This window comes from Pseudomonas sp. NY15437 (assembly GCF_048068435.1).
Lineage (GTDB): Bacteria > Pseudomonadota > Gammaproteobacteria > Pseudomonadales > Pseudomonadaceae > Pseudomonas > Pseudomonas nitroreducens_B.
The window spans coordinates 55435-110090 of sequence record NZ_JBLUQC010000011.1 but is presented as its reverse complement, the minus strand read 5'-3'; the positions used below and the strand labels follow the sequence as shown (position 1 = coordinate 110090).

At 66.8% G+C, this 54656-nt stretch carries 56 protein-coding genes (2 of these 56 only partly in view); 31 read left to right on the top strand and 25 right to left on the bottom strand.

What is annotated here, in order from left to right; genetic code table 11:
- Both ACNFIA_RS22825 and ACNFIA_RS22820 read left to right on the top strand, forming a co-directional pair.
- Nucleotides 1–525, top strand: the 3' end of a protein-coding gene (locus ACNFIA_RS22825) for a glutathionylspermidine synthase family protein (RefSeq protein ID WP_416788923.1). Its footprint begins 591 nt before the window's first position; only the last 525 of its 1116 coding nucleotides appear in the window; the start codon falls outside the window, past its left edge; the stop codon is at nt 523–525.
- Between the two features lie 9 nt (nt 526–534).
- Nucleotides 535–933, top strand: a complete 399-nt coding sequence (locus tag ACNFIA_RS22820; protein WP_259756820.1) for a DUF350 domain-containing protein — start codon at nt 535–537, stop codon at nt 931–933.
- Here ACNFIA_RS22820 and ACNFIA_RS22815 read toward each other — a convergent pair.
- The gene (locus ACNFIA_RS22815; RefSeq protein WP_416788920.1) at nt 927–1457 is read right to left on the bottom strand and encodes a hypothetical protein; all 531 of its coding nucleotides are present in this window, start codon (nt 1455–1457) and stop codon (nt 927–929) included. The genes ACNFIA_RS22820 and ACNFIA_RS22815 overlap by 7 nt on opposite strands.
- 147 nt (nt 1458–1604) lie before the next feature.
- Here ACNFIA_RS22815 and ACNFIA_RS22810 point away from each other — a divergent pair, with 147 nt between their 5' ends.
- The 10 genes from ACNFIA_RS22810 to ACNFIA_RS22765 all read left to right on the top strand — a co-directional run bounded on the left by ACNFIA_RS22810 (nt 1605) and on the right by ACNFIA_RS22765 (nt 8952).
- Nucleotides 1605–1850: a type II toxin-antitoxin system CcdA family antitoxin gene (locus tag ACNFIA_RS22810; RefSeq protein ID WP_259756823.1), complete on the top strand. Its 246-nt coding sequence runs from the start codon at nt 1605–1607 to the stop codon at nt 1848–1850.
- Complete coding sequence (locus ACNFIA_RS22805) at nt 1850–2161, top strand: CcdB family protein (protein ID WP_416788917.1); 312 nt, start codon at nt 1850–1852, stop codon at nt 2159–2161. Before ACNFIA_RS22810 ends, ACNFIA_RS22805 begins: the two co-directional genes overlap by 1 nt.
- A 43-nt stretch (nt 2162–2204) precedes the next feature.
- The gene (gene rsxA, locus ACNFIA_RS22800; protein WP_416788915.1) at nt 2205–2789 is read left to right on the top strand and encodes an electron transport complex subunit RsxA; all 585 of its coding nucleotides are present in this window, start codon (nt 2205–2207) and stop codon (nt 2787–2789) included.
- Nucleotides 2786–3340, top strand: coding sequence for an electron transport complex subunit RsxB (gene rsxB / locus ACNFIA_RS22795; protein WP_416788912.1), 555 nt, complete (start codon nt 2786–2788; stop codon nt 3338–3340). Before rsxA ends, rsxB begins: the two co-directional genes overlap by 4 nt.
- A complete protein-coding gene (rsxC, locus tag ACNFIA_RS22790; protein WP_416788909.1) occupies nt 3337–5661 on the top strand; it encodes an electron transport complex subunit RsxC in 2325 nt (774 codons plus the stop codon). Before rsxB ends, rsxC begins: the two co-directional genes overlap by 4 nt.
- Nucleotides 5658–6698 (top strand): RnfABCDGE type electron transport complex subunit D, encoded by a 1041-nt coding sequence (locus tag ACNFIA_RS22785; protein ID WP_416788906.1) that lies wholly within the window; start codon nt 5658–5660, stop codon nt 6696–6698. The genes rsxC and ACNFIA_RS22785 overlap by 4 nt, the downstream gene beginning before the upstream one ends.
- Nucleotides 6695–7321, top strand: coding sequence for an electron transport complex subunit RsxG (gene rsxG / locus ACNFIA_RS22780; RefSeq protein ID WP_416788904.1), 627 nt, complete (start codon nt 6695–6697; stop codon nt 7319–7321). The genes ACNFIA_RS22785 and rsxG overlap by 4 nt, the downstream gene beginning before the upstream one ends.
- Nucleotides 7314–8027, top strand: a complete 714-nt coding sequence (locus ACNFIA_RS22775; RefSeq protein ID WP_416788901.1) for an electron transport complex subunit E — start codon at nt 7314–7316, stop codon at nt 8025–8027. Before rsxG ends, ACNFIA_RS22775 begins: the two co-directional genes overlap by 8 nt.
- A complete protein-coding gene (gene nth / locus ACNFIA_RS22770) occupies nt 8024–8662 on the top strand; it encodes an endonuclease III (RefSeq protein WP_259756832.1) in 639 nt (212 codons plus the stop codon). The genes ACNFIA_RS22775 and nth overlap by 4 nt, the downstream gene beginning before the upstream one ends.
- 107 nt (nt 8663–8769) lie before the next feature.
- A complete protein-coding gene (locus tag ACNFIA_RS22765; protein WP_259756833.1) occupies nt 8770–8952 on the top strand; it encodes a PA3496 family putative envelope integrity protein in 183 nt (60 codons plus the stop codon).
- A gap of 305 nt (nt 8953–9257) precedes the next feature.
- Here the strand turns inward: ACNFIA_RS22765 and ppnN are convergent, their stop codons facing one another.
- The 4 genes from ppnN to ACNFIA_RS22745 form a co-directional block, all read right to left on the bottom strand.
- A complete protein-coding gene (gene ppnN, locus ACNFIA_RS22760; RefSeq protein WP_259756834.1) occupies nt 9258–10649 on the bottom strand; it encodes a nucleotide 5'-monophosphate nucleosidase PpnN in 1392 nt (463 codons plus the stop codon).
- Between the two features lie 297 nt (nt 10650–10946).
- Nucleotides 10947–11339, bottom strand: a complete 393-nt coding sequence (gloA, locus tag ACNFIA_RS22755) for a lactoylglutathione lyase (protein WP_416788898.1) — start codon at nt 11337–11339, stop codon at nt 10947–10949.
- Nucleotides 11340–11493: 154 nt separating this feature from the next.
- The gene (locus tag ACNFIA_RS22750) at nt 11494–12711 is read right to left on the bottom strand and encodes an argininosuccinate synthase (protein WP_416788896.1); all 1218 of its coding nucleotides are present in this window, start codon (nt 12709–12711) and stop codon (nt 11494–11496) included.
- 132 nt (nt 12712–12843) lie between these two features.
- Nucleotides 12844–13830 (bottom strand): flagellar protein MotY, encoded by a 987-nt coding sequence (locus tag ACNFIA_RS22745; protein WP_416788893.1) that lies wholly within the window; start codon nt 13828–13830, stop codon nt 12844–12846.
- Nucleotides 13831–13968: 138 nt separating this feature from the next.
- On the opposite strand from ACNFIA_RS22745, the gene pyrC reads away from it, so the two are divergent.
- Both pyrC and rnt read left to right on the top strand, forming a co-directional pair.
- On the top strand, nt 13969–15015 hold the full coding sequence (gene pyrC, locus ACNFIA_RS22740) for a dihydroorotase (protein WP_416788890.1): 1047 nt from the start codon (nt 13969–13971) through the stop codon (nt 15013–15015).
- Nucleotides 15012–15692, top strand: coding sequence for a ribonuclease T (gene rnt / locus ACNFIA_RS22735; protein WP_015476175.1), 681 nt, complete (start codon nt 15012–15014; stop codon nt 15690–15692). Before pyrC ends, rnt begins: the two co-directional genes overlap by 4 nt.
- A 212-nt stretch (nt 15693–15904) precedes the next feature.
- On the opposite strand, the gene ACNFIA_RS22730 is transcribed toward rnt, so the two are convergent.
- A complete protein-coding gene (locus tag ACNFIA_RS22730) occupies nt 15905–16507 on the bottom strand; it encodes a peroxiredoxin (protein WP_259756841.1) in 603 nt (200 codons plus the stop codon).
- 266 nt (nt 16508–16773) lie between these two features.
- Between ACNFIA_RS22730 and ACNFIA_RS22725 the strand changes: the two genes are divergently transcribed.
- Both ACNFIA_RS22725 and bfrB read left to right on the top strand, forming a co-directional pair.
- Nucleotides 16774–16989, top strand: coding sequence for a bacterioferritin-associated ferredoxin (locus tag ACNFIA_RS22725; protein ID WP_416788886.1), 216 nt, complete (start codon nt 16774–16776; stop codon nt 16987–16989).
- A gap of 220 nt (nt 16990–17209) precedes the next feature.
- Complete coding sequence (bfrB, locus tag ACNFIA_RS22720) at nt 17210–17686, top strand: bacterioferritin BfrB (RefSeq protein WP_259756845.1); 477 nt, start codon at nt 17210–17212, stop codon at nt 17684–17686.
- A 48-nt stretch (nt 17687–17734) separates the two neighbouring features.
- Here bfrB and ACNFIA_RS22715 read toward each other — a convergent pair whose 3' ends face one another.
- The 3 genes from ACNFIA_RS22715 to ACNFIA_RS22705 all read right to left on the bottom strand — a co-directional run bounded on the left by ACNFIA_RS22715 (nt 17735) and on the right by ACNFIA_RS22705 (nt 21513).
- Complete coding sequence (locus ACNFIA_RS22715; protein ID WP_259756847.1) at nt 17735–18898, bottom strand: MFS transporter; 1164 nt, start codon at nt 18896–18898, stop codon at nt 17735–17737.
- A gap of 63 nt (nt 18899–18961) precedes the next feature.
- Entirely contained in the window at nt 18962–19288 is a 327-nt protein-coding gene (grxD, locus tag ACNFIA_RS22710) for a Grx4 family monothiol glutaredoxin (protein ID WP_259756848.1), read from the bottom strand.
- Nucleotides 19289–19419: 131 nt separating this feature from the next.
- Nucleotides 19420–21513: a molybdopterin oxidoreductase family protein gene (locus ACNFIA_RS22705; RefSeq protein ID WP_416788882.1), complete on the bottom strand. Its 2094-nt coding sequence runs from the start codon at nt 21511–21513 to the stop codon at nt 19420–19422.
- A 315-nt stretch (nt 21514–21828) separates the two neighbouring features.
- Between ACNFIA_RS22705 and argF the strand changes: the two genes are divergently transcribed.
- Together argF and ACNFIA_RS22695 are read left to right on the top strand one after the other, a co-directional pair.
- Nucleotides 21829–22746, top strand: a complete 918-nt coding sequence (gene argF, locus ACNFIA_RS22700; RefSeq protein ID WP_416788879.1) for an ornithine carbamoyltransferase — start codon at nt 21829–21831, stop codon at nt 22744–22746.
- Between the two features lie 150 nt (nt 22747–22896).
- Nucleotides 22897–23958 carry an ABC transporter ATP-binding protein gene (locus ACNFIA_RS22695; protein ID WP_416788875.1) on the top strand — a complete coding sequence of 354 codons (1062 nt, stop codon included), beginning with the start codon at nt 22897–22899 and terminating at the stop codon, nt 23956–23958.
- Here the strand turns inward: ACNFIA_RS22695 and ACNFIA_RS22690 are convergent.
- The 3 genes from ACNFIA_RS22690 to ybaK all read right to left on the bottom strand — a co-directional run bounded on the left by ACNFIA_RS22690 (nt 23955) and on the right by ybaK (nt 26562).
- The gene (locus ACNFIA_RS22690) at nt 23955–24911 is read right to left on the bottom strand and encodes an electron transfer flavoprotein subunit alpha/FixB family protein (RefSeq protein ID WP_416788872.1); all 957 of its coding nucleotides are present in this window, start codon (nt 24909–24911) and stop codon (nt 23955–23957) included. The two genes, ACNFIA_RS22695 and ACNFIA_RS22690, sit on opposite strands and share 4 nt — an antisense overlap.
- Before the next feature lie 95 nt (nt 24912–25006).
- Nucleotides 25007–25792, bottom strand: coding sequence for a PhzF family phenazine biosynthesis protein (locus tag ACNFIA_RS22685; protein WP_416788869.1), 786 nt, complete (start codon nt 25790–25792; stop codon nt 25007–25009).
- Between the two features lie 299 nt (nt 25793–26091).
- The gene (ybaK, locus tag ACNFIA_RS22680) at nt 26092–26562 is read right to left on the bottom strand and encodes a Cys-tRNA(Pro) deacylase (RefSeq protein WP_259756857.1); all 471 of its coding nucleotides are present in this window, start codon (nt 26560–26562) and stop codon (nt 26092–26094) included.
- 170 nt (nt 26563–26732) lie between these two features.
- On the opposite strand from ybaK, the gene glpK reads away from it, so the two are divergent.
- The 3 genes from glpK (at nt 26733) to glpD (ending at nt 30840) form a co-directional block, all read left to right on the top strand.
- A complete protein-coding gene (gene glpK, locus ACNFIA_RS22675; protein ID WP_416788866.1) occupies nt 26733–28247 on the top strand; it encodes a glycerol kinase GlpK in 1515 nt (504 codons plus the stop codon).
- A 152-nt stretch (nt 28248–28399) separates the two neighbouring features.
- Complete coding sequence (locus tag ACNFIA_RS22670) at nt 28400–29155, top strand: DeoR/GlpR family transcriptional regulator (protein ID WP_416788863.1); 756 nt, start codon at nt 28400–28402, stop codon at nt 29153–29155.
- A gap of 143 nt (nt 29156–29298) precedes the next feature.
- A complete protein-coding gene (gene glpD / locus ACNFIA_RS22665; RefSeq protein WP_416788861.1) occupies nt 29299–30840 on the top strand; it encodes a glycerol-3-phosphate dehydrogenase in 1542 nt (513 codons plus the stop codon).
- 9 nt (nt 30841–30849) lie between these two features.
- Here the strand turns inward: glpD and ACNFIA_RS22660 are convergent, their stop codons facing one another.
- Genes ACNFIA_RS22660 through glnH form a run of 5 tightly spaced genes read right to left on the bottom strand, consistent with a single transcriptional unit; the run spans nt 30850 to nt 34953 of the window.
- Complete coding sequence (locus ACNFIA_RS22660) at nt 30850–31752, bottom strand: MurR/RpiR family transcriptional regulator (protein ID WP_259756862.1); 903 nt, start codon at nt 31750–31752, stop codon at nt 30850–30852.
- Entirely contained in the window at nt 31749–32807 is a 1059-nt protein-coding gene (locus ACNFIA_RS22655) for a C45 family autoproteolytic acyltransferase/hydolase (RefSeq protein ID WP_416788856.1), read from the bottom strand. The genes ACNFIA_RS22660 and ACNFIA_RS22655 overlap by 4 nt, the downstream gene beginning before the upstream one ends.
- A 9-nt stretch (nt 32808–32816) precedes the next feature.
- On the bottom strand, nt 32817–33539 hold the full coding sequence (glnQ, locus tag ACNFIA_RS22650; protein WP_416788853.1) for a glutamine ABC transporter ATP-binding protein GlnQ: 723 nt from the start codon (nt 33537–33539) through the stop codon (nt 32817–32819).
- Nucleotides 33536–34192: a glutamine ABC transporter permease GlnP gene (gene glnP, locus ACNFIA_RS22645; RefSeq protein WP_259756866.1), complete on the bottom strand. Its 657-nt coding sequence runs from the start codon at nt 34190–34192 to the stop codon at nt 33536–33538. Before glnP ends, glnQ begins: the two co-directional genes overlap by 4 nt.
- Nucleotides 34193–34209: 17 nt before the next feature.
- Nucleotides 34210–34953 carry a glutamine ABC transporter substrate-binding protein GlnH gene (glnH, locus tag ACNFIA_RS22640; protein WP_416788850.1) on the bottom strand — a complete coding sequence of 248 codons (744 nt, stop codon included), beginning with the start codon at nt 34951–34953 and terminating at the stop codon, nt 34210–34212.
- Nucleotides 34954–35308: 355 nt separating this feature from the next.
- On the opposite strand from glnH, the gene ACNFIA_RS22635 reads away from it, so the two are divergent.
- Both ACNFIA_RS22635 and ACNFIA_RS22630 read left to right on the top strand, forming a co-directional pair.
- A complete protein-coding gene (locus ACNFIA_RS22635; protein WP_416788847.1) occupies nt 35309–36637 on the top strand; it encodes an aspartate aminotransferase family protein in 1329 nt (442 codons plus the stop codon).
- Between the two features lie 10 nt (nt 36638–36647).
- Nucleotides 36648–37211 carry a carboxymuconolactone decarboxylase family protein gene (locus tag ACNFIA_RS22630; protein ID WP_416788844.1) on the top strand — a complete coding sequence of 188 codons (564 nt, stop codon included), beginning with the start codon at nt 36648–36650 and terminating at the stop codon, nt 37209–37211.
- Here ACNFIA_RS22630 and ACNFIA_RS22625 read toward each other — a convergent pair.
- The 5 genes from ACNFIA_RS22625 to ACNFIA_RS22605 are packed head-to-tail and all read right to left on the bottom strand — an operon-like array spanning nt 37198 to nt 40543.
- Nucleotides 37198–37959, bottom strand: a complete 762-nt coding sequence (locus tag ACNFIA_RS22625; protein ID WP_416788841.1) for an SGNH/GDSL hydrolase family protein — start codon at nt 37957–37959, stop codon at nt 37198–37200. The genes ACNFIA_RS22630 and ACNFIA_RS22625 overlap by 14 nt on opposite strands.
- Nucleotides 37956–39137 (bottom strand): formate-dependent phosphoribosylglycinamide formyltransferase, encoded by a 1182-nt coding sequence (gene purT / locus ACNFIA_RS22620; RefSeq protein ID WP_416788838.1) that lies wholly within the window; start codon nt 39135–39137, stop codon nt 37956–37958. Before purT ends, ACNFIA_RS22625 begins: the two co-directional genes overlap by 4 nt.
- Before the next feature lie 58 nt (nt 39138–39195).
- A complete protein-coding gene (locus tag ACNFIA_RS22615; RefSeq protein ID WP_259756874.1) occupies nt 39196–39384 on the bottom strand; it encodes a DUF1289 domain-containing protein in 189 nt (62 codons plus the stop codon).
- On the bottom strand, nt 39381–39905 hold the full coding sequence (locus ACNFIA_RS22610) for a gamma carbonic anhydrase family protein (RefSeq protein WP_205337077.1): 525 nt from the start codon (nt 39903–39905) through the stop codon (nt 39381–39383). Before ACNFIA_RS22610 ends, ACNFIA_RS22615 begins: the two co-directional genes overlap by 4 nt.
- A gap of 41 nt (nt 39906–39946) precedes the next feature.
- Nucleotides 39947–40543 (bottom strand): NUDIX hydrolase, encoded by a 597-nt coding sequence (locus tag ACNFIA_RS22605; protein WP_416788835.1) that lies wholly within the window; start codon nt 40541–40543, stop codon nt 39947–39949.
- A 135-nt stretch (nt 40544–40678) separates the two neighbouring features.
- On the opposite strand from ACNFIA_RS22605, the gene ACNFIA_RS22600 reads away from it, so the two are divergent.
- From ACNFIA_RS22600 to nagE, 7 genes are all read left to right on the top strand, one after another.
- Nucleotides 40679–41233, top strand: a complete 555-nt coding sequence (locus tag ACNFIA_RS22600) for an NUDIX hydrolase (RefSeq protein ID WP_416788832.1) — start codon at nt 40679–40681, stop codon at nt 41231–41233.
- Between the two features lie 51 nt (nt 41234–41284).
- A complete protein-coding gene (locus ACNFIA_RS22595; protein ID WP_259756879.1) occupies nt 41285–41785 on the top strand; it encodes a L,D-transpeptidase family protein in 501 nt (166 codons plus the stop codon).
- 250 nt (nt 41786–42035) lie between these two features.
- Nucleotides 42036–42797 (top strand): GntR family transcriptional regulator, encoded by a 762-nt coding sequence (locus ACNFIA_RS22590; RefSeq protein WP_259756881.1) that lies wholly within the window; start codon nt 42036–42038, stop codon nt 42795–42797.
- 15 nt (nt 42798–42812) lie between these two features.
- Complete coding sequence (gene nagA, locus ACNFIA_RS22585) at nt 42813–43919, top strand: N-acetylglucosamine-6-phosphate deacetylase (protein ID WP_416788828.1); 1107 nt, start codon at nt 42813–42815, stop codon at nt 43917–43919.
- The gene (locus ACNFIA_RS22580) at nt 43900–44922 is read left to right on the top strand and encodes an SIS domain-containing protein (RefSeq protein ID WP_416788825.1); all 1023 of its coding nucleotides are present in this window, start codon (nt 43900–43902) and stop codon (nt 44920–44922) included. Before nagA ends, ACNFIA_RS22580 begins: the two co-directional genes overlap by 20 nt.
- A gap of 11 nt (nt 44923–44933) precedes the next feature.
- Nucleotides 44934–47447 (top strand): phosphoenolpyruvate--protein phosphotransferase, encoded by a 2514-nt coding sequence (gene ptsP / locus ACNFIA_RS22575; RefSeq protein ID WP_416788822.1) that lies wholly within the window; start codon nt 44934–44936, stop codon nt 47445–47447.
- Between the two features lie 131 nt (nt 47448–47578).
- Nucleotides 47579–49237: an N-acetylglucosamine-specific PTS transporter subunit IIBC gene (gene nagE, locus ACNFIA_RS22570; protein ID WP_416789078.1), complete on the top strand. Its 1659-nt coding sequence runs from the start codon at nt 47579–47581 to the stop codon at nt 49235–49237.
- Nucleotides 49238–49285: 48 nt separating this feature from the next.
- Here nagE and ACNFIA_RS22565 read toward each other — a convergent pair whose 3' ends face one another.
- The 3 genes from ACNFIA_RS22565 to purL all read right to left on the bottom strand — a co-directional run bounded on the left by ACNFIA_RS22565 (nt 49286) and on the right by purL (nt 54025).
- Nucleotides 49286–49603, bottom strand: coding sequence for a YqfO family protein (locus ACNFIA_RS22565; protein WP_017522254.1), 318 nt, complete (start codon nt 49601–49603; stop codon nt 49286–49288).
- A 183-nt stretch (nt 49604–49786) separates the two neighbouring features.
- Entirely contained in the window at nt 49787–49996 is a 210-nt protein-coding gene (locus ACNFIA_RS22560) for a CDGSH iron-sulfur domain-containing protein (RefSeq protein WP_416789076.1), read from the bottom strand.
- Between the two features lie 132 nt (nt 49997–50128).
- Nucleotides 50129–54025 (bottom strand): phosphoribosylformylglycinamidine synthase, encoded by a 3897-nt coding sequence (purL, locus tag ACNFIA_RS22555; protein WP_416788819.1) that lies wholly within the window; start codon nt 54023–54025, stop codon nt 50129–50131.
- Nucleotides 54026–54315: 290 nt separating this feature from the next.
- Here purL and mltF point away from each other — a divergent pair, with 290 nt between their 5' ends.
- A protein-coding gene (gene mltF / locus ACNFIA_RS22550; protein WP_416788817.1) for a membrane-bound lytic murein transglycosylase MltF crosses the window boundary here: on the top strand, nt 54316–54656 show its beginning. 1135 nt of this gene lie beyond the right edge of the window; only the first 341 of its 1476 coding nucleotides appear in the window; its start codon is at nt 54316–54318; its stop codon lies beyond the right edge, outside the window.

Below are 54656 nucleotides of genomic sequence, written 5' to 3'. Positions count from 1 at the left end.
GAGTTCATCGGTCACCACGCCGGGCGCGGGACCTTCATCGACCAGTACGAACAGGACATCCACCACTGCTTCAAGCTCTACCCCTGGGAATGGCTGCTGCAGGACAGCTTCGCCGAGCACCTGGAGCGCAGTGACATCCGTTTTGTCGAGCCGGCGTGGAAGCTGCTGATGTCCAGCAAGGCCATGCTGCCGATCCTCTGGAAGCTCAACCCGACGCATCCCAACCTGCTGCCGGCCAGCTACCGCCAGGACATTCCCGGCCACTACGTGCGCAAGCCGCTGTATTCCCGCGAGGGCGAGAACATCCGCATCGTCGCCGGCGACCTGCAACTGGAAAGCGACGGCCCCCATGCCGACGCGCCCTGCATCTACCAGGGCTATGCGCCGCTGGCCAACCACGGCGACAACTACGCCGTGCTCGGCTGCTGGGTGATCGACGGCCAGGCCGCCGGCCTGGGCATCCGCGAGGACGCCAGCGCCATCACCCGCGACAGCAGCCGCTTCGTTCCCCACTATTTCGTCTGAAGGACCGCCATGAACCTGCTGCAGACCCTGCCCAACTTCCTCGCCTATTTCGCCTCGGCCCTCGGCCTGTTCGGGCTGTTCACCAGCCTCTACATCCGCCTGACGCCCTATGCGGAAATCCAGCTGATCCGCCAGGGCAACCTCAGCGCCGCCGTGGCGCTGGTCGGCACCCTGCTGGGTTTCGCCCTGCCGCTGGCCAGCACCATCGCCCACAGCGTCAGCCTGGTGGACATGCTGATCTGGGGCGCGATCGCCATGCTGGTGCAGGTGCTGGTGTTTCTCGGCCTGTCGCGCCTGGTGCCGGAGCTCAAGGGCGGCATTCAGAACGACACCCTGGCCCACGGCGTCTTCCTCGGCGGCGCCTCGCTGTGCGTGGGCCTGCTCAACGCCGCCTGCATGACCTACTGAGCGTCGTCACACTCCACATCCGCCGCGCCCAGGTGCTCGAAGCCCTCCAGGTAGAGGCAGGAGGCATCCGCCGCGCAGTCCTGCAGCGACGCATTGCTCAGGTTGCCCCGTGACGCGGGGTCGTCCAGGTTCACGTCGGGGAAGATGTCGGCCACTTCCTCGGCGGTCATGATCCGGTCGAAGGTGACGTTGATCGATTGCAGGCGACCGTATTCCCAATCCAGCTCAACCTCGGCAATCCGGGGGTCGAGCTGGCGCACCAGCGCGTCGGGCAATTGCGGGCCGGCATAGCTGAGGTCGGTGTTGTGACAGGCATCGCCCCAGTCGCTCAGCTTTTTACTGGCGGCGCAGCTGAATTGCGCGTCAGCCTTGCCGGTGCGCTGCTCCAGCTGGCAGGCGAAATCGGCGACGCCCATTCGCGGCCAACTGAGCAGGTCGGCAGTCGTGACAGGCGCAGCGCACGCCAGGCCGCTGGAAAGCACCAGGCTAAAGGCAATGAAACAGCGGGTCAGGCGGAGGGGCATGGCAGCTTCCATGAAGGGAACGACGGGCGTCGGCAGCCGGGAATAGTCCCTCCGTCGCCCCTGCAACCGCAAGCTGTTTACCTCGTAGGAAGATTGCCTGCGACCAGCTATGCGCATAACCTATGCGCATCCACCGTGGAGGTGCCCATGCACACGACCTACGACCCTCAGGCACCGAAGAAAGCCACCAATCTGAGCCTCAACAGCGACCTGCTGAAACAGGCCCGCGAGCTGGACGTGAACCTCTCGGCGGTGCTGGAAGAGGCGCTGGCCGATGTGGTCAAGGAGCGCCTCGGCCAGCGCTGGCTGGAGCAGAACCGCGACGCCATCGAAACCTACAACCAGCACGTCGAGGAAACCGGCGTCTTCAGCGACGGACTGCGGAGCTTCTGATGCAGCAGTTCGACCTCTACCAGAACGCCAATCCCCGCACGCGGGAGGCGATCCCGCTGCTGCTGGACGTACAGAGTGACCTGCTGGCCTCGCTCAATACCCGCATGGTCATCCCGCTCAGCCGCGCCAAGGGCCTGGCGGGTATCCACCAGTTGATGCCGGAGGTGCGCGTGGGCGATGAGACGCTCCTGCTGCTGACCCCGCAGATGGCCGGTATCGCCCGGCGCGAGCTGGGCGAGCCGGTGGGCAACCTGGCGCACCTGCGCCGGGAGATCATCGCCGCCATCGACCTGCTGATCAGCGGAATCTGAGCATGCACACCCTCCGCCCTTGCCCTGTTGTCGGTCGCCGGCCATGACCGAACTCGCCCTGATCCTGGTCAGCGCCATCCTGGTGAACAACTTCGTGCTGGTGCAGTTCCTCGGCATCTGCCCGTTCATGGACGTGTCGCGCCGGATCGAAACGGCACTCGCCCTGGCCCTGGCGACCACCTTCGTCCTCACCCTTGCCTCGGCGCTGAGCTACATCCTGCAGCGCTACGTGCTGCAGCCGCTGGACGTGGAGTTCCTGCGCACCATCGGCTTCATCCTGGTGATCGCCATCGTCGTGCAGGTCACCGAACTGCTGGTGAACAGGACCAGCCCGCTGCTGGCCCGCACGCTGGGCATCTTCCTGCCGCTGATCACCACCAACTGCATCGTGCTGGGCGTGGCGCTGCTCAATGCGCGCAAGGCCGAGTTCGGCTTCCTGCAAGCGACTTTCCAGGGCTTCGGCGCCGGGCTGGGCTTCACCCTGGTGCTGGTGCTGTTCGCCGCGTTGCGCGAGCGCATCGCCCTCGCCGACGTGCCCAAGCCCTTCCAGGGCGCGGCCATCGGCATGATCACCGCCGGGCTGATGTCCCTGGCGTTCATGGGCTTCAGCGGGTTGCTAAAGCCATGATCGCCGCACTGCTGATCATCCTGCTGTGCCTCGCCGGCGTGGTGGCGCTGCGCCTGGCAGCGGCGCGCGGGCATGTCGTCGAGGAGTCCATCGCCGGGCAGATCAATGACCTGCTGCCGCAGACCCAGTGCGGCCAGTGTGGCTACGCCGGCTGCAAGCCCTACGCCCAGGCCATCGCCGAGGGTGACGCGATCAACAAGTGCCCGCCCGGCGGCGCCGCGACCATCGCCGCCCTTGCCGAGCTGCTGGACGTCGAACCCCTGCCGCTGGACGCCGCCGAGGAAACGCCGCCGCGCGTGGCCTACATCCGCGAGGCCGAGTGCATCGGCTGCACCAAGTGCATCCGCGCCTGCCCGGTGGACGCCATCGTCGGCGCGGCCAAGCTGATGCACACGGTGATCGTCGACGAATGTACCGGCTGCGATTTGTGCCTGGAGCCCTGCCCGGTGGACTGCATCGAGATGCGCGAGTTGCCGGTGCGCGTCACCGACTGGACATGGCCGCTGCCGCAGGGCCGGCTGATCCACAGCGACAAGGAGCAGGCGGCATGAACGCGCAAGTCTGGCGCTTCCCCGGCGGCCTGCAACTGCCGGCCAACAAGCAGCAATCCACCGCCACGCCGATCCAGCAGCCGCCGCTGCCGCGCCGCCTGGTGCTGCCGCTGCAGCAGCACATCGGTGCGCCCGCCGTGCCGTGCGTCGACGTCGGCCAGCGCGTGCTCAAGGGCCAGTTGATCGCCAACACCGGCAGCGCCATCAGCGCCGCGCTGCACGCGCCCACCTCCGGCACGGTGGTCGAGATCGGCGAGCAGCCCTACCCGCACGCATCCGGCCTGTCGGCGCCAGCCATCGTGATCGACAGCGATGGCGCGGATGAGTGGATCGCTCTCGAACCCGAGCCCGAATACCTGTCTCTCTCCGGGGTCGAACTGCTGGAGCGCATTCGCCAGGCGGGCGTCGCCGGCCTCGGCGGCGCTGGGTTCCCCACCGCGGCCAAGCTGGCCTCCCGCGCCCAGGAGGACCTGCACACCCTGATCGTCAATGGCGCCGAGTGCGAGCCCTATCTCAGCGCCGACGACCTGCTGATGCGCGAGCGCGCCGCCGAGCTGGTGCAAGGCATCGAAGTGCTGATGCACATCCTCCAGCCGCAGCAGGTGTTGCTCGGCATCGAGGACGACAAGCCCGACGCCATCGCCGCGGTGCAGGCCGCCATCGGCGAACGCCCCATTCGTCTGCAGGCGGTGCCGACGCGCTACCCGTCCGGCGGCGAGCGCCAGCTGATCCAGTTGCTCACCGGCCGCGAGGTGCCCTCCGGTGGCCTCCCGGCGGACATCGGCATGCTCTGCGTGAACGTCGGCACCGCCGTCGCCGTGGCTGACGCCGTATTGCGCGGGCGCCCGCTGATCTCGCGCATCACCACCCTGACCGGCGCCGCGCTGGCGCGCCCCTGCAACGTCGAAGCGCTGATCGGTACGCCGGTGGGCGAACTGCTGGACTTCGCCGGCCTCGATCACGCCAGGCTGGACCGCCTGCTGCTCGGCGGCCCGCTGATGGGCGACAGCCTGCCCTCGCTGGACGCGCCGCTGATCAAGACCGCCAACTGCCTGCTGGCCGCCACCCGCGAAGAACTGCCGCCGCCCGCCCCAGCGATGCCGTGCATCCGCTGCGGCGACTGCGCGCAGGTCTGCCCCGCCAGCCTGCTGCCGCAGCAGCTGTACTTCTTCGCCGAGAATCATCCGCAGCTCAAGGCGCACAACCTGTTCGACTGCATCGAATGCGGCGCCTGTGCCTACGTCTGTCCATCGAGCATTCCACTGGTGCAGCACTACCGCGCCGCCAAGGCCGAGATCCGCGCGCTGGAGCAGCGCCAGCTGAAGGCCGAGCATTGGCGCCTGCGCTTCGAACAGCGCCAGGATCGCCTGCGCCGCGAGGAAGCGCAGCGCGCCGCCAACCGCCTCGCCCGGCAGGAGCGCGCCGCGTCCGTGCAGGGCGAGCAGCCCGCCGTCGAAACCCCCGCCACTCCCGCCGCGCAAGCGGTGATCGAACGGGTGAAGGCCGAAAAGGCCGTGGGCACTGCGACCGACCAGCTCAAGCGACTGAAGATCGAGGCGAGCATGGCCCAGGTCGCGCTGAACAAGGCCGAGAAGCAACTGGCCAGCCACGACACCGAGCAGTTGCGCTCCCAGGTGGCCGAGCTGCGGGTCGCTGCCCAAGAGGCCAAAGCCGCGCTGGCAGCTGCGCACGCGCAGCACGCCAGTGCGGAGCCGGCCCCCACTGCGGCGCCGATGGACAACGAGGCCGCCCTGAAGAAAGCGAAGATCGACGCCGCCATGGCCCGCGCCCAGTTGAAAAAGTCCGAGAAAGCGTTCGGCGAAACGCCCAGCGATGAACAGCGCGCCACTCTCGCCTCGCTGCGCGCGGAAGTGGAACGCATCGAGGGCCGACTCCAGCCATTGCAGGGAACCGCCATGCCGAGCGAACCGCACACCGCCCAGCCTGCCGACGGCATCCTCGCGCTGCGCCAGGCCAAGCAGGCCTATGTCGCCCAACGCGACGCCCTGCGGACGGCCGAGCGCGAAGGCGCCCGTACTGAGGAACTGGCCGCGATCCGCCAGACACTCGCCGCCGCGGAAGCCGCCCTGCACGCCGCCGAGGACGCCAGCGGCAAGGCGCCGCCGGACCTGGTGCGCACCGACAAGCGCCCGGTGAGCGCCGCCCTGCGCGCCGCCAAGACCGAACTGGCCTACGCCCGCGTCGACCTGAAGAAGCTCGAGCGCGAAGGCGCGGACGAAGCGGCCCTGGCCGTCGCCCGCGAACGCCTGCAGGCGGCTGAACGTGCCGTCGCCGACGCCCAGGGCGAGATGCGCCCATGAAGCTGCCGCGCATCAGCTCACCCCACACCACCGGCGCGAATCGCACGCAGAAGGTTATGCTGACCCTGCTGGCCGCCTGCGCACCGGGCGCCCTGGTGCTGATCGGCCTGTACGGCATCGGCACCCTGTTCAACCTGCTCTGGTGCAGCCTGCTCGCACTCTCCACCGAAGCCCTGATGCTCAGCCTGCGCGGCCGCCCGGTGACCTTCTTCCTCAAGGACGGCAGCGCGCTGGTCACCGCCGTGCTGCTCGCCCTCGCCCTGCCGCCCTATTCGCCCTGGTGGCTGAGCGCGGTCGCCACGGTGTTCGCGCTGATCTTCGGCAAGCACCTGTACGGCGGCCTCGGGCAGAACCCGTTCAACCCGGCCATGGTGGGTTATGCCGTGGTGCTGGTGTCCTTCCCGCAGCAGTTGAGCCAGTGGCCGGCGGCGGACAACGCCCTGGGTGTCGTCGAGGGCCTGCGGCAGATCCTCGGCTTCGCCAGCCAGGGGCCGGACGCCTGGGTCGGCGCCACCGCGCTGGACGTGGTGCGCAACAACCACAGCCTGACCATGGAGGAGCTGCTGGCACAGTCCCCCGCCTTCGGCAGCGTCGGCGGCCGCGGCGCGGAGCTGGTCAACCTGGCCTTCCTCGCCGGCGGGCTGTTCCTGCTCTGGCGCAGGCTGTTCACCTGGCACGCGCCGGTGGGCATGCTCGGCGGCCTGTTCATCATGAGCCTGCTGTTCTGGAACGGCAGCGGTTCCGACTCCCACGGCTCGCCGCTGCTGCACCTGTTCAGCGGCGCGACCATGCTCGGCGCCTTCTTCATCGTCACCGACCCGGTGTCCGGCGCCACCAGCAACCGCGGCCGGCTGCTGTTCGGCGTCGGCGTCGGCGTGCTCACCTACGTGATCCGCGCCTGGGGCGGCTACCCCGATGGCCTGGCCTTCGCCGTGCTGCTGATGAACCTCGCCGCACCGACCCTCGACTACTTCACCCGCCCGCGCACCTACGGGCACAAGAAGCCCGAGCGCGGCTTCCAGGCGGGCGACCAATGACGCCCAGGAGTGCCGTGGTGCTGGGCCTGCTGGCGCTGATCGCCGCGGGCATCGTCACCGGCGTCCAGCAGCTCACCGCCCAGCGCATCGACACCGCCCAGCGCGAGTTCCGCGGTCGCCAGGTGCTGGAACTGCTGCCCAGGGGCAGCTACGACAACCATCCGCTGGAAAACGCCGTCAGCACCTTCGATCCCAAGCTGCTGGGGCGCGATGAGCCCGCGCCGGCGTATGTCGCCCGCCAGGGTGGCCAGGCCACGGCCGTCGTGCTCCAGCCCATCGCCCGGGATGGCTATGGCGGCTCGATCCAGCTGCTGGTGGGCGTGACCGCCCAAGGCCGGCTGCTCGGCGTGCGCGTCGTGGCGCACCATGAGACGCCCGGCCAGGGTGATCGAATCGAACTGGGCAAGAGCGACTGGCTGCACGGCTTCGACGGCCGCTCGCTGGGGGACCCGACCGACGCGAGCTGGAAGGTGAAGAAGGATGGCGGCCAGTTCGACCAGTTCGCCGGTGCCACCGTCACGCCGCGCGCGGTGGTCAAGGCGACGCACCTGGCGTTGCAGTACTTCGATGCACACAAGGCGGAGCTATTGGTTCCCGCGACCTCGGGAGAACAGCATGAATAACCCCGGCTACCGCGACATCGCCCTCCAGGGCCTGTGGAAGAACAACCCCGGCCTGGTGCAGCTGCTCGGCCTGTGCCCGCTGCTGGGCACCAGCAGTTCCATGGTCAACGCCCTCGGCCTGGGCCTGGCGACGATCCTCGTGCTGGTCTGCTCCAGCATCAGCGTGGCGCTGATCCGTGGCACGCTGAGCGAAGCCGTGCGCCTGCCGGCCTTCCTGCTGATCATCGCCAGCCTCACCACCTGCGTCGAACTGTTGATGCAGGCCTGGCGCTACGAGCTGTACGAGGTGCTGGGCATCTTCGTGCCGCTGATCGCCACCAACTGCGTGATCCTCGGCCGCGCTGAAGCCTTCGCCGCGAAAAACAACCTGGCGCGCTCGGCCTTCGACGCGCTGATGATGGGGCTGGGCTTCGCCCTCGTCCTGCTGACCATCGGCACCCTGCGCGAACTGCTCGGCCACGGCACCCTGCTGGCCGGCATGGACCTGCTGTTCGGCCCCGGCGCCGCCAGCTGGAAGCTGCAGGTTCCCGGCTACCAGGGCCTGCTGCTGGCCGTGCTGCCCCCCGGCGCCTTCCTGGTGCTGGGCCTGCTCATTGCACTGAAGAACCGTATTGATGAAAGCCTGGCGGACCGCGCCAGGGCGCCAGCGGGCAACGCACCCGCAACCGAGCGCCAGCGCGTCCGCGTGACCGGAGTGATCGAATGAATGCCGCCAAGCGCGCGGAGATTTTCCGCCGACTCAAGGAAGACAATCCCAACCCCGAAACCGAGCTGGCCTACAGCACGCCGTTCGAACTGCTCATCGCGGTGCTGCTCTCCGCCCAGGCCACCGACGTCGGGGTGAACAAGGCCACCGCCAAGCTCTACCCGGTGGCCAATACCCCAGAGGCGATCTACGCCCTCGGCGTGGAGGGGCTGTCGGAGTACATCAAGACCATCGGCCTGTACAACAGCAAGGCGAAGAACACCATCGAGACCTGCCGCATCCTCATCGAGAAGCACGGCGGCCAGGTGCCGGAGAACCGCGAAGACCTCGAGGCCTTGCCGGGCGTGGGCCGCAAGACCGCCAACGTGGTCCTCAACACGGCGTTCCGACAGCCGGCGATGGCCGTGGACACCCACATCTTCCGCGTCGCCAACCGCACCAACATCGCGCCGGGGCGCAACGTGCTGGAGGTGGAGCGCAAGCTGCTCAAGTTCGTGCCCAAGGAATACCTGCTGGACGCGCACCACTGGCTGATCCTGCATGGCCGCTACGTCTGCAAGGCGCGCAAGCCGCAGTGCGGCAGCTGCCGAATCGAGGACCTGTGCGAGTACAAGCACAAGACTTCCGACGATTGAGCGTTATGGGAAAATTCCGTCAGGGTGATTGAAAAAATCTTTTTTACCGCCCACGCCTTTGTCGATATAAGGGGCGCCAACACACCCCGTGTTGTGGAGTGCACCCAATGGCAAACGACAAAGAAGACCTCGAACTCGAGGACGATGTCAGCACAGACGACAGCGATGACGCTGCCGAAGCCTCGGTAGAGGTCGCCAAGACCAACCTGACCAAGCGCCGCATCATCGACAATTACCTGGAAGAACGTCGCCTGCAGCGCCAATTGTCCGACTACGATTTCGATCTGTAAGCCTTCTCCCAAGCGAAGTACCTGCATGAAAAAGCCCCGCGATCTGGCGGGGCTTTTTGTTGGCGCTCGCTGCGCAAATTACGTTGCAGGAACGCGCCATGCGCGATCCCGGAAATAGCCGCTTACAAGGTCAAGAGCCCCTCACCCTAACCCTCTCCCGCAAGCGGGAGAGGGGACTGTTCGGCGCAGGTTGAACCCACAGCATCAGCCGGCACGATCTGCCCCCTCTCCCTCTGGGAGAGGGCTGGGGTGAGGGTGAACCCCAGCCCCGGTATATCCAGGAGCAGATAGCTGCCCCTACAGGATCACACCGCGACGCCCACGCGTTGCACCACCCGGTAGCACGGTTCATACGCCGCGCCGCCCGGCAGCTTCATGCGGTGCTGCTCGACGAAGGCCTGCAGCAGCGCATCCAGCGGCTCCATGATCGCCGCGTCGCCATGGATCTCGTAAGGGCCGAATTCCTCGATCATGCGAATGCCACGGTCCTTGACGTTGCCGGCCACGATCCCGGAGAACGCCCGGCGCAGGTTCGCCGCCAGTTCGTGGGGCGGCACGTCGCGGCCCAGGTCGAGACCGGCCATGTTCTCGTGGGTCGGCTCGAACGGGCGCTGGAAGCTCTCGTCGATCTTCAGCAGCCAGTTGAAGTGGTAGGCATCGTTGCGCTCGCGGCGGAACTGCTTAACCCGCTTGAGGCCGGCGCTCATTTCCCGCGCCACTTCGGCCGGGTCGTCGATGATGATGCGGTAGCGCCGCTGCGCGGCTTCGCCCAGGGTGGCGCCGACGAAGGCGTGCAGTTGCTCGATGTACGCCGCCGCGCTGCGCGGGCCGGTAAGCACCAGGGGGAATGGCATGTCCTGGTTGTCCGGGTGCATCAGGATGCCCAGCAGGTAGAGGAACTCCTCCGCCGTGCCGACGCCGCCAGGGAACACGATGATGCCGTGGCCGACGCGGACAAAGGCCTCCAGGCGCTTCTCGATGTCCGGCAGGATCACCAGTTCGTTGACGATAGGGTTCGGCGCCTCGGCGGCGATGATCCCGGGTTCGGTCAGCCCGAGGTAGCGTCCATCGGAGATGCGCTGTTTGGCGTGGCCGATGGTGGCGCCCTTCATCGGCCCCTTCATCACGCCCGGGCCGCAGCCCGTGCAGACGTCGAGGCTGCGCAGGCCCAGTTCGTGGCCGACCTTCTTGGTGTACTTGTACTCGTTGGTGCTGATGGAGTGGCCGCCCCAGCACACGACGATCTTCGGCTCCACCCCGGCGCGCAGGGCGCGGGCGTTGCGCAGCAGATGGAAGACGTAGTCGGTGATGCCGGCCGAGCTGTCCAGGCCGAAGCGCCGGCTGTTCAGGGCATTCTGGGTATAGACGATGTCGCGCAGGGCGCTGAAGAGCATCTCGCGGGTGCTGGCGATCATCTCGCCGTCGACGAAGGCGTCAGCCGGCGCGTTGAACAGTTCCAGGCGCACGCCGCGGTCCTGCTGGTGGATTTCCAGCTCGAAGTCGCGGTAGGCGTCGAGGATGTGCTTGGCGTTGTCGATCTGCGTGCCGGTGTTGAGGATGGCCAGGGCACACTGGCGGAAAAGTTTGTACGTGCTGCCAGAGCCCGCTTCGCTGAGCTGGTGGACTTCACGCTGGGAGAGGGTTTCAAGGCTGCCCTTGGGGCTGACCGAGGCATTGTTTACCGGTCTTGGGGACATGCTGTATTCCTTGACGATGGAAGCCGGGCGCCGAGGCGCGGGCCTTCCGATAAATCGATGCGGCCGTCCGTTCGGCCGTCATTGCCGGGGGCGTCGCGGCGGGGATTCTCCTGCCCGCAGCGCGCTCCTTCTGACTCTGACAAGCGAATGGCGGAAACTGCTTCCGCAATCGACGCGTCCGGCGTCGATGCCTCCTGAGTATGAACGCTGCGATGACGTTCTGATGACGCCCTGCAAAAGAAAAACCCCGCCAGGTGGGCGGGGTTTTCCGGGAACGCGCAGGCGACAGGCGAAGGATCAGTCCTTGCGCTGCGGGCTCAGTAGCTCGATCTTGTAGCCGTTCGGGTCCTCGACGAAGGCCAGGATGCTGGTGCCGTGCTTCATCGGCCCCGGCTCGCGGGTGATCTTGCCGCCGCGGGAGCGGATGTCTTCGCAGGCCTTGTAGACGTCGGCCACTTCGAGGGCGATGTGGCCGTAGCCGGTGCCCAGCTCGTACTTGTCCACACCCCAGTTGTAGGTCAGCTCGATGACGCTGTTGTCGTCTTCGTTGCCGTACCCCACGAACGCCAGGGTGAACTGGCCGTCCGGATAATCCTTGCGGCGCAGCAGGGTCATGCCCAGGACTTCGGTGTAGAAGGCGATGGATTTTTCCATGTCGCCGACGCGCAGCATGGTATGCAGCAGTCTCATCGGTTCTTTCCTCATCAGGTGCCCGGAGTGCGGGCTTATAAACACAAACCCCGGCTCGTGGCCGGGGATTGTTGTTCTACTGTAGGAGCGAGCTTGCTCGCGAACCGCGCAAAAAGCAAAAGCTTCGCGAGCAACTCGCCCCTGCAGGGATCGCTTAGAACAGCTTGCGGCCCTTGTTCGCGGCGATGCGCATGCGCAGTGCGTTGAGCTTGATGAAGCCCGCGGCATCGGCCTGGTTGTAGGCGCCGCCGTCTTCCTCGAAGGTCGCGATGTTGGCATCGAACAGCGAGTCGTCGGACTTGCGGCCGACCACGATGACGTTGCCCTTGTACAGCTTCAGGCGCACGACGCCGTTCACGTGTTCCTGGGAGGCATCGATCATCTGCTGGAGCATCTCGCGCTCCGGGCTCCACCAGTAGCCGGTGTAGATCAGTTTGGCGTAGCGCGGCATCAGCTCGTCCTTCAGGTGAGCGACTTCGCGGTCCAGGGTGATCGACTCGATGGCACGGTGCGCCTTGAGCATGATGGTGCCGCCGGGGGTCTCGTAGCAGCCACGGGACTTCATGCCGACGTAGCGGTTCTCGACGATGTCCAGGCGACCGATACCGTTGGCGCCGCCGATGCGGTTCAGCTCGGTCAGCACCTGGGCCGGGGTCATGTCCTTGCCGTCGATGGCGACGATGTCGCCCTTGCGGTAGGTCAGCTCGATGTAGGTCGGCGCGTCAGGGGCCTTCTCCGGGGAGACGGTCCACTTCCACATGTCCTCTTCGTGCTCGGTCCAGGTGTCTTCCAGCACGCCGCCTTCATAGGAGATGTGCAGCAGGTTGGCATCCATGGAGTACGGCGATTTCTTCTTGCCGTGGCGCTCGATCGGAATGTTGTGGGCTTCGGCGTAGTCCATCAGCTTCTCGCGGGACAGCAGGTCCCACTCGCGCCAGGGCGCGATGACCTTCACGCCCGGCTTGAGCGCGTAGGCGCCCAGCTCGAAACGCACCTGGTCGTTGCCCTTGCCGGTGGCGCCGTGGGAGATGGCGTCAGCGCCGGTGGCGTTGGCGATCTCGATCAGGCGCTTGGCGATCAGCGGGCGGGCGATGGACGTACCCAGCAGGTACTCGCCTTCGTAGACAGTGTTGGCACGGAACATCGGGTAGACGAAGTCGCGGACGAACTCTTCTCGCAGGTCCTCGATGAAGACTTCTTTCACGCCCATCTGCTTGGCCTTGGCGCGGGCCGGCTCGACCTCCTCGCCCTGACCCAGGTCGGCGGTGAAGGTCACCACTTCACAGTTATAGGTATCCTGCAGCCACTTCAGAATCACGGAGGTATCCAGGCCACCGGAATACGCCAGGACTACCTTCTTCACGTCCGCCATGCCACTCAACTCCACGGGGGTTGTCACGAAAGGGACCGATTCTACTGTCCGCTCGGAGTAATTTACAGAGGGGCGACAGCTTTTGACGACAAAGCGACAAAATCTATCATCGGTGCGACCCGATGCCGCGACTCAGCCCTTGGGCGCTGCGGCAGGCGCGGCAGGGGTCTTGGCCGCACTGGCGGCCGGTGCGCTCGGTGCGGCGGGGGCAGGCGCGCTGGGCGCCGCGGCGGGCGCCGACGGGGCTTCGGCGGGCGGCTCGTCGACCACCGCCTCGCGGGACAGGTTCACCGTCACCCGGCGGTTCAGCGCGCGATTGGCGGCGGAGTTGTTCTTCACCAGCGGGTAGCGCTCGCCATAGAAGCGCACGGTGATCTGCGATTCGGCCACGCCATTGGCCTTGAGGTAGTCCATGACCGCGATGGCCCGACGGCGCGAAGCTTCGCGATTGGCCAGGCGATTGCCGCTGTTGTCGGAATGGCCGTCCAGCTCGATGCGGTTCACCGTCGGGTCGGCCTTCATGTACTGCAGGATGATGTCCAGCTTGGCACGGCCCAGGGCATCGACCTCGGTGCCGCCATCGGGGAAACCGACCTGGCTCTGGCGCACCTGATCGAAGTTGACCGGGAGCATTTTCGTCGAACAGTCCTGAAACTGCGCGTAACCGTCGGCGAAACGGGTGGGCAACAAACGCACCAGCAGATTCTCGCCCGTGCGCGTGCGGTGGCGGACTTCCGGCGTGCGCCCCTCCAGCAAGCCACCCAGCAGGCGCCCGGCCTGCTGTTGGGTACTGTTGAACGGCACGTCCCCGGAGCCCACCCGCACGGAGCCCAGGTTCAGATCGCCCTGCCCCGGGCGCCACGGTGGCGCAGCGGCCAGCAGGGTCGCAGAACCGCTGCCCAGCCAGCCCTGCTGGGATTTCAGGCGGAAGGTCGGCTGCTCGCCGGCGCGCCAGACGAACTCGCCGACGCCGAACCCGCCGACATTCTGCGACAACCGGCATTCGAACTGGTCGCCCGCCACCGTCCATTGCGCATTTTCCAGGCGCGGCTGGAAGGTCAGCCCCCAGGCCGGCAGGCTGGCGCACAGGGTGAGCAGGAGAACGGAAGGCTGGCGCACGGCGGCATCCACACAGATAAATAGGCGTCCCAGTTTCTATCGGTCGGCCTCGGCAAAACTTGATAGCGAGTGCCGGCAGCGGCCTTTTCCGGTAGCATTTCACCCTCTTCCCGCTGCAACCGCCTCCCTGGAATCCGCATGTCCGACCGCCTGACACTCCTGCGCCCCGACGACTGGCACATCCACCTGCGCGACGGCGCCGCACTCGCGCAAACCGTCGGCGACGCCGCCCGTACCTTCGGCCGCGCCATCATCATGCCGAACCTGGTGCCGCCGGTGCGCAACGCCGCCGAAGCCGACGCCTACCGCCAGCGCATCCTCGCCGCCCGTCCGGCCGGCAGCCGCTTCGAGCCGCTGATGGTGCTCTACCTCACCGACCGCACCAGCGCCGAGGAAGTCCGCGCCGCCAAGGCGTCCGGCTTCGTGCACGCCGCCAAGCTGTACCCGGCCGGCGCCACGACCAACTCCGATTCCGGCGTCACCAGCATCGACAACATCTTCCACGTGCTCGAAGCCATGGCCGAGGTCGGCCTGCCGCTGCTGGTGCACGGCGAGGTGACCCGCGCCGAGGTCGACGTGTTCGACCGCGAGAAGCGCTTCATCGACGAGCACCTGACCCGTGTGGTCGAGCGTTTCCCGACGCTCAAGGTGGTCTTCGAGCACATCACCACCGGCGATGCCGCCGCCTTCGTCAAGGCCGCCCCGGCCAACGTCGGCGCCACCATCACCGCGCACCACCTGCTGTACAACCGCAACCACATGCTGGTCGGCGGCATCCGCCCGCACTTCTATTGCCTGCCGATCCTCAAGCGCAACACCCACCAGGAAGCCCTGCTGGATGCAGCCACGAGCGGCAGCCCGAAGTTCTTCCTCGGCACCGACTCGGCCCCCCACGCGCGCCACGCCAAGGAAGCCGCCTGCGGTTGCGCCGGCTGCTACACCGCCTACGCCGCCATCGAGCTGTACGCCGAAGCCTTCGAACAGCGCAAGGCGCTGGACAAGCTGGAAGGCTTCGCCAGCTTCCATGGCCCGGACTTCTACGGCCTGCCGCGCAACAGCGACCGCATCACCCTCGTCCGCGAGGAGTGGGAAGCCCCGGCCTCGTTGCCGTTCGGCGACTATGACGTGGTCCCGCTGCGCGCCGGTGAGAAACTGCGCTGGCGTGTGCTGGAGACCGAGGCATGAGTGACGAGAACGAAATCTTCGAAGAAGAACTCGACGGCTCCTTCCCGCCCGGCCCACGCCATCCGATGGCACGCCGCTTCCGCGGCTACCTGCCGGTGGTGGTGGACGTGGAGACCGGTGGCTTCAACGCCGGCACTGACGCCCTGCTGGAAATCGCCGCCGTTACCATCGGCATGGACGAAAGCGGCTACCTGTTCCCCGAGCACACCTACTTCTTCCGCGTGGAGCCCTTCGAAGGCGCCAACATCGAGCAGGCCGCCCTGGAGTTCACCGGCATCAAGCTGGACCATCCGCTGCGCATGGCCGTGCCGGAAGAGCAGGCGCTGACCGAGATCTTCCGCGGCGTGCGCAAGTCGCTCAAGTCCAACGGCTGCAAGCGAGCGATCCTGGTCGGCCACAACAGCAGTTTCGACCTGGGCTTCCTCAACGCCGCGGTCAATCGCAGCGGCGTGAAGCGCAACCCGTTCCACCCCTTCTCCAGCTTCGACACCGCCACCCTCGCCGGCCTCGCCTACGGCCAGACCGTCCTGGCCAAGGCCTGCCAGACCGCCGGCATCGAGTTCGACAACCGCGAGGCCCACTCGGCGCGCTACGACACCGAGAAGACCGCCGAGCTGTTCTGCGGCATCGTCAACCGCTGGAAGGAATTCGGCGGCTGGATGGAAGACGATCACTGATCGGCCTTCCTGAATGAAAAAGCCCCGCCATCGCGGGGCTTTTTCATTTCTCACGCTAAACCGTCCGGGAGCCTGTAGGAGCGAGCTTGCTCGCGAACGAGACCTACCGGCCAGCTCGGGGTTCGCCGGGCAGGGTTCGCGAGCAAGCTGGCTCCTACGAAGAGCCATAAAAAAGCCCCGCCTGGGCGGGGCTCCTTCATGCACAGCCGGCCTTACAGCTTGCCGGCGTTCTCGGCCAGGTAGGCGGCGACGCCTTCGGGCGAAGCGGTCATGCCCTTGTCGCCCTTCTTCCAGTTGGCCGGGCAGACTTCGCCGTGCTCCTCGGTGAACTGCAGGGCGTCGACCAGGCGCAGCAGCTCGTCCATGTTACGGCCCAGCGGCAGGTCGTTGACGATCTGCGAGCGCACCACACCGTTCTGGTCGATCAGGAAGGCGCCACGGAAGGCCACGCCACCTTCGGATTCGACGTCATAGGCCTTGGCGATTTCGTGGGTGATGTCGGCGGCCAGGGTGTACTTGACCGGGCCGATGCCACCCTTGTCCACCGGGGTGTTGCGCCAGGCGTTGTGGGTGAAGTGGGAGTCGATGGAGACGCCGATCACTTCGACGTTGCGCGCCTGGAATTCAGGGATGCGGTGGTCCAGGGCGATCAGCTCGGACGGGCAGACGAAGGTGAAGTCCAGCGGGTAGAAGAACACCAGGCCGTACTTGCCCTTGATGGCTTCGGACAGCACGAAGCTGTCGACGATCTCGCCGGTGCCCAGCACGGCGGCCACATTGAAATCGGGAGCTTTCTTACCTACGAGTACGCTCATTTCCTTCTCCTTGATGGTGAGGCGCTAGGGAGCGAAAAGCCTGCTGCCCGGTCGAAACTGCCGGGCTTGAGGGGCTGCCGCTCAGTGGGGCAGTCATCATACACCGCAACACGCCACGCCTTCATCCATGCGGGTTTCAGCGCCAAGCCACTGAGCGATCAACCATTTATCGGAGACCGTCAAAAGTGACCCGCACAAATTTTGACAATCATTCTCATTATTATTAATATCGCTTCCAACAACCCCACAGCGACTGTAGTGCAACCATGTACGTCTGCCTCTGCAACGGTGTTACCGATACCCAGATCCGCGATGCGATCTACGACGGCGCCTGCAACTATCGCGAAGTGCGCGAATGCACCGGCGTGGGCACCCAGTGCGGCAAGTGCGCCTGCCTGGCCAAACAGGTGGTTCGCGAGACCCTCGGCGAGCTGCAGAGCGCCCAGGCGATAAACTACAACCTGGCCTACGCGGCGGGTTGAGAAAGAAGACCGCTGATCGATTCAGCCGCCTTTGCGAAGAAACCGGGCCCCTGCCCGGTTTTTTTATGCCTGTAATTCAGGTGGTTAGCGCCAAGTTGCGGAATGAAAACATTCGCATTCATATTCCTTTTTATAACAAATTCAAGGACTTATATTTGACATATGGTTATAAGGTGGCGAGAATTTCACTCTCTCCCACTCCACACGGCAGGACCCCGGCATGAAAGGCGACAAGAAAGTCATCCAGCATCTGAACAAGATCCTCGGCAACGAGCTGATCGCCATCAACCAGTACTTCCTGCACTCGCGCATGTGGAACGACTGGGGCCTCAAGCGCCTCGGCGCGCACGAGTACCACGAGTCCATCGATGAGATGAAGCACGCCGACAAGCTCATCGAGCGCATCCTGTTCCTGGAAGGCCTGCCCAACCTGCAGGACCTGGGCAAGCTGCTGATCGGCGAGAACACCCAGGAAATGCTGCAGTGCGACCTGAACCTGGAGCTCAAGGCCTGCAAGGACCTGCGGGAAGCGATCGTGCATTGCGAAAGCGTGCATGACTACGTCAGCCGCGACCTGCTCAAGGACATCCTCGAGTCCGAGGAAGAGCACATCGATTACCTGGAAACCCAGCTGGGCCTGATCCAGAAAGTCGGTCTGGAAAACTACCTGCAGTCGCACATGCACGAAGACGACTGATCAGGAACGGGGCACCGGCGCAGTTGTGGACGCCGGTGCCCTTCCCTTCTAGGCGTTCGCCTTCGGCGGACGACGCACCAGTGACGCCTTCAGCACCAGCCCGGCGCACAGCCCCACCACCACCAGCAACGCCAGGCGCAAGCCCACGTGCTCGGCGAGGAAGCCGATCAGCGGCGGGCCCATCAGCAAGCCGCCATAGCCGAACGACGCCACCGCCGCCACGCCGCGCGAGGGTTCGACGCCCGGACGGTTGCCCGCCGCGCCGATCAGGATCGGCACCACCACCGACAGTCCCGCCCCCACCAGGGCAAACCCGGCAATCGCGCCCACGACCCAGGGGCTGAACAGCGCCAGCAGCATGCCCACGATGGCCAGCAGTGCCAGGTTGCGCACCAGCGCCTCGTCGGCGAAGCGCACCCGCAGACGGTCGCCAAACAGCCTGCCCAGCACCATGGTCGCGGAGAACGCGGCGAAGCCCAGCGCCGCGAGGCGTTCGGACGCGCCCAGCACCTGGTGCAGCAGCAAGGCGCCCCAGTCGGCGACCGCCCCTTCCGAGACGAACGCACACAGCGTCAGCAGTCCCAGGCCCATCAGCGCCGGTGGCGGCAGGCGCCAGCCACGTCGGGCTGGCGCCTCCTCCTCCTTGGGCTCCGGACGGCCCTCGAACAGATGACGGGCGAAGAACGGCAGGATCGCCACCGCGATCAGCGCCAGCAGGCTGAAGTGCCAGATCGGCGCCAGGTCGGCAAAGGCCGCCGCGCCCACGGCTCCCACCAGGCCGCCCAGGCTGTACATGCCATGCAGGCTGGAGATGCACGGGCGACCGAGGCGCCGCTCGACTTCCACCGCCTGGGTATTCATGGCCACGTCCATGGTCGCGAAGGTCAGGCCGACGGCGAGGAAACCCGCCGCCAACACCCACACGTCCTGCGCCAGCCCCAGCAGCGGGAAGGTCGCCATCAGCGCCAGCCCCGAAATGAGGGTGATCGCCCGACTGCCGTAGCGGCGAACCAGCGCACCGGCAAAGGCGAATGCCAGCAGCGCACCGAAGCCCGCGCCCAGCAGGGCCTGGCCCAGTTGCTGCTCGTCCACCCCGGTCATGCTCTTGAGGGCCGGCACGCGCCCCATCACGCTGCCATGGACCATCCCGCCCATGGCGAAGCAGTATCCGCACGCCCAGCGCGCGGCGTTGGCCCGCGTCTGTTCAGTCATCTTTGTTTCTTCCCAAAAACAAAGCCCCGCCAAGGCGGGGCTTTGTGCGACAGCACGAAAGACTCAGGCGTTGGCCTTGCCTACGGCTTCCTTGATCAGCGGTTGCAGCTCACCCTTTTCGAACATCTCGGCCAGGATGTCGCTGCCGCCGACCAGCTCACCGCCAACCCACAGTTGCGGGAAGGTCGGCCAGTTGGCGTACTTGGGCAGGTTGGCGCGGATTTCCGGGTTCTGCAGGATGTCGACATAGGCGAACTTCTCGCCGCAAGCCATCAGAACCTGCGCGGCGCGGGACGAGAAACCGCACTGGGGAGCGTTCGGCGAACCCTTCATGTACAGCAGGACAGGGTTGTTGGCGATCTGCTCTTTGATGGTATCGATGATATCCATGAACTTCCTCGGCTGAACGATCAGATACTGATCCGGCAGGCGCCACGGGGGCATTGGCCGGCACGGTACCGCGCATTGTACTGCAAAGCCGAGCACTACGCTCGGCTTTGCAGGTGACGCGCGTCAGCTCGTCAGGCCGCTTCGACTTCCACCGGCACACCGTTGAGAGCGGTGTTGCCGGAGAGCGCATCCAGGTGGCGCTCGTCGGTCAGGTCGTTGGCGCTGGCACCACCCTGCTCGCGAGCGATGGACAGCTGCACGCCCGGCCGCCCGTGGCCCCAGCCATGGGGCAGGCTGACCACCCCGGCCATCACGTCGTCGCTGGCGGCCACCTCGATCTCGATGCTGCCGACCCGCGAGCGCACGCGAACCTTCTGCCCATCCACCAATCCGCGCGCAGCCAGGTCCTGCGGGTGCATCAGCAACTGGTGGCGCGGCTTGCCCTTCACCAGGCGGTGATAGTTGTGCATCCACGAGTTGTTGCTGCGCACATGGCGGCGACCGATCAGCAGCAGTTGGTCGTGCGCCGGCGACGGGGTATCGGCGAAGCGGCGCAGGTCATTGAGGAAGATCTCCGGTGCCGCCTCGATGCGACGGCTGGCGGTCTTCAGGCGCGGCGCCAAGTTCGGTTGCAGCGGGCCGAGGTCCAGCCCGTGAGGGTGCTCGCGCAGCCGCGCCAGGTTGAGCTTGTGCTCGCTGGCATCGCCGTAGGGGCCGAAGCGCAAGCCCATCTCGATCATCTGCTCGGGCGCCATGGTGGGCTTGAGCTCGGCGCCCAGGCGCGCGGCGTAGGCCTTGGCCAGGCCGACGAAGATTTCCCAGTCGTGCAATGCGCCGTCAGGCTTGGGCAGGACCGCCTCGTTGAAGCGGGTGACATTGCGCACCGCGAAGACGTTGAAGGTGGTGTCGTAGTGATCGTGCTCCAGCGGCGCGGTGGGCGGCAGGATCAGGTCGGCGTAACGCGTGGTTTCGTTGATGTACAGGTCGACGCTGAGCATGAACTCCAGGCCGTCCAGCGCCTGTTCCAGGCGCCGGCCATTGGGCGTGGACAGCACCGGATTGCCGGCGACCGTCACCAGGGCGCGCACCTGCCCCTCGCCTTCGGTGAGCATCTCCTCGGCCAGCGCCGCCACCGGCAGCTCGCCGCCGTACTCCGGCAGGCCGGACACGCGGCTCTGCCAGCGGTTGAAAGCGCCGCCCGCGGTAGTCGCCACCAGATCCACCGCCGGCGTGGTGCACAGGGTGCCACCGACGCGGTCGAGGTTGCCGGTGAGCAGGTTGATCAGCTGCACCAGCCACTGGCAGAGGCTGCCGAACACCTGCGTGGAAACGCCCATGCGTCCGTAGCAGACGGCTTTGTCGGCGGCGGCGAAGTCCCGCGCCAGTTGGCGAATCTGATCGGCCGGCACACCGCAGCGCGCTGCCATGGCGTCGACCGTGAACGGCGCCAGCGCCTTGCGCACGTCCTCCAGGCCGTTCACCGGCAGTCCGGTGTCGCGGGTCAACCCCTCGCTGAGCAGCGTGTCGAGGATGCCCAGCAGCAGCGCCGCGTCCTCGCCGGGGCGGACGAACAGGTGCTGGTCGGCGATGGCCGCCGTTTCGGTGTGGCGCGGGTCGACCACCACCAGCTTGCCGCCGCGCGCCTTCACGGCCTTCAGGCGTTTCTCCACATCCGGCACGGTCATGATGCTGCCATTGGAGGCCAGCGGGTTGCCGCCCAGGATCAGCATGAAGTCGGTGTGATCGATGTCAGGGATCGGTATCAGCAGCCCGTGGCCGAACATCTGCTGGCTGACCAGGTGGTGCGGAAGCTGATCGACGGACGTGGCCGAATAACGATTGCGAGTTTTCAGCTGGCCGAGGAAGTAATTGCTGTGGGTCATCAGCCCGTAATTGTGCACGCTGGGGTTGCCCTGATACACCGCCACGGCATTGCCGCCATGGCGCTCGCGGATGTCCGCCAGGCGCGTGGCGACCAGCTCGAAGGCCTCGTCCCAGCCAATCGGCAGCCATTCGTTGCCGACCCGGCGCACCGGCTGGCGCAGGCGGTCCGGATCGTTCTGGATATCCTGCAGCGCCACTGCCTTGGGGCAGACGTGGCCGCGGCTGAAGCTGTCCTGAGCATCGCCCTTGATCGAGAGGATACGGTCATCCTCGGTCTCGATGGTCAGGCCGCAGATGGCCTCGCAGAGATGGCACGCACGGTGGTGGAGAGTCTTGCTCATGGCTCGCCTCGTTGTTGTTGTCGCCAGCCGCTCGTGGCGCTGGTCGTGGGGTCGCAGAGCACTATGGAACGCGGCCCGGATTCGCACCACCAGCTTCTGTCGGGTGAATCCCCGGGCATCAGGAACGACCATGGAGAATGCCCGGCCGACGGTGCCTTGGGGCTGAACTTGCGTATATCCGTCATTTCCTTATAGGATCGCGCCTTCCCCCATTTTCCGCTCCATGCGGTCCCGCCGCAGGTTCAGCCCGTTTTTTCTCACGAAAGCCGGTCGGTACCTCGGCCTGATTCTGAGAATAAGTAGTAGGTACGAACCATGAGCGCACGTCACTTCCTCTCGATGCTGGATTACACGACCGACGAACTGCTCGGTCTGATCCGCCGCGCCACCGAGCTGAAGGGCCTGCGAGACCGAGGCGTGCTCTACGAACCGCTGAAGAATCGCGTGCTGGGCATGATCTTCGAGAAGGCCTCGACCCGGACGCGGATTTCCTTCGAAGCCGGCATGATCCAGCTCGGCGGCCAGGCCATCTTCCTCTCCCCGCGCGACACCCAGCTGGGCCGCGGCGAGCCGATCGCCGACGCCGCACGGGTGATGTCGCGGATGGTCGATGCGGTGATGATCCGCACCTTCGCCCACAGCAACCTGATCGAATTCTCCGAAAACTCCCGCGTGCCGGTGATCAACGGCCTGTCGGACGACCTGCACCCCTGCCAGTTGCTGGCCGACATGCAGACCTTCCATGAGCACCGCGGCAGCATCGCAGGCAAGACCGTGGCCTGGATCGGCGACGGCAACAACATGTGCAACAGCTACATCGAAGCGGCAATCCGCTTCGACTTCCAGCTGAACGTGGCCTGCCCGGAAGGCTACGAGCCGAACGCCACGCTGATGGCGCAGGCCGGCGAGCGCGTGAAGATCTTCCGCGACCCGCGCGAAGCGGTGGCCGGCGCGCATCTCGTGAGCACCGACGTCTGGGCCTCCATGGGCCAGGAAGACGAAGCGGCCGCGCGCCTGCGCCTGTTCCAGCCATATCAGGTAACACGTGCGCTGCTCGATGGCGCGGCGGCGGATGTACTATTCATGCACTGCCTGCCGGCCCACCGCGGCGAAGAGATCAGCGAAGACCTGCTGGACGACGCGCGCTCGGTGGCCTGGGACCAGGCGGAAAACCGTCTCCACGCCCAGAAGGCGCTGCTCGAACTGCTGGTCGAGCACGCCCACTACGCCTGAGAACCTGCCCGTAATCTGCCTGCGCTGGCCCGGGCGGCGTTGGAATCAGATAAAAAATGCTCATTTAGCAGGCGTAAGCTGCGCTTTTTTTACCTGATTCCGCCTAGCCCGGACTGCGCTCGGCGAGATTCTGAACAGGTTCTACGTTCAATGACCCAAACGCTGCTGCTCAACCTCGACGATCTTTCCTGTGGCTATGAACAGCAGCGAGTGGTGCAAGGCGTCAGCCTGCACCTGAACGCCGGCGACATCGGCTGCCTGCTCGGCCCCTCCGGCTGCGGCAAGACCACCACCCTGCGCGCCATCGCCGGTTTCGAGCCGGTGCAGGGCGGCCGCATCGAGCTGGCCGGCGAGGTGATTTCCCGCTCCGGCTTCACCCTGTCGCCGGAGAAACGCCGGATCGGCATGGTGTTCCAGGACTATGCGCTGTTCCCGCACCTGTGCGTGGCGGACAACATCGCCTTCGGCATCCGCAAGCACCCCGAGCGCGAGCGCATCGTCAGCGAGCTGCTGGAGCTGGTGAAGCTCGACGGCCTTGGCCGGCGCTTCCCCCATGAGCTTTCCGGCGGCCAGCAGCAGCGCGTGGCCCTGGCTCGCGCGCTGGCGCCGCAGCCGCAACTGCTGCTGCTCGACGAACCTTTCTCCAACCTCGACGTGGAGCTGCGCCGCCAGCTCAGCCACGAGGTGCGCGACATCCTCAAGGCGCGCGGCACCAGCGCCATCCTGGTCACCCATGACCAGGAAGAAGCCTTCGCCGTCAGCGATCACGTCGGCGTGTTCCGCCAGGGCGTGCTGGAGCAGTGGGACACTCCGTTCAACCTCTACCACGAGCCGCAGACGCCCTTCGTCGCCAGTTTCGTCGGCCAGGGCTATTTCATTCGCGGACAGATGCGCGGCAGCGATGCGGTGCACACCGAACTGGGCCTGCTGCGCGGCAACCGTGCCTACAGCCTGCCCGATGGCAGCGCCGTGGACGTGCTGCTGCGCCCGGACGATCTGGTGCCCAGCGCCGATGGCGCGCTGAAGGCAAGGATCGTCGGCAAGTCCTTCCTCGGCGCTGCGACGCTGTATCGCTTGCAGCTGCCCACCGGCACCCAGCTGGAGTCACTGTTCCCCAGCCATGCCGACCACCAGCCGGGCGACGAAGTCAGCATCGGCGTGGCCGCCGAGCACCTGGTACTGTTCCCGGCCCAGGGCAGCGTGGCGCTCTAGTCGAGCACGCGGTCCAGCTCGCGCAGCAGGGCCGGCAGCACCTCGAACAGATCGCCCTGCAGGCCATAGTCGGCTATCTCGAAGATCGGCGCGTCCGGGTCGAGGTTGATCGCGGCGATGACCTTCGCGTCCTTCATTCCCGCCACATGTTGCACCGCGCCGGAAATTCCCACGGCCAAATACAACTGGGGCGCGACGATGCGCCCGGACTGGCCGATCTGCAGCTCCGCCGGCGCGAAGCCCGCATCCACCGCCGCCAGTGACGCGCCCACGGCACCGTGCAGGCGATCCGCCAACGGGTAGAGCGCGGCGAATCCCTCGGCCGTCTGCAGGCCACGGCCACCGGCGACGATGACCTTGGCCGACTCCAGCGCGGGCCGCTCGAACGCCGGGTGTTCCTCGCCCTGCCAGGCCGACAGCGCCAGCTCCCCGGCCCCATCGAGTCGTACCAGCTCGGCGCTGCCCCCTTGCGTGGCAACCGGGTCGAAGGCCGTGGGGCGAATGCCCAGCACCGTGATCGGCCCCTCGCAGCGTACGGTGGCAATGGCGTTGCCGGCGTAGATCGGGCGCTGGAAGGTCTCGCGGTCGATCACGGTGATGACGTCGGAGACCGCATCCACGTCCAGCAACGCGGCGATGCGCGGCAGGCAGTCGCGCCCCATGGCGGTCGCGGGCGCGAGCAGGTGGCTGTAGCCAGGGGCAAGCCGCACCACCAGGGCAGAGAGGTTTTCCGCCAGCAGATGGTCGTAGGCGGGATCGTCCACCTGCAGCACGCGAGCGACGCCGACGATCTGCCGCGCCTGCTCCGCCAGGTGCGCAAGGCCGCTGCCGGCCAGCAGCAGATGCACCTCGCCACCGATCTGCCCGGCGGCGGCCAGGGCATTCAAAGTTGCCGGCGCGAGGACGGCGGCGCCGGTGTGGGTGTGGTAGTCAGCGATGACCAGGATTGCCATGGGCCTGCCTCCGTATCTGCGCACCGCGCCAGGGCAGCACGGCGGCCAAAGGAGACTAGCCTAGGCTGGGGAGCCGGCAGCCCCCCCGTCACATGTCAACCAACCAGCAGATGGCCGCTGGCCACCAGGCGGGCGTAACCGGCGATGCTCACGCGGTCGTCCTCCAGGCGGCACCACAGCTCGCCGCCGCGCTCGGAGCACTGGAAGGCGCGCATCTGCAGCTTGTTCAGGCGGCCCGACCAGTAGGGGATCAGGCTGCAGTGGGCGGCACCGGTCACCGGGTCTTCGTTGAGGCCGATGGCCGGGGCGAAGAAGCGCGAGACGAAGTCGTAGTGATCGCTGCGTGCGGTGACGATCACGCCCAGGTAGGGCAAGCGCGCCAGGGCGGCGAAGTCCGGCTTGCAGTCGCGCACGGCCTGCTCGGATTCCAGCAGCGCCAGCAGGTGCGAGGCGTTGCTCAGCGCATCGACCACATCCACCCCCAGCGCGGTCGCCAGCTCCACAGTGGCGCCGGTTTCGCTCGGCGGCTGGGCCGGGAAGTCCAGCGCCAGCCGGCCCTCCTCGCGCGTCACCCGCAGCGGGCCGGACAGCGAGTTCAGCTCCAGCACCTCGCCCGGCTCCTCGAACAAGTTGAACAGCACATAGGCGCTGGCCAGGGTGGCGTGGCCACACAGCGGCACCTCGGCGGTCGGGGTGAACCAGCGGATGCGCCAGCCTTCGGGCTCCTTCACCAGGAAGGCGGTCTCGGACAGGTTGTGCTCGGCGGCGATCTTCTGCATCAGCTCGTCGCTCAGCCAGGCGTCGAGGCGGTAGACCATGGCCGGGTTGCCGGCGAAGGGACGGTCGGTGAAGGCGTCCACCTGGTGGAAGTCGAGCAGCATGACAATCTCCTTGTGAGTGATGGCCGAGCATGACAGAAGCCGACGGGCGGCGAACCGTACAGTAGGGACCACACAGTCCCTCTGAGTCAGCCTCCAGGTGCACCTGCCTTCATCTGAAAGTCAGTGCTTGGGATTTCCCTCTCCCTAACCCTCTCCCTGAAGGGAGAGGGGACTGGTTCGCTATAGGCTGAAACCGTAGCTTCAGCCGGCACGATCTACCCCCTCTCCCTCCGGGAGAGGGTTGGGGTGAGGGCATAGCCTGGCACGGACCAATCAGAAGAGCGCTCCTACACAAATCCTCAGGGCCGCCCGATAGGCGCGAACGTCGCCGCAGTCAGCCCGGCCAGGGTCTCGGCGCTCAGCTCCACCTCCAGCCCGCGCCGCCCGGCACTGACATGGATGGTCGGGTACCCCTGGGCGGACTCGTCAATAAAGGTGCGCAGGCGCTTCTTCTGCCCCAGCGGGCTGATCCCGCCGACCAGGTAGCCGGTGGCGCGCTGCGCCGCGTTGGGGTCGGCCATGTCGGCCTTCTTCACGCCCGCTGCATGGGCCAGCGCCTTGAGGTCCAGGGTGCCTGCCACCGGCACCACCGCCACCAGCAACTCACCCTTCTCGCTCGCCGCCAGCAGCGTCTTGAACACCCGCGCCGGGTCGAGGTTGAGTTTCTCCGCGGCCTCCAGGCCGTAGGACGGCGCCTTGGGGTCGTGCTCGTAGCTGAGCACATGGTGTTCGGCGCGGTTCTTCTTCAGCAGGTCGATGGCGGGGGTCATGATCGGCGGGCTTCTCGCAGGCGGCTTTCCAGCGCATAACAGTAAGCCAAGGTGTGGCGCGCTGCACGGTGTTCGCTTCACCGACGCGGATGAATCCCGTATGTTCACCGCCAATCCCTCCCGGACCTGCCACCGGGACCGCCGAACGGAATCCGCACAAGGCCGCCACCATGACCGACCTGACGAACAAGAAATACGTCGTCGCCCTCGACCAGGGCACCACCAGCTCGCGCGCCATCATCTTCGACCACGACGCCAACGTGGTCAGCGTGGCCCAGCGCGAGTTCGCGCAGATCTACCCGCAGCCGGGCTGGGTCGAGCACGACCCGATGGAAATCTGGGCGACCCAGAGTTCGACCCTGGTGGAAGCCCTGGCCCAGGCCAACATCAGCGTCGCCGAAGTGGCCGCCATCGGCATCACCAACCAGCGCGAAACCACTCTGGTGTGGGACAAGGCGACCGGCCGGCCGATCCACAATGCCATCGTCTGGCAGTGCCGGCGCAGCGCGGCGATCTGCGAGCAGCTCAAGCGCGACGGCCTGGAGCAGCACATCCGCGACACCACCGGGCTGGTCATCGACCCGTACTTCTCCGGCACCAAGCTCAAGTGGATCCTGGATAACGTCGACGGCGCCCGCGAACGCGCACAGCGCGGCGAACTGCTGTTCGGCACGGTGGACAGCTGGCTGATCTGGAAGCTCACCGAAGGCGAGGTGCACGTCACCGACTACACCAACGCATCGCGCACCCTGATGTTCAATATCCACACCCGAGACTGGGACGAGCGCCTGCTCGCCGCGCTGGACGTGCCGCGCGCGATGCTGCCGCAGGTGCGTGTCTCTTCGGAAATCTATGGCCACGCCAAGGTCGGCGGCCTCGGCGTGCACCGCACGCCGATTGCCGGGATCGCCGGCGACCAGCAGGCCGCGCTGTTCGGCCAGATGTGCGTGGAGCCGGGCCAGGCAAAGAACACCTACGGCACCGGCTGCTTCCTGCTGATGAATACCGGTGCCAAGGCGGTGAAATCCACCCACGGCCTGCTCACCACCATCGCCTGCGGACCGCGCGGCGAAGTGGCCTATGCGCTGGAGGGGGCCGTGTTCAACGGCGGCTCCACCGTGCAGTGGCTGCGCGACGAACTGAAGGTGATCAACGACGCCCACGATTCCGAGTACTTCGCCACCAAGGTGAAGGACAGCAATGGCGTCTACCTCGTGCCCGCCTTCACCGGCCTCGGCGCGCCCTACTGGGACCCGTATGCCCGCGGCGCGCTGTTCGGCCTGACCCGCGGGGTGAAGGCCGACCACCTGATCCGCGCCACCCTGGAATCCATTGCCTACCAGACCCGCGACGTGCTCGACGCCATGCAGCAGGACGCCGGCGAGCCGCTGCGCGCCCTGCGGGTGGACGGCGGCGCGGTGGCCAACAACTTCCTCATGCAGTTCCAGGCCGACATCCTCGGCACCCCAGTGGAGCGTCCGCAGATGCGCGAGACCACGGCTCTCGGCGCCGCCGTGCTGGCCGGCCTGGCCTGCGGTTTCTGGAGCAGCCTGGACGAGCTTGCGAACAAGGCGGTGATCGAGCGGGTGTTCCAGCCGGCCTGTGACGAGGCGGAGCGTGCGCGGCTGTATGCGGGATGGAAGAAGGCGGTCGAGCGCACGCGCGGCTGGGCATTCGAAGATTGAGTGCTCTCCTGTAGGAGCGAGCTTGCTCGCGAACCGCTTGATGCAGTGGTGTCAGGCGGGGTTCGCGAGCAAGCTCGCTCCTACAAATCCATGACAGACTCCGTCCCGCTGCGGCATCCTTCCCCTTCGGCCCTTCCACGCGAGCGAACCGAATGAACCTGCCACCCCGACAGCAAAGCATCCTCGACCTGGTCCGCGAGCGCGGTTACCTGAGCATCGAGGAGCTCGCCCAGCAGTTCGCCGTGACCCCGCAGACCATCCGCCGCGACATCAACCAGCTCGCCGAACAAAGCCTGCTGCGCCGCTACCACGGCGGCGCCGCGTGGGACTCCAGCATCGAGAACACCGCCTACAACACCCGCGCCGACCAGATGCGCGACGAGAAGCAGCGCATCGCCGAGGCCATCGCCGCGCACATTCCGGACAACGCCTCGCTGTTCATCAACATCGGCACCACCACCGAGGCCATCGCCCGCGCCCTGCTCGGCCACAAGAACCTCAAGGTCATTACCAACAACCTGCACGTCGCCAGCATCCTCGCCGGCAAGGACGACTTCGAAGTGCTGATCGCCGGCGGCACCGTGCGCGGCGACGGTGGCGTGGTCGGGCAGGCAGCGGTGGACTTCATCGAACAGTTCCGCGTCGACTTCGCCGTGGTCGGCATCAGCGGCATCGACGAGGACGGCAGCCTGCTGGACTTCGACTACCAGGAAGTGCGCGTCTCCCGCGCCATCATCGACAACGCCCGGCAGGTGTTCCTCGCCGCCGACTCCAGCAAGTTCGGGCGCAACGCCGTGGTGCGCCTGGGGCCGATCGCCCTGGTCAGCCGCGTCTTCACCGACAGTCCGCCGCCCGCCGCGGTAGCGCGCCTGCTGCAGCAGCACAAGGTCCAGCTCGAGCTGGTCTGACCCTTCACTGATTCAATTTCGAACATTCAGACGAACACCTGCGCGAATTCGCGCTCAGGGCTGGTCATATTTCGTTCACTGAACTAGGATATTTTCGAAAACGAACATCAAAAGATTCACTTTCAATCCCGAAGGCGGCTCCCATGACCTCCACCCGCTCGCGCCATGCGCCCCTTGCCGAAGTCTATGATCTGGCCGTCGTCGGCGGCGGCATCAACGGTGCAGGGATCGCGGCGGACGCCGCCGGGCGCGGGCTGTCGGTGTTCCTTTGTGAACAGCACGACCTCGCCAGCCATACCTCCTCCGCCAGCAGCAAGCTGATCCACGGCGGCCTGCGCTACCTGGAGCACTATGAATTCCGCCTGGTCCGCGAAGCCCTCGCCGAGCGCGAAGTGTTGCTGGCCAAGGCGCCGCACATCGTGCATCCGCTGCGCTTCGTGCTGCCCCACCGTCCGCACCTGCGCCCGGCCTGGATGATCCGCGCCGGCCTGTTCCTCTACGACCACCTGGGCAAGCGCGAGAAGCTACCGCCCTCCCGCGGCCTGCGCTTCGGTATCGACAGCCCGCTGAAGGCCGAGATCGCCCGCGGCTTCGAATATTCCGATTGCTGGGTGGACGACGCGCGCCTGGTGGTGCTCAACGCCATGGCCGCCCGCGAGCATGGCGGACATATCCATCCGCGCACCCGCTGCGTCAGCGCCCGGCGCAGCAAGGGCCTGTGGCACCTGCACCTGGAGCGCCGCGACGGCAGCCTGTACTCGGTGCGCGCCCGCGCGCTGGTCAACGCCGCCGGCCCCTGGGTCGACCGCTTCCTGCGCGATGAGCTGCGGCAGAAGCCGCCCTACGGCATCCGCCTGATCCAGGGCAGCCACCTGATCGTGCCGCGCCTGTACGAAGGCGAGCAGGCCTACATCCTGCAGAACGAGGACCGCCGCATCGTCTTCGCCATCCCCTACCTGCGCCAGTTCACCCTGATAGGCACCACCGACCGCGAATACCAGGGCGACCCGGCGGCGATCCGCATCAGCGAAGCAGAGACCGACTACCTGCTCGACGTGGTCAACGCGCACTTCAAGCGCCAGCTGGGTCGCCAGGACATCCTGCACAGCTTCTCCGGCGTACGCCCGCTGTGTGACGACGAATCCGACGACCCGTCGGCCGTGACCCGCGACTACACCCTGGCCCTGGACAATACGCCCGGCGAAGCGCCGCTGCTGTCGGTGTTCGGCGGCAAGCTGACCACCTACCGCAAGCTCGCCGAGGCCGCGCTGGAACAGCTGGCGCCGCACTTCGCTGGTGTGATGAAACCCCGCTGGACCGCCAGCGCCCCGCTGCCCGGCGGTGAAGCCATGACCACGGTGGAAGAGCTGGCCGTGCAGCTCATGGAGCGCCTGCGCCAGCTCGACCCCGCCCTCGCCCGCCGCTGGGCCGGCACCTACGGCAGCCGCATCTGGACACTGCTGGGCGGTGCGCACAACCTCAGCGAACTGGGCGAACACCTCGGCGCCGGGCTCTATGCGCGGGAAGTGGAATACCTGGTGCGCGAGGAGTGGGCGCATGACGCCGACGACATCCTCTGGCGCCGCACCAAGCTCGGCCTGTTCCTCAACGCCCGGCAGCGCGAGCGCCTGGAGCAGTTCCTGCGCAGCGAAAGCCCGCTGGAGCCGACGACGCAGGTCGCCTGAGGCGGCTCGTCAGAGCGACGCGTTCAGCTCGCTGATCAGCTCTTCGCGCTGGCGCAGGGATTCCAGCGCGCTTTCGCCCAACTGCCCCGCCACCTCGCTCAGCAGCCCCTGCGCCAGCAGCATGAAGGCGCACATGCTGTTGCTGTAGAACAGGCTGTGGTTGGGCACATGGAAGCTGTACCGCGCCACCTTCGACAGCGGTGAGCTGGAGGAGTCGGTGAGGGCCACCACCTCGATGCCATGCCGCGCGGCCACTTCTGCGGTGGCCAGCACGCTGGGCGTATAGGGGAAGCAACTGGCGACCACCAGCACATCGCCGGCATCCAGCTGCGCCAGCGCGTCGGCCACGCCCTGGCGACTGGCGTCCAGCGCCGCCACGTCCTGGCGCAGCATGCCCAGGCCGTAGGACATGAACAGCGCCAGCGAGGTGAACTGGCGCATGCCGTGGATGCGCACACGGCGCGCCGTGGCCAGCAGCTCCACCACGCGGGCGAACACCTCCGGCTCGACCTGCTCGATCAGGCTGGCGATGTTGGTGCTTTCCTGCCGCCCCAGACGGGTCAGGCGAGACAGGGTGGTGTCGGACGGCGTCAGCAGCAGGCGCGAGGCCTGGTCGCTGTAGAAACTCTTGCCTTCGGTCAGCTCGCGGCGGAATACATCCTGGAACTTGCTGAAGCCGCCATACCCCAGACGCTGGGCCAGGCGCGACAACGTCGAGGCATTCACCCCGAGCTGCTCGGACAGCTCGCTGATCGAAGACACCGCGGTGCGCTGCGGCGCCTCGATCAGCGCGGCCAGCACCCGCCGCGAACTGCCGCCCAGGGAAATACCCGATTCGCCACGCTCGATAGCCTCCAGCAGCTGCTTGAGGGCTCCCAGGTTATCGGGCAATGCGGCGGGCGCTTGGGTCATCGGGCAGGTCCGTTGGCGGAATGAGGGCGGATACTGCCGGCCGCTTCCACGTGCTGGACGTCCGGCTGGCAGTAGACGCGCCATTCTACCGAGTTCGCCCCAATGCGAAACACAGCGGTGGCCAGGGTGTTCTCATCGTCCGGATCGTCCTCCGCACGCCGGTAGATCGGCAGCTCGGGGCCTGCGACATCCCGCAGGATCGCCAGGGCGCGGGCCTCATCGAGCAACCCCGCGCCATCCCCCAGGAGCACATCGACGCGGCGCTGGCGGCTGCCGGAGCTGCCGGTGATGCGCTGCCCCGCGGCGTCCAGCCCGGCATCCAGTAGGTGGTTGGAGTGCCCGCCGAGACGCCGCACCTTGCGCACCGCGACACCGGACGAGCAGGCCTCGACGCTCACCAGATGGGCCGAACCGACCTGCCCGAGGGTATGGTGGAAGGCCCCGGCGCGGCCCGTGCGCGAGAGCATGTCGACGGCCGCCTCCAGGCTGGCGCACTCCAGCACCGCGCGGGCCAGCACCTGGCGCGGCAGGCCGGCCGGAATGCGGGTCGGACGGAGATTGTTCACCGTGCTGACCAGCCCGGCGGCGTTCACCGCGAAGGTATGGCCGGGAATCGAGCCGGGATAGACGAAGCTGGTGAAGGCCATGCCCTGCGCCGGCGTTGCCTCGAGCAAGCCACAGGCGCCATCGAGGGACGGCAGGCCGTCCTCGTTGTGGGCGATCAGCCAGCCGTCGGCGCAGGGGCCGAATACCGTGGTGCAGCCGTCCACGCTCTGCGGCCGGACGAAATCGCCGCGGCAGTTCCAGAGGAAGACTTCCTCCACCGGCAATGCCAGGCCATCGGCCAGGCCGCGGAATTCCTCCCAGATACGCGGAAAGTCCGCCTCGACCTGCGCTTGCATGGCCCTGGCCGCCTCGGAGCCGGCCAGGGCTGCGAGACTTTGCCACAGTGGCAGCGGGCGCAGGCGCCGGTGCACCGCATCGTGGCCGAAGCGGCCCAGTCCCAGGCCGATGTCGTAAGGGCTGCCGCCCAGTTTCAGGGGTTGCAGGATCATCGACGCACCTCAGGCGACATGTTGCAGGAACTCGCGCAGGCGCGGGCTGGTGGGGTTGCCGATCAGGCTGGCGGGATCGCCGTCCTCGGTGATGCGGCCCTTGTCGATGAAGATCGGGCGCGAGGCGACCTTGCGGGCAAAATCGATCTCGTGGGTGACGATGACCATGGTCATGCCCTCCTCCGCCAGGTCCTTCATCACCTGCAGCACCTCGTGGCGCAGCTCGGGGTCGAGCGCCGAGGTGGGCTCGTCGAACAGCATCAGCTTGGGCTTCACCGCCAGCGCGCGGGCGATGGCCACGCGCTGCTGCTGGCCGCCCGACAGCTCCGACGGATAGTGACCGGCGCGCTCGGAGAGCCCGACCTTCGCCAGCAACTGACGCGCCTGCGCCTCGGCGTCCGCCTTCTTCGCCCCGCGCACGCGGATCGGGCCGAAGGCGACGTTCTCCAGCGCGGTCATCTGCGGGAACAGGTGGAACTGCTGGAACACCATCCCCGCCTCCTGGCGGATCAGGCGCTCGTCCACCTTCGGGTCGTTGACCTCCATGCCGTCGACGAACAGCTCGCCGTCGGTGATCACCTCCAGCTTGTTGATGCAGCGCAGCAAGGTGGACTTGCCGGAGCCGGACGGGCCGATGATCACCACCACCTCGCCGTTGCCGATCTTCAGGTTGATGTCGTGGAGCACCTGGGTTTCGCCAAAGTGCTTGGAGACCTGCTTGAACTCGATCATAGGATCTTCAGCCTCGATTCCATGCGCCGCAGCACGTAACTCAGTACCAGCGTGATGATCAGGTAGATCACCGCCACCGCCGACCAGATTTCCATCGCGCGGAAGTTGCCGGCGATCACTTCCTGGCCCTGGCGGGTCAGCTCGGCGACGCCGATGACGATGAACAGCGAGGTGTCCTTGATGCTCACGATCCACTGGTTGCCCAGCGCCGGGATCATCCGACGGAAGGCCAGCGGCGCGATCACGTAGCGCAAGGTGTCGCGCCCGGACAGCCCCAGCGCCAGCCCCGCCTCGCGGAAGCCCTTGTTCACCGAGAGCAGCGCGCCGCGGGTGATCTCGGCGATGTAGGCCCCGGAGTTGATCATGATGGTGACCACCGCCGCGCTGAACGGGTCGATGCGCACCGGGATCATCAACGGCAGGGCGAAGTAGATGAACATCACCTGGACCATGATCGGCGTGCCGCGGATCAGCTCGACGAACACCAGCGCCAGGCGGCTGCCGATGAAGCCGCCGTAGGCGCGGCCGACGCCGGCCACCAGGCCGATCACCGCGCCGCCGACCAGGCCGAGAATGGATATCCACAGGGTCAGCCGGGCGCCCTCGAGCAGCACCGGCAACGCGTCCCAGATGGCGGACCATTGGAAATGCATGGATGACTACCTCTGCTTTATTTCGGGTCGGTGCCGAACCACTTGCGGTAGATCTGCGCGTAGGTGCCGTTCTCACGCAGCTTCTTCAGCGCCGCGTTCACCGGCTCGCGCATCTCGCTGCCCTTGGGGAAGCCGATGCCGTACTGCTGCGCCATCATCTGCTCGCCCACGGCCTTCACCTGCCCGTCGCCGGCGGTCTTGATGTAGTAAAGGACGTTCGGCGTGTCGTGCATCGCCGCATCGACGCGGCCGGTGCGAAGCTCCAGGTAGGCGTTGTCGACATTGGGGAACTGGCGCAGGTCGCCGGCCTTCAGATTGGCCTTGGCGTAGTCCGCCGCCGAGGTGCCGCTCTTCACGGCCAGGCTCTTGCCGGCGATGTCGGCGGGGCTCTTGATGCTGTCGTTGTCGGCCTTGACCATCAGCAGGAAGCCGCTGTCGTAGTAGCCGTCGGAGAAGTCGATGACCTGCTTGCGGTCTTCCTTGATGGTGATGCCGGCCAGGGCGGCGTCGACGTTGCGGGTCTGCAGCGCGGGGATGATGCCGTTGAAATCCATCGGCTTGAGCTGGTAGCTCACGCCCATTTCCTTGGCGATGGCTTCCCAGAGGTCGATGTCGAAGCCGACGTATTTATCGCCCTGCTTGAACTCGAAGGGCACGAAGGCGGTGTCGGTGGCGATCAACAGGTCCTTGTCGGCGGCCATCGACTGGCTGGCGGCGAACAGGGAGAGCGCGGCGAACGAGGCTTGCAGCAACTTTTTCATGCAGGACTTCCTCTTGCGGGACGGCGGGATGCGCCGCCCCACGAGGGCGGCGCGCATTAGCGGCAGTTCGATGCAACGGGCCTGGGCCCGGACTTTATTGTTTTGAGCGGCTAACCCACATTCGGGGCTGCATGCACTAGCGTGCTTTCATGCAAAATAAACATGCAAATAAAATCATTGCAAGCTTTTTTCGCCTACCGGCAACGCTACTGAAATGACCGCCAGCGCCCGCCTCGCGAGGATTTGCACGGAAATAGAGGCCTCCAGCGTGCTTCGGCGACCCTCCCGCTGCGCAATAAAAATTTGCCAATCACAAAAATGCATTTAATATTTGCGCAAACCCCTGGAGGTCACCATGAGCCACGTCCTGCACCGCAGCCTCACCCAGTCCTACCCCACGGCCGTTCGCGGCGAGGGCGCCTACCTGATCGACAGCGACGGCCGCCGCTACCTGGACGCCAGCGGTGGCGCGGCGGTGTCCTGCCTGGGGCACAGCGATGCCGAGGTGATCGAAGCGGTCCGCCGGCAGATCGGCAACCTGGCCTACGCCCACACCTCCTTCTTCACCAGCGAGCCGATGGAAGAGCTGGCGGACTTCCTTATCGCCCGCGCCCCCGCCGGAATGCGCTCGGTGTACTTCGTCTCGGGTGGTTCGGAGGCGGTGGAAGCGGCGCTCAAGCTGGCCCGTCAGTACTTCGTGGAGATCGGCCAGCCACAGCGCACGCACCTGATCGCGCGGCGCCAGAGCTACCACGGCAACACCCTCGGCGCCCTGGCCACCGGCGGCAACGCCTGGCGGCGCCAGCAGTTCCAGCCGCTGCTCATCGACGTCAGCCACGTCAGCCCCTGCTATGCCTATCGCGGCCAGGCCGAAGGCGAAACGCCGGAAGCCTACGGCGAACGCCTGGCGCGGGAGCTGGAAGCGGAAATCCTCAACCTGGGCCCGGACACGGTCATGGCTTTTGTCGCCGAACCGGTGGTGGGTGCCACCCTTGGCGCGGTGACCGCCGTGCCGGGCTACTTCAAGCGCGTGCGGGACATCTGCGACCGCTATGGCGTGCTGCTGATCCTCGATGAAGTGATGTGCGGCATGGGCCGCACCGGCACGCTGTTCGCCGCCGAACAGGAAGGCATCAGCGCGGACCTCATCACCGTCGCCAAAGGCCTGGGCGCCGGCTACCAACCCATCGGCGCGACCCTGGTCAGCCAGCGCATCCACGACGCCATCGCCACAGGCTCGGGGTTCTTCCAGCACGGCCACACCTACATCGGCCACGCCACCGCCTGCGCCGCCGCGCTGGCGGTACAGAAGACCATCGAACAACGCAACCTGCTGCCACGCGTGCGGGACCTCGGCGAGAAGCTCCAGCAACGGTTGCGCAGCACACTGGGCGAACACCCGAACATCGGCGACATTCGTGGCCGCGGGCTGTTCCAGGGAGTCGAACTGGTCGCCGACCGCGCCAGCAAGGCGCCCTTCCCCGCCGAAGCGAAACTGCACGCGCGGGTCAAGAAGGCCGCCATGCAGGAAGGGCTGATGTGCTACCCCATGGGCGGCACGGTGGATGGACGCAGCGGCGACCACATTCTCCTCGCCCCGCCCTTCATCCTCGAAGAGGCGCAGCTGGACGAGCTGACTGAAAAGCTGCAGCGCGCCATCGTCAAAGCCATTGGCAGCCTCTGAGGGACCTTGCATGAACATCGATTCACGCCTGCCCGCACTGACCGACTCGACCATGGATGAAGAGCAGCGCCGCGTGCTGCAGGACATCCTCAGCGGCCCGCGCGGCAACCTCGACGGCCCGTTCCTGGCCTGGGTCCACAGCCCCGGCCTGGCGGACAACGCCCAGAAACTCGGGGCCTTCTGCCGCTACGGCACCCGCCTGGAGCTGCGCCTGAGCGAACTGGCGATCCTGGTCACCGCCGCCTGGTGGCAATCCCAGGCGGAATGGCAGATCCACGAACCCATCGCGCGCCAGGCCGGCCTCAGCGACCCGGTGATCGAAGCACTGCGACTGGGCCAAACGCCGGACTTCCAGCGCGAAGACGAACGCCTGATCCATCGCCTGGGGCGCTCGCTGTACGAAACCCGCCGCATCGAGCAGGCGCTGTATGACGAAGCCACGGCCTGCTTCGGCGAGGCCGGGCTGGTGGAGTTGATCGGGATCTTCGGCTACTACGCGCTGGTCGCCATGACCCTGAACGCCTTCCAGGTGCGCCGCGGTACGGATGCCCCGCTGCCGTTCAAAGAACCGTAAAATCTGCCCCGCCTTCCGCCAAGGGCCGCGACACCAGCCACTGCGCCAGATGCTCACCCCAGACCTGGTAGCCCAGCGCCGAGGGGTGGTAGCCGTCGATGGCGAGGAATTGCGGCTGCATCTCCAGGCTCACTGCGCAGTAACCTGCGCCCTGTGCCAGTGCCAACGCGCTGAGCTGGCGATCCAGCAGCGCCGCGCGCCGGCCCAGCATGTGCCGCAGTAGCCAGGGTAATGCCGTGAAGTGCTGCAAGGGCGGCACCGCCGTGCACACGACCCGCGCGCCACGTAGGCGAAAGTGCTCGATCAATTGTTCCAGCGCACCCAGCCAACGCCGGCTGGAGCTGAACTGCGTGGTGTCGTTGACGCCGAACACCAGCGCCACCAGGTCATAGTCCTGCTCGGCCACCTGCGGTAGAAGCCGCGCGCAGGCTTCGCCGGCGGTGATGCCATTCTCCCCGACCGCGCGCCAGGCGACGGGGCGCTCCAGTCGGCCCGATAGCGCCAGGGCCAGCCGGCCGGCCAGGGCAAAATCCAGGCAGGACGCACCGACACCGGCGACGGTGGACTCGCCCAGCAGCAACAGGCGAAAAGGCTCGCCAGCGCACTCCGCCCCGGCAACCCCTTCACAGACGCCGGCGGCGGGAGCCAGGCGCAAGGCCGTGCGCCGGGTGCGCACGGCCATGGGCAGGGCCAGTGGCAGCAGCGGCAGCGCCGCCGCCCACCACACCAACCCCGCCCAGCGACTCACAGCTCGACGTGGACCGCCTGGGCCGAGCGGGTGGCCTTGGCGCGGGCGGCGTCGATCGATTCGTCGCGTGCCAGGGCCACGCCCATGCGGCGCTGGCCGTCCACTTCCGGCTTGCCGAACAGGCGCAGGGCGGTGTCCGGCTCGCTCAGGGCGGCGCCCAGGTTGCCGAAGGACACCTGCTGCGACGTGCCTTCCACCAGGATCACCGCCGAGGCGGAATCACCCAGCTGGCGGATCACCGGGATCGGCAGGCCGAGGATGGCGCGCGCGTGCAGGGCGAACTCGGAGAGATCCTGGGAAATCAGGGTGACCAGGCCGGTATCGTGCGGGCGTGGCGAGACTTCGCTGAACCACACTTGATCGCCCTTCACGAACAGCTCCACGCCGAACAGGCCACGGCCGCCCAGCGCTTCGGTGACGGCCTTGGCCACGCGCTCGGACTCCGCGAGGGCCTTCGGGCTCATGGCCTGCGGCTGCCAGGACTCGTGGTAGTCGCCCTTCACCTGGCGATGACCAATGGGCGCGCAGAAGGTGGTGCCGCCGATGTGGCGCACGGTCAGCAGGGTGATTTCGTAGTCGAAATCGATGAAGCCCTCGACGATCACCCGGCCCTTGCCGGCGCGGCCGCCTTCCTGGGCATAGTCCCAGGCGGTCTTCAGGTCAGCGTCGGACTTGAGCACGCTCTGGCCCTTGCCCGAGGAGCTCATGATCGGCTTCACCACGCACGGGTAGCCCACCGCGGCCACGCCGGCGGCGTAGTCTTCATAGGTGTCGGCGAAGTGATACGGCGAGGTCGGCAGGCCCAGCTCTTCGGCGGCCAGGCGACGGATGCCCTCGCGGTTCATGGTCAGCTGCGCGGCACGGGCGGTGGGAATGACGGTGTAGCCTTCGCTTTCCAGCTCGACCAGGGTGGCGGTGGCGATCGCCTCGATCTCCGGCACGATGTAGTGCGGCTTCTCCTGCTCAATCACCGCGCGCAGGGCGACGCCGTCGAGCATGCTGATCACATGGCTGCGGTGCGCGACCTGCATGGCGGGCGCGTTGGCGTAGCGATCGACGGCGATGACTTCGCAGCCCAGGCGCTGCAGTTCGATCGCCACTTCCTTGCCCAGCTCGCCGGAGCCACAGAGCAGTACGCGGGTCGCGCTCGGCGACAGGGGAGTTCCAATACGGGGCATTGCGGGAAACCTCGGGAAGGGATAGTTCGAAACGGGAAGGCTCTCGGGCGTGACGGCGCTAGACCAGCACGCCCTGCTCGCGGGCGCGCTGCTGGCAACGCTTGAGCACCTCGCGGCGCTCGGCATTGTCCATCAGGCCCCAGCGGGTGATTTCGGCGGCGCTGCGCTGGCAGCCCAGACAGATGTCGGCATCGTCCAGCGCGCAGACATGCACGCAGGGCGAGGCGACGGGACGTTCTTCGTTCATTCTTCCTGCTCGGCCAGATCTCGGGCGTAGCGCTGGGCGTTGTGGACGTAATGGGCGGCGCTGGCTTCGAGCATCTTCTTCTGCGGCTCGGTCAGTTCGCGGACCACCTTGCCGGGGGAGCCCATGACCAGCGAGCCATCGGGGATTTCCTTGCCCTCGGGGATCAGCGCGTTGGCGCCGATGATGCAGTACTTGCCAATCTTCGCGCCGTTGAGGATCACCGCATTGATGCCGATGAGGCTGTAGTCGCCCACCTGGCAGCCGTGCAACATGGCGTTGTGGCCGATGGTGACGCCCTTGCCCAGGGTCAGCGGGAAGCCCATGTCGGTGTGCATGACGGTGCCGTCCTGCACGTTGCTGTGCTCGCCGATGTGGATCAGCTCGTTGTCGCCGCGCAGCACGGCGTTGAACCACACGCTGGCACCGGCGTCGAGACGCACCTTGCCGACCACCGTGGCGTTGGGGGCGATCCAGCTTTCCGGATGGGTTTCGACTCGGGACGAGCCCAGGCGGTACTTCATGGGTTTCTCCTCAGGCGGGGGCCGCTCTTTATTCTGACGTCTCAGCTCAGCTTGATGAACTGCGACGGCGGCTGGTGCAGGTCGATGCGGGCGTCGTACAGCAGGTTGAGCAGCTCGACCAGCATGATCGCGGACAGGCCCCAGATCTTGTAGCCCTCGAACAGGTAGCTCGGGACGTACCAGCTGCGGCCGAAATAGTCGATGCGGTGGGTGGTTTCCCGCGGGTCGCCACGGAAGAACTCCAGCGGCACCTTGAACACGGCATCGATCTCGCCGTCGTTGGGGCGGTACTCCACGAAATCGGGGACGAAGCCGACGAATGGCTTGACCAGGATACCGTGCCGCGACACCAGCGTGCTCAACGGTCCGACGACCTCCACCAGGCCCGGCGGCAGGGCGATCTCTTCCTCGGCCTCGCGCAGGGCGGTGTGGATCAGGTCCACATCTTCGGGGTCGCGACGCCCGCCGGGGAAGGCAACTTCGCCGCTGTGGGTCGAAAGCCCGGTCGCGCGCAGGGTGAGCACGAGCTCTTCCCGGGGAGTGATGGGGAGCAGGACCGCCGCTTCCGGGAAGCTGTGGTCCGTTTCAAGGTCGCTTGGCGTATGCGTCTGTATGCGTTGGCGCAGCTGGTCCAGCATGCCGAACATCCTGCGGGGGCCGATTCTTCTAATGGAAGGATCATGGCACGAAAGACGCCCCTGCCCAACCCCCGCCCCTTGCTGGGCGCGCCGCGCAGCGCGCAAGATTGCCCCATCCAATAACAAGGAAGCGGCATGAAATTCTGCAGCCTGTGCGGCGCCGGCGTGAGCCTGCGCACTCCCAGCGGCGACAACCGCCCGCGCTTCGTCTGCGACCAGTGCCAGACCGTGCATTACCAGAACCCGCGTATCGTCGCCGGCTGCCTGCCGGTCTGGGAGGGGCGCATCCTCCTCTGCCGTCGCGCCATCGCGCCGCGCCAGGGGTTCTGGACACTGCCGGCAGGCTTCATGGAGAACGGCGAGACCCTGGAACAGGCCGCGGCCCGCGAAACCCTCGAAGAGGCCAACGCGCGGGTCAATAGCCTGCAGCTGTATACGGTCTTTGATCTGCCACATATCAGCCAGGTTTATGTGTTCTTCCGCGCGGAACTGGCCGACCTGCACTTCAGCGCCGGCGAGGAAAGCCTGGACGTGCAACTCTTCGAAGAATCCGACATTCCGTGGGACGAGCTGGCTTTCCCCACTGTGGGCCGTACCTTAGAATATTTCCTCGCGGATCGGCTGGTTCAGAACTTCCCGGTACGCAATGAAGGGATTCTCCCGATGCTTGCACAGAAAAAGAACCAATAAGCTCGTTTACCGACTCTAAGCCTTTAGGAACTACCCGGGGAACACCACCAGATGCGCTGGTTGATTGCCGTACTTTGTCTGACCTTCGCAGCGTTCTCGCATGCCAATGCGACACCCACGCTCGACGGTCATATCGACAAGATTCTCGTGCTCAAGTCCGAGCGCAAACTGCACCTCATGAGCAACGGCAAGGTTCTCAAGAGTTACCGCGTGTCCCTGGGCAAGCGCCCGCAAGGGCCGAAGCTGGCCGAGGGCGACAACCGTACGCCGGAAGGCTTCTACTGGGTCGACTGGCGCAAGACCAGCGACAAGTACAACCTGTCCATGCACATCTCCTACCCCAACGCGCGCGACGTGGCCAAGGCGCGGGAAAAAAGCCTGTCGCCCGGCGGCATGATCATGATCCACGGCACGCCAGTGGATGACGAATACCCCGAGTGGTACTTCTCCACCCTGGACTGGACCAATGGCTGCATCGCCATGACCAACGCCGACATGCGCGAGGTCTGGAGCCTGGTCAAGGACGGTACGCTGATCGAGATCCGTCCCTGACGCGACCACACTGATACCAGTTCCATCCCGAACGCCGCCGCGGCCCAGCCCTGGCGGCGTTTTTCGTTGTCCCCTTCTCGCATTCGCTGATCGCTGGCAAGGCTTTAATCCCGGCGCCTCGCCGATTATCGACGTTCCGTGACGCAGAATGCAGTTCGTCGGCTGTCGCCCCGGGCCGGCTGAGCGGCGTTGACGTGGTATTTAAGTGGTATTAGCGTAAATTCCACTGACCTCGCCACCGAGCCCCGCCATGACCAGCCAGCCCACCCTGATCAGTGCCGAGCAACGCCTGCAGGCCCTGCGCCCGGACGAGTCCCTGTCCACCCCGCTCTACCTGCAGCTGGCCCGCAGCCTGGAAGCCGCCATCCATGCCGGCCACTGGCGCGCCGAGGAAGCGCTGCCCTCCGAACGCCACCTGAGCGAACACCTGGGTCTGTCGCGGGTCACCGCCCGCAAGGCGCTGGAAGTCCTGCTCGAACAAGGTCTGGTGCATCGCATCCAGGGCTCCGGCACCTTCATCACGCCGCGCCTGGAGCAACCGCTGTCACGGCTGTCCAGCTTCAGCGAAATGCTCCGCCTGAAGGGTTTCACCCCCAGCTCCACCTGGCTGGAACGGGAGATCAGCCTGCCCACCCATGAAGAAGTGATCCGCCTGGGCCTGTCGCCCACCGAGAAGGTGGTGCGCATGAAACGCCTGCGCAAGGCGGACGGCGTAGTCATGGCCATCGAGCACAGCACGTTGCCGGCGCGCCTGCTGGGTGACCCGACGGCAGTGGGCCATTCCCTCTACGCCCACCTGGACGCCATTGGCCGCCCGGTGGTTCGCGCCCTGCAGCACGTGCAGGCGATCAACGCCTCCGCCGAGGAGGCCGCGCTGGTGGGCATCAAGCCCGGCACCGCGATGCTGCTGATGACCCGTATCGGCTACCTCGAAGACAACACCGCAATCGAGCTGACCGACACCTACTGCCGCAACGATTACTACGACTTCGTCGCCGAACTGCGGCGCTGACGCGGGACCATTTCCATGCTCGAAGGCAACATCCTCACCCCCATGGGCTGGATCGTCGGCAGCCTGCACCTGCAGGACGGCCGTATCCAGCGCATCGAAGGCTCGCTCGGCGATCCTTCGCACAACGACCTGCCCTACCTGCTGCCCGGCTTCATCGACCTCCACGTCCATGGCGGCGGCGGCCACGACATCATGGAAGGCGCTGCCGCGTTCGCCGCCATTGCCCGTACCCACCTGCGCTTCGGCACCACCTCGCTGCTCGCCACCACCATGACGGCGCCACGGGAGGAAATCAGCGGCGTGCTCGGCGCGCTCGGCGAGTATTGCCAGGCACCGCGCGGCCAGGCTGCACGCGTGCTCGGCGTGCACCTGGAAGGCCCGTTCATCAATTCCGGCAAGCTCGGTGCGCAACCCAACTTCGCCCACGCCGCGGTGCTGGAGGAAGTGGATGCATTCCTGCGCCTGGCGCCGATCCGGGTGATCACCATCGCCCCGGAAATCGCCGGCCACCTGCCGTTGATCCGCGCCCTGGCCGATCGCGGCGTGCGCCTGCAGATCGGCCACACGCTGGGCAGCTACGAGGATGGCGTGGCGGCCATGGAGGCCGGCGCCACCAGCTTCACCCACCTGTACAACGCCATGACCGGCCTGCATCACCGCGAGCCCGGCATGGTCGGCGCCGCCCTGGCCCACGCACAGTTCGCCGAGTTGATCCCCGACCTGCTGCACGTGCATCCCGGCGCCATCAAGGTCGCCCTGCGCTCGATCCCGTGCCTGTACTGCGTGACCGACTCCACCGCCGCCGCCGGCATGCCTGACGGCGAATACAAGCTGGGCAGCCATACCGTCACCAAGTGCCTTGGCGGCGTGCGCCTGCCCGACGGCACCCTGGCCGGCAGCACGCTGACCATGGACCAGGCCCTGCGCAACCTGGTGAAGATCGGCCTGCCCATCGCCGAAGCCTCCCAGCGCCTCTCGCAATTCCCCGCCGACTACCTGGGGCTGCCCGAGCGCGGCCGCCTCACCCCCGGAGCCTGGGCCGACATCGTGCGCCTGGACCGTTCCCTGACCCTCGAGACCGTCTGGGTCGAAGGAGATCCGCTTGACCTCGCTGATGCTTGAAGAAGCACTGTCCGCCGCCGATGTGGTGGCGCGCCAGCTGCCCGTCCTGGACGCGCGCCTGCCCGACCTGGGCGAGCGCCTGCGCGCCGCCGCGCCCAGACTGGCAATGACCGTCGCCCGCGGCAGCTCGGACCACGCCGCCAGCTACTTCGCCTACCTGACCATGCAGCACGCCGGCCTGCCAGTGGCCTCGCTGCCGATGTCGGTGGTGACCCTGCGCCAGGCGCCTCTGCAGGTCGAGGGCCAGGTCGCCTTCGCCTTCTCGCAATCCGGCCAGAGCCCCGACCTGGTCGAGAGCCTCAGCCGCCTGCGCGAGCGCGGCGCCGTGAGCGTTGCCCTGGTCAACGCCGAGGGCTCGCCGCTGGAAGCCGCCGCCGAGTTCACCGTACCGCTGTGCGCAGGCCCCGAACGCAGCGTCGCCGCCACCAAGAGCTTCATCGCCACCCTCAGCGCCTCGACCCGCCTGCTGGCACACTGGCAAGGCGACCAGGCCTTGCTCGACGCCGGCAGCGAACTGGCCGCGGACCTCAGGCGCGCCGCGGACCTCGACTGGACACCGGCCATTCATGCCCTGCGCGACTGCGAGCGGCTGATGGTGATCGGCCGTGGCACCGGCTTCGCCGTGGCCCAGGAGGCCGCGCTGAAGTTCAAGGAAACCTCGGCGATCCAGGCCGAAGCCTTCAGCAGCGCCGAAGTGCGCCACGGCCCGATGGCCCTGGTGGACGAGCATTACCCCCTGCTCGTCCTGGCCCCCCGCGGCCCCGAGCAGGCCGGCCTGCTGGCCCTGGCCGAGGACATGCGCCAGCGCGGCGCGCGCGTGCTGCTCGCCGCCCCGGACGACGTCGCCGGCCGCGACCTGCCGCTGGCCACCGCCGTCCACCCGGCACTCGACCCGATCCTGGCCATTCAGAGTTTCTACGTCATGGCCGCCGGCCTTTCCCAGGCTCGCGGCATGAACCCGGACCAGCCGCGGCACCTGAGCAAGGTCACCCGCACCCATTGAGCGCAGCCACCATGAACAACAACAACCTGGCCCTCAAAGCCTTCTTGAGCGGGCCCGTGATGCCCCTCAGCCGCGTCCCCGACCCGGTGTTCTCCAGCGGCGCCATGGGCGACGGCATCGCCATCGACCCGCTGAACGACTGCCTGTACGCGCCCTGCGCCGGTGTGGTCATGCACGTCGCGCGGACGCGCCATGCCGTGACCCTGAAGGCCGACAACGGCGCCGAGCTGCTGTTGCACCTGGGCCTGGACACTGTCGAGCTGCAGGGCGAGGGCTTCGATGCCCTGGTCCAGGAAGGGACGCGGATCACGGAGGGCCAGCCGCTGCTGCGCTTCGATCTGGACAAGGTGGCGCGCGGCAGCAAGAGCCTGATCACGGTGCTGATCCTCACCAATGGCGAAGGCTTCCAACTGCGCCCGCTGACCACCACCTGCGTGGACGTCGGCGCGCCGCTGCTGCAACTCAGCCGAACCGGCAGCGCACCGGCAGTTGCCGAGCCAGCCGCCAGCGGCGGCGAATCCCGTGGCCATGTCCGCGTGGCCTTGCACGGCGGCCTGCATGCCCGCCCGGCCGCACTGTTGCGCAAGAGCGCCCAGGCATTCTCCAGCCGCGCCGAACTGTGCTTCGCTGGCCGCTCCGCCAGCGTCGACAGCCTGGTCGGCATCATGGGCCTGGGCGTCGCCGAACAGGACGAAGTGGAAGTGATCTGCCGCGGCGCGGACAGCGAAGCGGCGCTCCACGCCCTGCTCAAGACACTGGCTACCGCAGGCACCGAACCCACGCCGCAGCCGGTCACGCCGCTCCCCGTCGCGGCGCCGCGCGGCGTGGAAGAGCCCGGCGTGCTGGCCGGCGTCTGCGCCTCCCCCGGCCTGGCCAGCGGCCCGTTGGTGCGCCTGGGCGCCCTCCATCTGCCGGACGATCGTGGCGATTCCCAGCCAGACGAGCAGCACCGAGCCCTGGACCAAGCGCTGGAGCGGGTTCGCGGCGACGTGCGCGCCACCCTGCAACAGGCCGCCAGGCAAGGCCATGCCGAGGAGGAAGCGATATTCACCGCGCACCTCGCCCTGCTGGAGGACCCGGGCCTGCTCGATGCGGCCGACCTGCTGATCGACCAGCGCGTCAGCGCCGCCCATGCCTGGCACCGCGCCGTGCAGACCCACTGCGGCATTCTCCAGTCGCTGGGCAACCCGCTGCTGGCCGAGCGCGCCAATGATCTGCGCGACCTGGAAAAACGCGTGCTGCGCGTTCTGCTCGGCAACGACGGCGAACAGGCCATCGCCGCCGGCAGCCTGGTCGCCGCCCAGGAAATCACCCCGTCCGACCTTGGACCGCTGGTCCGCGCCGGCGTCGCCGGCCTGTGCATGGCCGAAGGCGGCGCCACCTCCCACGTCGCCATTCTCGCTCGCGCCAAGGGCCTGCCGTGCCTGGTCGCCCTCGGCCCGCAAGTGCTCGAACTCGACGAAGGCCGCGTGCTGGTGCTCGACGCCAGCAACGGCCGCCTGGAGTACGCCCCCAGCGCCGAACGGATCGCCCAGGTCGCCATGCAACGCGAACAACGCGAGCAGGCGCGCCAGCAGCAGCGCGCCCAGGCCCGGCAAGCCGCCGTGACCCGCGACGGGCGGCATATCGAAGTAGGTGCCAACGTCGCCAACCCCGAGGAAGCCGCCGAAGCCTTCGCCGCCGGGGCCGACGGCGTGGGCCTGCTGCGTACCGAATTCCTCTTCCTCGACCGCCAGCAGGCGCCGAACGAAGAGGAGCAGCAGCACGCCTACCAGGGCGTGCTGGACGCCATGGGCGAGCGCCGGGTGATCATCCGCACCATCGACGTGGGCGGCGACAAGCACCTCGCCTACCTGCCACTGCCTGCCGAAGAAAACCCGGCCCTGGGCCTGCGCGGCATCCGCCTCGGCCAGGCGCTGCCGCAGCTGCTTGACCAGCAGTTGCGCGCGCTGCTGCGGGTGGCGCCGATCCGCCGCTGCCGCGTGCTGCTGCCCATGGTCAGCGAGGTGGACGAGCTGATCGCCATCCGCCAGCGCCTGGACCAGTTGGCACACGAGCTGGGCATCGAGGAACGCCCCGAACTGGGCGTGATGATCGAGGTACCCTCAGCCGCCCTGCTGGCCGACCAGTTGGCCGAACACGCGGATTTCCTGTCCATCGGCACCAACGACCTGTCGCAGTACACCCTGGCCATGGACCGCTGCCACGCCGGGCTCGCCGCGCGCATCGATGCACTGCACCCGGCGCTGCTGCGGCTGATCGCCCAGACCTGCGCCGGTGCCGCGCGCCATGGCCGTTGGGTGGGCGTGTGTGGCGCGCTGGCCTCCGAAGCGCTGGCCACGCCCGTGCTGATCGGGCTGGGCGTGCAGGAGCTCTCGGTCAGCCCCGGCCTGGTCGGCGAAATCAAGGCGCGAGTCCGCGAACTCAACGCGGAAGACTGCCGCCAACGCAGCCAGGAATTGCTGGCCCTGGGCAGCGCCCGCGCCGTGCGCGACGCCTGCGCCCGCTTCTGGCCGCACGCCTGAAGCCCGACAACAAGAATCGGAGTCACACCATGACCACAGACCTGCTCCAGACCGCGCAAGGCCCGCGCCAGTTGCTCGCGCATCTCTACGGCGGTTTCATCGAGACGCTGCAGCGCCTGGGCCGCGCCCTGATGCTGCCGATCGCCATCCTGCCGATTGCCGGGCTGCTGCTGCGCCTGGGCGACAAGGACCTGCTGAACATCCTGCTGATCCACGATGCCGGCAACGCCATCTTCGCCAACTTGGCGCTGATCTTCGCCATCGGCATTTCCGTCGGTTTCGCCCGCGACAACAACGGTACCGCCGGCCTGGCCGGGGCCGTGGGCTACCTGGTGATGATGTCGACGCTCAACGCCATCGACCCGCACATCAACATGGGCGTGCTGTCGGGCATCGTCAGCGGCCTGGTGGCCGGCACGCTGTACAACCGCTTCAAGGACATCGCGCTGCCGCAGTACCTCGCCTTCTTCGGCGGCCGCCGCTTCGTGCCCATCATCACCGGCCTCGCCACCCTGGGCCTGGGCGTGCTGTTCGGGCTGGTGTGGCCGCCGGTGCAGGGGGTCATCGACGACCTCGGCAACCTGCTGGTGGGCAGCGGCAGCTTCGGCGCCTTCGCCTTCGGCGTGCTCAACCGCCTGCTGATCGTCACCGGCCTGCACCACATCCTCAACAACCTGATGTGGTTCGTCTTCGGCGCCTTCCCCGATCCGGAAACCGGTCGCCAGGTCACCGGCGACCTCGCCCGCTACTTTGCCGGCGACCCGAAAGGCGGCCAGTTCATGGCCGGCATGTTCCCGGTGATGATGTTCGGCCTGCCCGCGGCCTGCCTGGCCATGTACCGCAACGCCCTGCCGGAACGCCGCAAGCTGGTTGGCGGGCTGCTGCTGTCGATGGCGCTCACCGCCTTCCTCACCGGTGTCACCGAGCCGGTGGAGTTCGCCTTCATGTTCCTCGCCCCGCTGCTCTATGCGCTGCACGCACTGCTGACGGGTCTGTCGATGGCCATCACCGACCTGCTGAATATCCGCCTGGGCTTCACCTTCTCCGGCGGCGCCATCGACCTGGCCCTGGGCTGGGGCAAGTCCACCAACGGCTGGATGATCTGGCCACTGGGACTGTGCTACGCCCTCACCTACTACTTCGTGTTCGACTTCTGCATCCGCCGTTTCCGCCTGAAAACGCCTGGCCGGGAGGAAAGCAGCGAAAACACCGACGCCGAAGCGGCTCCCCATTCCTCCGAGCAGCGCGCGCCCGCCTTCATCAAGGCCCTCGGCGGCGCCGCCAACCTGGAAGTCGTGGATGCCTGCACCACCCGCCTGCGCCTGAAACTGCTGGACCGCAATAAAGCGTCCGACGCACAGCTCAAGGCGCTGGGCGCAATGGCCGTGGTGCGTCCTGGCAAAGCGGGCAGCCTGCAGGTCGTGGTCGGTCCGGAAGCCGACAGCATCGCTGACGAAATCCGCCGCGCGCTGCCCGCCGGCATCCTGCAGGAGCATGCCGCCCAATCCGCCAGCGAGGCCCCGGCTGAGCCACCGGCCGAGCGAGTCTCCTCGCAGGAAGCCGGCCAGTGGCTGCAGGCCCTGGGCGGGCGGGACAACCTGCTCAGCCTGGAAAGCGTCGCGTTGACCCGCCTGCGGGTGGCGCTGAAGAACGGCCAGCAGTTGCAGCAGAAGCAACTCACCGAACTGGGCTGCCAGGGTGTCAGCCAGGTGGCCGAGGGCGTCTATCACCTGCTGGTGGGGCCCCGCGCCGGCGCGTTGGGGCAATCCCTCGGCGCGCTACCCGACTGATTGGCCGGGCAAGAAAAAAGGCGCCTGCGGGCGCCTTTTTCGTAGTGATCAGAACACCATGTCCGAAAGTCGCCAGACCTCGAAGGCCGGCGTTTCGTAGGGATGCGCCTGCTTGAGGGCCTTCACCGAGTCATGGATCAACTCGTCGGCCACCACCATCTCCACCTTCCACTCGGCGACCTGCTCGACGCTGCCGGCCTGGCCGATGAACGGATTGCTGCCCTGCAACGGGCGAAACTGTCCCTGTCCGAGCGCCTGCCAGCAACAGCTGTCGTAGGCACCGATGCGTCCTGCACCGGCGGCGAACACCGCCTTCTTGACCGGTTCCAGATGACTTTCCGGAACGTAGAAACACAGTTTGTACATCGGAGACTCCGATCGAAACAGGGACACAGCCGTGGCAAAGCGCGACACGGGTGACAAATGCTGCCACAAATAGTGGCACTTTGCCTCTTATGACTTGCTGGTCATCGTGCAGGTTCGACCGTCGGGTGCCGGGCTTGTTCGCTGGTGAAGGACTTTGTCTGAATTCTGTGACGGACTTCGACCTCACCGTCCCCTGAAGCGGCGCCAGCGTTCCTTCAGCCCAGGCGCACCTGGCGCGTGGGAACCGTCGCAATACGGCAGCGTTGCCGAACGCCCGCAGCGGCACAACAACAGATGCCGCTCGCGACTGACCGTCAGCTCCAGCGCATCGACACACCCCGCGTCGGCATCCGGCAACCTCGCGCATCGCCCACAACGACACAGGCGCAGCACCTGCCCGGGCTGGACTGGGCGAACCTCTGGAAGAACCTCCTCGCCCGCCAAAGCGCCTCCTTTCCGAAAGTCAGACAAAGAAAAAGGGGAAAGCTTGGCTTTCCCCCTTTTTCGTGTCGCCTCAGGCCAAACTCAGCCGACCCAGACGCGGGCGTTGCGGAACATGCGCATCCAGCCGCCGTCCTCTTCCCACTCGTCCGGACGCCAGGAGTTCTGCACGGCGCGGAACACGCGTTCCGGGTGCGGCATCATGATGGTCACGCGGCCGTCGCGGCTGGTAAGGCCGGTGATGCCGCGCGGCGAGCCGTTCGGGTTGGCCGGGTAGCTCTCGGTGACCTTGCCCAGGTTGTCGACGAAGCGCAGGGCCACGGTGCCGGACAGGTCGGCTTCCAGCAGCGCTTCCTCGCTTTCGAACTCCGCATGGCCTTCGCCGTGGGCGATGGCGATCGGCAGGCGCGAACCAGCCATGCCCTGCAGAAAGATCGACTGCGACTCCTGCACCTGGACCATCGCCACGCGCGCTTCGAACTGCTCAGAGCGGTTGCGCACAAAGTGCGGCCAGAATTCAGTGCCGGGGATCAGCTCGTGCAGGTTGGACATCATCTGGCAACCGTTGCACACGCCCAGGGCGAAGCTGTCCTTGCGCTCGAAGAAGGCCTGGAAGCCATCCCGGGCACGGGCGTTGAACAGAATCGACTTGGCCCAGCCCTCGCCGGCGCCCAGTACGTCGCCGTAGGAGAAGCCGCCGCAGGCCACCAGGCCCTTGAACTGCTCCAGGCTGATGCGACCGGAGAGGATGTCGCTCATGTGCACGTCGACGGCGGCGAAGCCGGCGCGGTCGAAGGCCGCGGCCATTTCCACCTGACCGTTGACGCCCTGCTCGCGCAGGATGGCGATCTGCGGGCGCACGCCTTTCTTGATGTAGGGCGCGGCGATGTTGTCGTTGACGTCGAAGCTCAGTTTCACCGACAGGCCGGGGTTGTCTTCTGCCAGCAGGCCATCGAACTCCTGATCGGCACAGTCGGCGTTGTCGCGCATGCGCTGGATGCGGTAGCTGGTCTCGCTCCAGATGCGCTGCAGGTTGCGGCGCTGGGCGCTGAAGACGCGCTCGCCGCCGAACGACAGCTCGATATCGGCGCCATTGGCCGGCTGGCCGATGACGGCGACGCAGTCTTCCAGGCCGGCAGCGCTGAACTGGGCGAGCACTTCCGGCGTCGCGCCGCTGCGCACCTGGATCACCGCGCCGAGTTCTTCGTTGAACAGGGCGGCGGTCAGGTCGTCACGGCTGTCGGCCAGGGCGTCGAGGTTCAGGTCCAGGCCGCAATGGCCGGCGAAGGCCATTTCCACCACGGTGGCCATCAGGCCGCCGTCGGAACGGTCGTGGTAGGCCAGCAGGTGGCCGTCGGCGTTCAGGCCCTGGATCACGGCGAAGAAGGCTTTCAGGTCCTCGGCATCGTCGACATCCGGCGCGGCGCGGCCGATCTGGCCGTTGACCTGGGCGAGAATGGAGCCGCCCATGCGGTTCTTGCCACGGCCCAGGTCGATGACGATCAGGTCGGTTTCGCCCTTGTCCAGGCGCAGCTGCGGGGTCAGGGTCTTGCGGATGTCGTTGACCGGGGCGAAGCCGGAGATGATCAGCGACATCGGCGAGGTGACGCTCTTCTCGGCGTCGCCATCCTGCCAGCGGGTCTTCATGGACATGGAGTCCTTGCCCACCGGGATGGTGATGCCCAGCGCCGGGCACAGCTCCATGCCGACCGCCTTGACGGTGTCGTACAGGCGCGCGTCCTCGCCCGGGTGGCCGGCGGCGGCCATCCAGTTGGCGGAGAGCTTGATCTCGGAGATCTTGTCGATGCTGGCGGCGGCCAGGTTGGTGATGGTCTCGCCGATCGCCATGCGGCCGGAGGCCGGGGCGTCAATCAGGGCCAGCGGGGTGCGCTCGCCCATGGCCATGGCTTCACCGGTGTAGACGTCGAAGCTGGTGGCGGTGACGGCGCAGTCGGCCACCGGTACCTGCCACGGGCCGACCAACTGGTCGCGGGCCACCAGGCCGGTGATGGTGCGGTCGCCGATGGTGATCAGGAAGTTCTTGCTGGCGACGGCCGGGTGGCGCAGCACGCGCTCGGTGGACTCGGTCAGGTCCAGGCCGGCCGCGGCGAAGTCATCGCCCAGTTCGGCTTCGCGGGTGACCGAGCGGTGCATGCGCGGCGGCTTGCCCAGCAGCACTTCGAGCGGCATGTCCACCGGCTTATTGCCGAAGTGGCTGTCGGCGACGGTGAGCTGCTTCTCTTCGGTGGCTTCGCCGACCACGGCGAACGGGCAGCGCTCGCGCTCGCAGATCGCCTTGAAGGTTTCGAAGTCGGCAGCGTCGACCGACATCACGTAGCGTTCCTGCGACTCGTTGCACCAGATTTCCAGCGGGCTCATGCCCGGCTCGTCGTTGGGCACGTTGCGCAGTTCGAAGCGGCCGCCACGGCCACCGTCGTTGATCAGTTCCGGCAGGGCGTTGGAAATGCCGCCCGCGCCCACGTCGTGGATGAACTTGATGGGGTTCTTGTCGCCCATCTGCCAGCAGCGGTCGATGACCTCCTGGCAACGACGTTCCATTTCCGGGTTCTCGCGCTGCACCGAGGCGAAGTCCAGGTCCGCGGCGGACGCGCCGGTGGCCATGGAGGACGCAGCGCCGCCGCCCAGACCGATCAGCATGGCCGGGCCGCCGAGCACGATGAGCTTGGCGCCGACCGAGATCTCGCCCTTCTGCACGTGGTCTTCGCGGATGTTGCCCATGCCGCCGGCGATCATGATCGGCTTGTGGTAACCGCGGACTTCCTCACCACGCGGGGTGGCGATGGCCTGCTCGAAGGTACGGAAGTAGCCGGCCAGGTTCGGGCGGCCGAATTCGTTGTTGAACGCGGCGCCGCCCAGCGGGCCTTCGATCATGATGTCCAGCGGGGTGACGATGCGTTCGGGCTTGCCGTAGGGCACTTCCCAGGGCTGCTCGAAACCGGGGATGTTCAGGTTGGACACGGTGAAGCCGACCAGGCCGGCCTTGGGCTTGGCGCCACGGCCGGTCGCGCCTTCGTCGCGGATCTCGCCGCCGGAGCCGGTGGAGGCGCCGGGGAAAGGGGCGATGGCGGTCGGGTGGTTGTGCGTCTCCACCTTCATCAGGATGTGCACCGGCTCTTCGCTGGCGCCGTACTGGCGGGTCTCGGCGTTCGGGTAGAAGCGGCCGGCGACGTAGCCTTTCATGACCGCGGCGTTGTCCTTGTAAGCGGACAGCACGCCCTCGCGGTGCATTTCATAGGTATTCTTGATCATGCCGAACAGGCTCTTGTCCTGAGCCTGGCCGTCGATGTCCCAACTGGCGTTGAAGATCTTGTGGCGGCAGTGTTCGGAGTTGGCCTGGGCGAACATCATCAGCTCGACGTCGTGCGGGTTGCGGCCCAGCTCGACGAAGCTCTTCACCAGGTAGTCGATCTCGTCTTCGGCCAGGGCCAGGCCCAGCTCGAGGTTGGCCTTCTCCAGCGCGGCGCGGCCGCCGGAGAGGATGTCCACCACGGTCAGCGGCTTGGGCTGGGCGTGGCTGAACAGCGCGGAAGCGTCTTCGAGCTGGTTCAGCACCAGCTGGGTCATGCGGTCGTGCAGGCGGGCGGCGACGGCTTGCGCGTCGGCCTCGCTCAGTTCGCCGGTGACGTAGTAGGCGATGCCGCGCTCGAGGCGCTCGATCTTCGCCAGGCCGCAGTTGCGGGCGATGTCCGAGGCCTTGCTCGACCAGGGCGAGATGGTGCCGAAGCGCGGGACCACCAGGAACAGGCGGCCGGCGGGTTCCTGCACCGGGACGCTGGGGCCGTATTTCAGCAGGCGCGCCAGGACTTGTTCTTCCTCGGCGTTGAGGGCTCCGGTGACCTCGGCGAAGTGCGCAAACTCGGCATACAGCCCGGTGACGGCGGGCACATGCTGGGTCAGCAGGTCGAGCAGTTTGCCGTGGCGGAAAGCGGAAAGGGCGGGAGCACCGCGCAGGATCAGCATTGTCGGAACAGCCTCTGGAGACGGGGAAGTGTGTGGGGCCGGACGGGCCGGCCCACAGAGGCCGTGCATTCTACCGTAAAGCGCTGGCTGGCGGCACCTTTCAAGTGCCTTCCTTGCCGCTGCTCCGGCGGAAATCGCCATTCATCTTCGAAGGCCTTCGAGCGGCCTAGGAAAAAGCCCGGCCCGCCGGCCTTCAGCGCGAAAAATGCCGACGAACGGCACGGCAACTAGCAGAGAAGCTTCGACCTGTCGAGATATGGCGCCAAGCGGCCTTTGCGTATACTGCCCTGATGCTTGCCCTGACTGTGTCCCGTGTGCGCTGCACCGCCTGGATCTTGGCGACCTGTATCTTTCTGCTGCTTTGTGGCTGTAGCGAGGCGAAAGCCCCCACGGCCCTCGAGCGCGTGCAGAAGGACGGCGTGCTGCGCGTGATCACCCGCAACAGTCCGGCCACCTACTTCCAGGACCGCAACGGCGATACCGGCTTCGAGTACGAGCTGGCCAAGCGCTTTGCTGACAGCCTGGGCGTACAGCTGCAGATCGAAACCGCCGACAACATCGACGACCTCTACGACCGCATCGGCCGCGATGGCGGCCCGAACCTGGCCGCTGCCGGCCTGACGCCGGGCGG

What these genes read in the sequence shown, in the direction of transcription:
- rsxB (WP_416788912.1), top strand. Translation starts at nt 2,786, where the DNA reads ATGATCGCCGCACTGCTGATCATCCTGCTGTGCCTCGCCGGCGTGGTG.
- ACNFIA_RS22685 (WP_416788869.1), bottom strand. Translation starts at nt 25,792, where the DNA reads ATGCTGCTCGACTTCCACCAGGTGGACGCCTTCACCGACCGTCCCTTC.
- ACNFIA_RS22690 (WP_416788872.1), bottom strand. Translation starts at nt 24,911, where the DNA reads ATGGCAATCCTGGTCATCGCTGACTACCACACCCACACCGGCGCCGCC.
- rsxG (WP_416788904.1), top strand. Translation starts at nt 6,695, where the DNA reads ATGACGCCCAGGAGTGCCGTGGTGCTGGGCCTGCTGGCGCTGATCGCC.
- ACNFIA_RS22630 (WP_416788844.1), top strand. Translation starts at nt 36,648, where the DNA reads ATGAACATCGATTCACGCCTGCCCGCACTGACCGACTCGACCATGGAT.
- ACNFIA_RS22670 (WP_416788863.1), top strand. Translation starts at nt 28,400, where the DNA reads ATGAACCTGCCACCCCGACAGCAAAGCATCCTCGACCTGGTCCGCGAG.
- ACNFIA_RS22715 (WP_259756847.1), bottom strand. Translation starts at nt 18,898, where the DNA reads ATGACTGAACAGACGCGGGCCAACGCCGCGCGCTGGGCGTGCGGATAC.
- ppnN (WP_259756834.1), bottom strand. Translation starts at nt 10,649, where the DNA reads ATGTCCCCAAGACCGGTAAACAATGCCTCGGTCAGCCCCAAGGGCAGC.
- ptsP (WP_416788822.1), top strand. Translation starts at nt 44,934, where the DNA reads ATGAACAACAACAACCTGGCCCTCAAAGCCTTCTTGAGCGGGCCCGTG.
- ACNFIA_RS22590 (WP_259756881.1), top strand. Translation starts at nt 42,036, where the DNA reads ATGACCAGCCAGCCCACCCTGATCAGTGCCGAGCAACGCCTGCAGGCC.
- glnH (WP_416788850.1), bottom strand. Translation starts at nt 34,953, where the DNA reads ATGAAAAAGTTGCTGCAAGCCTCGTTCGCCGCGCTCTCCCTGTTCGCC.
- nth (WP_259756832.1), top strand. Translation starts at nt 8,024, where the DNA reads ATGAATGCCGCCAAGCGCGCGGAGATTTTCCGCCGACTCAAGGAAGAC.
- rnt (WP_015476175.1), top strand. Translation starts at nt 15,012, where the DNA reads ATGAGTGACGAGAACGAAATCTTCGAAGAAGAACTCGACGGCTCCTTC.
- ACNFIA_RS22655 (WP_416788856.1), bottom strand. Translation starts at nt 32,807, where the DNA reads ATGATCCTGCAACCCCTGAAACTGGGCGGCAGCCCTTACGACATCGGC.
- bfrB (WP_259756845.1), top strand. Translation starts at nt 17,210, where the DNA reads ATGAAAGGCGACAAGAAAGTCATCCAGCATCTGAACAAGATCCTCGGC.
- glpK (WP_416788866.1), top strand. Translation starts at nt 26,733, where the DNA reads ATGACCGACCTGACGAACAAGAAATACGTCGTCGCCCTCGACCAGGGC.
- ACNFIA_RS22815 (WP_416788920.1), bottom strand. Translation starts at nt 1,457, where the DNA reads ATGCCCCTCCGCCTGACCCGCTGTTTCATTGCCTTTAGCCTGGTGCTT.
- ACNFIA_RS22695 (WP_416788875.1), top strand. Translation starts at nt 22,897, where the DNA reads ATGACCCAAACGCTGCTGCTCAACCTCGACGATCTTTCCTGTGGCTAT.
- ACNFIA_RS22810 (WP_259756823.1), top strand. Translation starts at nt 1,605, where the DNA reads ATGCACACGACCTACGACCCTCAGGCACCGAAGAAAGCCACCAATCTG.
- pyrC (WP_416788890.1), top strand. Translation starts at nt 13,969, where the DNA reads ATGTCCGACCGCCTGACACTCCTGCGCCCCGACGACTGGCACATCCAC.
- ACNFIA_RS22820 (WP_259756820.1), top strand. Translation starts at nt 535, where the DNA reads ATGAACCTGCTGCAGACCCTGCCCAACTTCCTCGCCTATTTCGCCTCG.
- ACNFIA_RS22730 (WP_259756841.1), bottom strand. Translation starts at nt 16,507, where the DNA reads ATGAGCGTACTCGTAGGTAAGAAAGCTCCCGATTTCAATGTGGCCGCC.
- nagA (WP_416788828.1), top strand. Translation starts at nt 42,813, where the DNA reads ATGCTCGAAGGCAACATCCTCACCCCCATGGGCTGGATCGTCGGCAGC.
- glpD (WP_416788861.1), top strand. Translation starts at nt 29,299, where the DNA reads ATGACCTCCACCCGCTCGCGCCATGCGCCCCTTGCCGAAGTCTATGAT.
- rsxA (WP_416788915.1), top strand. Translation starts at nt 2,205, where the DNA reads ATGACCGAACTCGCCCTGATCCTGGTCAGCGCCATCCTGGTGAACAAC.
- ACNFIA_RS22775 (WP_416788901.1), top strand. Translation starts at nt 7,314, where the DNA reads ATGAATAACCCCGGCTACCGCGACATCGCCCTCCAGGGCCTGTGGAAG.
- ACNFIA_RS22765 (WP_259756833.1), top strand. Translation starts at nt 8,770, where the DNA reads ATGGCAAACGACAAAGAAGACCTCGAACTCGAGGACGATGTCAGCACA.
- ACNFIA_RS22600 (WP_416788832.1), top strand. Translation starts at nt 40,679, where the DNA reads ATGAAATTCTGCAGCCTGTGCGGCGCCGGCGTGAGCCTGCGCACTCCC.
- rsxC (WP_416788909.1), top strand. Translation starts at nt 3,337, where the DNA reads ATGAACGCGCAAGTCTGGCGCTTCCCCGGCGGCCTGCAACTGCCGGCC.
- nagE (WP_416789078.1), top strand. Translation starts at nt 47,579, where the DNA reads ATGCTGCCGATCGCCATCCTGCCGATTGCCGGGCTGCTGCTGCGCCTG.
- ACNFIA_RS22725 (WP_416788886.1), top strand. Translation starts at nt 16,774, where the DNA reads ATGTACGTCTGCCTCTGCAACGGTGTTACCGATACCCAGATCCGCGAT.
- ACNFIA_RS22610 (WP_205337077.1), bottom strand. Translation starts at nt 39,905, where the DNA reads ATGAAGTACCGCCTGGGCTCGTCCCGAGTCGAAACCCATCCGGAAAGC.
- purL (WP_416788819.1), bottom strand. Translation starts at nt 54,025, where the DNA reads ATGCTGATCCTGCGCGGTGCTCCCGCCCTTTCCGCTTTCCGCCACGGC.
- ACNFIA_RS22705 (WP_416788882.1), bottom strand. Translation starts at nt 21,513, where the DNA reads ATGAGCAAGACTCTCCACCACCGTGCGTGCCATCTCTGCGAGGCCATC.
- ACNFIA_RS22805 (WP_416788917.1), top strand. Translation starts at nt 1,850, where the DNA reads ATGCAGCAGTTCGACCTCTACCAGAACGCCAATCCCCGCACGCGGGAG.
- ybaK (WP_259756857.1), bottom strand. Translation starts at nt 26,562, where the DNA reads ATGACCCCCGCCATCGACCTGCTGAAGAAGAACCGCGCCGAACACCAT.
- purT (WP_416788838.1), bottom strand. Translation starts at nt 39,137, where the DNA reads ATGCCCCGTATTGGAACTCCCCTGTCGCCGAGCGCGACCCGCGTACTG.
- glnQ (WP_416788853.1), bottom strand. Translation starts at nt 33,539, where the DNA reads ATGATCGAGTTCAAGCAGGTCTCCAAGCACTTTGGCGAAACCCAGGTG.
- ACNFIA_RS22565 (WP_017522254.1), bottom strand. Translation starts at nt 49,603, where the DNA reads ATGTACAAACTGTGTTTCTACGTTCCGGAAAGTCATCTGGAACCGGTC.
- ACNFIA_RS22660 (WP_259756862.1), bottom strand. Translation starts at nt 31,752, where the DNA reads ATGACCCAAGCGCCCGCCGCATTGCCCGATAACCTGGGAGCCCTCAAG.
- grxD (WP_259756848.1), bottom strand. Translation starts at nt 19,288, where the DNA reads ATGGATATCATCGATACCATCAAAGAGCAGATCGCCAACAACCCTGTC.
- ACNFIA_RS22785 (WP_416788906.1), top strand. Translation starts at nt 5,658, where the DNA reads ATGAAGCTGCCGCGCATCAGCTCACCCCACACCACCGGCGCGAATCGC.
- glnP (WP_259756866.1), bottom strand. Translation starts at nt 34,192, where the DNA reads ATGCATTTCCAATGGTCCGCCATCTGGGACGCGTTGCCGGTGCTGCTC.
- argF (WP_416788879.1), top strand. Translation starts at nt 21,829, where the DNA reads ATGAGCGCACGTCACTTCCTCTCGATGCTGGATTACACGACCGACGAA.
- ACNFIA_RS22605 (WP_416788835.1), bottom strand. Translation starts at nt 40,543, where the DNA reads ATGCTGGACCAGCTGCGCCAACGCATACAGACGCATACGCCAAGCGAC.
- gloA (WP_416788898.1), bottom strand. Translation starts at nt 11,339, where the DNA reads ATGAGACTGCTGCATACCATGCTGCGCGTCGGCGACATGGAAAAATCC.
- ACNFIA_RS22615 (WP_259756874.1), bottom strand. Translation starts at nt 39,384, where the DNA reads ATGAACGAAGAACGTCCCGTCGCCTCGCCCTGCGTGCATGTCTGCGCG.
- ACNFIA_RS22635 (WP_416788847.1), top strand. Translation starts at nt 35,309, where the DNA reads ATGAGCCACGTCCTGCACCGCAGCCTCACCCAGTCCTACCCCACGGCC.
- ACNFIA_RS22750 (WP_416788896.1), bottom strand. Translation starts at nt 12,711, where the DNA reads ATGGCGGACGTGAAGAAGGTAGTCCTGGCGTATTCCGGTGGCCTGGAT.
- ACNFIA_RS22595 (WP_259756879.1), top strand. Translation starts at nt 41,285, where the DNA reads ATGCGCTGGTTGATTGCCGTACTTTGTCTGACCTTCGCAGCGTTCTCG.